This window comes from Undibacterium sp. RuTC16W (genome assembly GCF_049339445.1).
GTDB lineage: Bacteria > Pseudomonadota > Gammaproteobacteria > Burkholderiales > Burkholderiaceae_D > Undibacterium.
In genome coordinates this window covers 288357-346027 of the sequence record NZ_JBMPPE010000005.1, presented here as the reverse complement: position 1 = coordinate 346027, position 57671 = coordinate 288357, and the positions used below count along the sequence as shown (strand labels likewise).

Genomic DNA, 57671 nt, shown 5'->3' with positions numbered 1-57671 from the left:
CGCTTTGTTACCCACATATACTCCCCCTATTTTTAGTGAAAATATGTCGATTCCCGCATTATTTATATAGTGGTTAAAAATATACTTAGTGGGAGTATATAGTTTCTCCTGCGCATTCGCCCGAATCATCAATATCATTGACGTCTAAAACGCATGTGCCGCATGCAGATATTCCAGGATTTCTGCTTTCACCGGTGATAGCGTCGCCTGTGCCCGATTGCGCGGCAATGGCAAGGGCAGTGCAAATGCTGCCTGCACCGGTCCGGCGCTATGGTCGAGCAGCACGACTCTGTCACTCAGATAGAGAGCCTCATCAATATCGTGCGTGACCATCACGACGGTTAACGCGTGTTCCTTCGCGATCCTTATCAGCAAGTCCTGTAGCTTCATTCTCGTGAATGCATCAACCGCGGAAAATGGTTCATCCAGTAACAACAGGCGAGGGCGGCTGAACAGACCGCGGGCAATGGCGACCCGTTGCGCCTGTCCGCCTGATAATTGTTTTGGTAGAGCCTTGCCATAGCTGTCGAGACCAACTTCCTCTAGCAATTGCTGAACTGCTATCTCATGGTCGCCAGACTGCGTTAAATCAAAGGCGATATTCTCAGCAACACTTAGCCACGGAAATAACCGTGGTTCCTGAAATATGAAACCAATCTCCTTGCTAGTACCTGTGATGTCCTTGCCAGCAAGCTGAATTTTGCCCTGATAGTCAGGGTCGAGGCCCGCGATGATGGCAAGCAGCGTGCTCTTGCCGCACCCACTGGCACCGATCAGGCTGACAATCTCGCCTTGCCTCACGTCGAGTCGCAGATGCTGCAATACCTGATGTTCGCCATATCGCTTTTCATCAATCTGTATGCTCAAGAACGTATTCATATGATCTGACTTTCTGATGTAAAGGTGTCGCGCCAGGCCAGCAGGCGTCGCTCTAGTAATTCCATGCCCCAGTCACTGACTTTGCCCAACACCGCTAACAAGACAATCGCAGCCATCACAATATCGGCGCGGCTGGTCTCGCGCCCGTCGGTTAATAAATAGCCCAATCCCTGACTAGCAGCGATCAGTTCTGCTGCGACCATAAACATCCACGCCAGACTCAAGCCATTCCGCAGGCCAGTAATGATTGCCGGTAAAGCTGCTGGAAGAAGAATCCGTCGCGCCAAAGCAAACGACGTGAGCCGATAGAGGCTGCCAACTTCAACCAATCGACGATCGACGCCACGAATACCCGATACCACTCCCATGTACACGGGAAAGAAGGTACCGATGGCAATCAAAACCAGTTTGGGCGGCTCATCAATACCTAGCCATAACAGCAGCAGTGGCACCCAGGCCAGCGAAGGGATCGCGCGCAATGCCTGAAAACTCGGATCCAGCAGAGCGTCCAGCCGTTGACTCAGCGCGACCAGCACGCCGACCATCATTGCCAGACTCGCGCCAAAGATAAAGCCCGCAGCGACTCGTGCACTGCTAATCGCGATATGACTCAACAAGTCATGTTCACCGAGAAAAGACAAGGTTTTGACAATCTCTGAAGGCGCGGGTAACTGGTGTGCGGGGATCAGCCCGGTACGTACCCCGGTCTCGGCAAACACGATCAAGGCCAGCGGCAACAGCATACCTATGACGGCGCGTGGAATGCTCCTCGCTGCTTTAACCGGGCGGGTGAGTGCGTCCAGTTTTTCGGGCTGAATTTCGGACTGAATAGCAATGCTGGGCGAGTTCATGATCGTTGAGTGTGCAGAGTGCGTGCGGTGACATACTTATTTCGGCTGTAGGTTTTCAACTACGGATTGTCAGGCACGTATGATTACTTGTTGGGCAAAACGACCATCAATCAAATCGGTAATGGCTTTTGTCAGATCAGTACCCGGTTTGACTAAACCTTCATCGAGCAATATCGGCGCCGCGACTTGCAGCGCCTGCAGGTGCTCGGTGCCGGGTAAAGGCTGACTGAAATCACTGCGCAACTTAATTTGCAATAAGGCTACTGGTAAGCTGACCTTGGCTTCCTCCGACAGAATTTTTGCAGCGTCGCTAGGGTTGCTGCGTATCCAGGCGCGTGCCCGCTCATATGACCGGATGACACGAGTCAGCACAGACGCGTGATTGTTTAAAAACTCTTCTCTGACATTTAAAAAACCATAGGTGTTGAACGCGACATTGCGGTAGATTAATTTTGAGTTCGCTTCGAGCTCACTTGCTGCCATGTGAGGATCCAGTCCTGCCCAGGCATCGACTTTGCCTTGCTCCAGCGCGATACGGCCGTCGGCATGTTGTAAGCTGACGTGCTCAATGTCGCTTCGTTTTAAGCCAGCGGTTTTTAGCGCCCTTAACAGGAACAAATAGGGATCGGTTCCTTTGGTGGCCGCAACCTTTTTACCTTTTAAGTCAGCAATGCTGCGAATCGGCGAATCTTTACGAAAGACCAAAGCCGTCCACTCAGGGCGAGAAAAAATATAAGGTGTTTTGATGGGATTACCATTTGCTTTTGACAGCAAGGCAGCGAGTCCAGCGCTGGAGCCGATATCAATACTGTTTGCATTCAGATATTCCAGCGCACGATTGCTGCCGGCACTGAGCACCCATTTAATGCTAGTGCCATCCGGCTTAAATTCGTCCTCCAGCCAGCCGAAGCGACGCAAGACTAAACTGGTGGGTGAATAATACGCATAATCCAGGCGCAATTCCTTGAGTGACGATGGCGATGTCTGCGGTGAAGATTGCAATGATGACGAAGCTGAAGCTGAGGCTGAAACTGAAGCTGCTGTTGCCAGCGTTGGCAGTGCGGCGATTGCGGCGCCTGCGGAGGCGATTTCTAAAAAATGTCGGCGTTTCATCGTGATCCTTTTATACGGAAGTACAGCGTAAAAATTACAGCGTAAGTAGTGTTTAAAAAGAGGTGAGTCAGGCAGCGGTAGCCAGTGGTGTAATGATCTCGACTTGCTGCCCCGCATGATTGGACGGCAGGTAATCTCCTTGTCCAAACAATTGCTGTCGCAGAGTGCCCGTGCTGTACTGCGTTTTATAGCGCCCGCGTTGCTGTAGCTCGGGCACCACGAGATTGACAACGTCACGCATGGTTTCATGTGCGATCGCAAAAGCAAGGTTGAAGCCATCTATCCCGGTGTCGTCCACCCAGCTCTCGAGCTGATCTGCGATCTCTGCGGGACAACCCACAAATACCGGCCCGCGGCCGCCCAGAGCGATGAAACTTGCCGCTTCCCTGACTGTCCATTGTTTGTCCGGATCTGCTGCACTGAACGAGGCCAGTGCGCTGCGACCGGCTTCTGACTCGATGTAATCGATCGTCGCATCCAGCGGAAACGCAGAAAAATCCACGCCCGTCCATCCGGATAGCAAGGTGAGCGAGGCATCAATATCGAGATAGCGCAGATAGTCCTGATATTTTTCCTGCGCTTGTTTTGTGGTGTCTGCCGTGATGATCAGCGCTTGCGCATAAATCAAAATCTGTTCTGGCTGACGACCTGCGTTGACAACCGCAGCGCGGATGTCATCAACGTAGCGTTTGACGATTTTTTTGCTTGGTCCGCTGACAAACGTACATTCCGCATGACGTGCGGCAAATGCCGTGCCGCGTGCCGATGTACCTGCTTGAAATAATAGTGGCGTTCTTTGTGGTGAGGGTTCTGATAAATGGATGCCAGGCACTTTGAAATAGCGGCCTTCATGCCTGATAGGATGCACATGGGCAGGGTCGGTATAGATGCCGCGTACTTTATCTTTGACGACGGCCTGCTTGCCCCAACTTTTTTCCCAAAGTTTGTACAGTACATCCAGATATTCATCGGCAAGGTCATAGCGTTCGTCATGACTGAGTTGCTGCTGCAAGCCCAGATTGCGTGCCGCACTATCGAGATAGCCGGTCACGATATTCCAGCCTATGCGCCCCTTGGTCAAATGATCAAGCGTCGAGATGCGACGGGCAAACGTATAGGGATGTTCATACGTAAGGGCGCAAGTCACGCCAAAGCCCAGATGTCTGGTCACGTTTGCCATTAAGGGGACCAATGCAAGAGGATCGTTGAGCGGCACTTGAACCGCATGGCGCAGGGCGGCGTCTGCATTGCCCTCATAAACATCGTAGACGCCTAGCACATCGGCCAGAAACACGGCATCGAATAAGCCGTATTCCAGCAATCGTGCCAGTTCCGTCCAGTGTTCGGCACTCGTGTATTGATCGCTGTGATCGCGCGGGTGACGCCACAAGCCTGGCGACTGATGCCCGACCGTATTCATCTGGAACGCATTAAAGCGGATGAGTTTGCTCATGATGATGATTATTTCGCAGCGACTTCGAGCGCTTGTTGATAATCTGGTTTAGCAAAACCGGCAAAGTGCTTATTGGTCACCGCTAAAAATTCGCGTGAACGATAGGCTGCTTCGAGATCTTTGACCCAAGGCTTGGTTTTATCTTCAGTTCGTATTGCCACCAGATTTTGGTAATTGGTCGAAATTTTTTCGCGTGCCAGAGCGTCGTTCAATTTCAGACCTGAGGCCAGCGCGAAATTGCCATTCACAAAGGAGTAATCCGTATCCTGGAGTGAGCGCGGCAATTGCGCAGCCTCTAGCGGGACGAGTTTAATTTTTTTAATATTGTCTGCGACGTCTTTTTCGGATGCGCGAATCGGATCAATATTCGCTTTCAGCTTGATCCAGCCTAACTGATCCAGCAAAACCAGCGCACGGGCTTGATTGGTCGGATCGTTAGGCAGCGCAACCGTGCTACCTTCTTTGACCTCGGTTAAGGAGCTGTGTTTTTTACTGTAAATCGCGATAGGCGCAGTCGGCACCTTGATGAGTTCGCTTAACGCGAGTTTATTTTCATTTGCAAACTTTGTGAGGTAAATGATGTGTTGAAATGCATTCGCATCGAGCGAGCCTTCTGCCAGCGCGAAATTCGGTTGAATATAGTCATTGAATTCAACAACTTTGACTTTATAGCCCTGTTTTTCGAGAATAGGTTTAATCCCGAGTTTGACCTGATCCGCATAAGGGCCGGCGCTGGTGCCGATCACCAGTTCTTTGGGATCTTTGGCGAGACTGATGGTCGCGGCTGTCAGTGAGAGTGCAGTAATGAGACTAAAAATGAGGCGACGGTGTAACATAAAATTTCCTTGTAAAAATGATGGTGTCTTGAGATGGAGTGCGCCAATGGCTGGTCAGTGAGTAGCAAACGAGTGACCAATCATTGATGCAAATTAAGGAGTTTTTTAACGCTTATCCAAACGTTTTGCGACATGGTTGCCGGTGAACTGAATAAGCTGGACCAGTAAAATCAGAACGGCAACGGTGAAGAACATGATGTCTGTCTGGAAGCGGTAATAGCCATAACGAATCGCCAGATCTCCGATGCCACCGCCACCCACAACGCCAGCGACGGCGGAGTAGGACAAGAAGCTGATGGCTAATACGGTCAGTGCCAGCATCAGGCCAGATCGTGCCTCGACCAGTAATACACGGAACACGATTTGCAATTCGCTCGCGCCCATCGCATGTGCGGCTTCGATGACGCCACGTGGAATTTCTTTGCAGCTTTGCTCTACCAGACGGGCGAAGTAGGGGATAGCGGCGAAAGAGAGAGGGACTGCGGCAGCGAGTGGCCCGATCGATGTGCCAACAATCCAGCGTGTAAAGGGTACCAGTGCGACCAGCAAGATAATGAAGGGAAACGAGCGCACGGTATTCACCAGCCAGCTCAGCACGAGTGAGATGGGACGGTGTTGCAATGACTGCCCATCTGCCACTAAAAAAAGAACAATACCTAATGGACCGCCGATCAATATGGCGGCCGATAATCCTATCGCCAGCATGGTAAGCGTCTGTGCGATAGCAGTGCCAAGTTCAGGCAACAGCGACATCAGATTCTCAAACATGGGCAAGATCTTTCCAATGTTCTGCGTGATTTTCTTCGTTGCCGTAATACGCAAGCTCTCTGCCCAGAGCCGTTTTGCGCACCAGACTGGTATCAGCGAGGGCAAAGACTTCGGCGACTTTGCCGTCTTCGATGACGGCAGCTTTATTGCAGATAGTGCTGAGCACAGACAGTTCGTGACTGACGATCACAATGGTGACTCCAAGTTCTTGATTGATTTCGCGTAGTGTTTCTAGCACCTCGCGCGTGGTTTCTGCATCCAGTGCCGAGGTAGGCTCATCGCAGAGTAAAACATGCGGACGACTGGCTAAGGCACGGGCAATCGCGACGCGCTGCTTTTGCCCGCCGGATAATTGCGCCGGATAGCTGCTGGTTTTATTACTGAGTCCAACAATTTTCAGGCAATCTGTGACGCGATCAGCAATCTCTTTTTTATTCAATAGGCCATGGATTTTTAATGGGAAAGCGACGTTCTCGAAGACGGTTGCGTTTTGTAGTAAATTGAATTGCTGGAAGATCATGCCGATGTTCTGACGTGCCTCACGTAACTGTTTTTTATTCAACGCAGTCAACTCTCTTTGCGCAACCGTGATGCTGCCCTCATCGGGGCGCTCTAATAAATTGATCAGACGCAGCAAGGTAGATTTGCCTGCGCCGCTTTTACCTATCAGACCAAAAATATCGCCTTCTGCAATGTCTAGGTTGACGTTTTGTAGCGCATGAAAAGTTTCGCCGCCCGGCAATGCATATGTCTTCGTTGCGGATCGTATTTGTATGATGGGTTTGCTCATGTCTATATTCGTTCTCTTAAGAATATGGCGTTGGTTCAGGCAGTCGTCCATCGAGCACATAGCGACCAAGATCACGCAATTTGTAGTCGATAGGATCATGCAGGGTATGCACGCGCGCATTACGCCAGAAGCGGTCGTAGCCGTACCGGGATGAGGTGGAGCGCGCCCCAGTTAGTTCAAACATTTGCGAACTGACTTCAATACCAGCCTGATGCGCAAGATATTTGGCTTCTGCGATAGCTATCGCGAGCTCTCCCCGATCATTGGCTGTGACTAATACGCCTTTATCGAACACCTGATCGAGAGTCGTTGCGGCCTGATCCGCTAGCGCAATTGCCGGACGCAGCAGCATCCATAGCTGACCATAACGATGTTGAATAAACGGATCCTCCGCCGAGGCATTGACGCCTGAGGCAAACCAGGCTTTTGCCTGATCGTTGGTGTAGTTGCGCGCAGCATCGAATGCGCCCAGACCGATACCAAGGTAGAGATTCACCATGACTAATTGTGCGATTTGTGATCGTAGCGTTGCCTGTGGTGTCGGGGTTTGTGCAGGGCGTTGTAGTACCCATTCGTCTGGCAAAAACACGTGAGCGAAATGAACATTGCCGCTGTCGGTTTGTTTCTGCCCAAAGGCATCCCAGTCTGCCTGCACGGTAATACCCGGCTGGTTTGTCGGGATGGCCGCGACGAGCGCGCTTTGTGTCGTCTCATCCCAGGCTGAGATCGTGAGCCAGTCTGAACCGACTGATCCCGAGGAGAAGCTTTTTACTCCATTGAGAATGTAGCCACCTTTGGCAGGGGACGCGATGGTGCGCTTGTCTAGTGGATTGAGTGCATTCCCCCAAAAAAATTCTTGTTCTGCCGATGCGGTGAGGAGGCGGCGTTGTTGCTGTGCGTTGCCATAGAGCTGAATGCCGGCGAGCTGCAAATGATGGAAGCCAAAAATATGTGCGAGTGCGCTGTCGGCTTTGGCAAGGATGCGAATCACTTGATATACCGTCGACCAGTCGGCACCCTGGCCACCAAATTCCTTGGGGATTGAGAGAGTTAGCAGGCCGGATTCTCTGATCCATTCGCGCTCTTTAGCGGCATGCCCGCCGATCTGATCGCGTTCTGCTGCGGTCGTGGCGAGTCGTTCTGCCAGATGCCGGGCGATGACGATGGCTTCATCCGATCTTGCATGTAAATCCGCTGATGCCAGTGTAGAGAACGATGCAAAAGCTGGTGTTGAAGATTGCGCCGGGTGTGGCAATCGATTGAGTACTTGAGTCATGGTCAGACCTGAAAAAAACGAATGTGAAGCGAGTATTACATTGCGTTTTTATTCCGTACACGAAGATATTTAGATGTGTTTATGCGTATTTTTCCTATGAAGAAAAATAAGTTTGCATATAACTTTTGAGCGCAGGAAGTGCTGTGATAGGCACGAGGAGATGGGCGCGAAGGGGGTATATTTTGAGAATGGCTGATACTACAAGGCTTGAACAGCTATCTTGAACGACAAAATTGATCGATAAAACTGGAGCGTCAATCGCCTCTGATAAACAGTTCGAACATAGATTTTATTTATATTTTTTAAAATTTTTAATCATTCCTCTGAATGGCAGCGGCAAAATAAAAAAGACGCCGCAGCGTCTTTTTTATTGAAACAAACCGTTAATTGGCGTCGAGTAGTTGGAGTCAACTCATCAGCGTCGATTATTGGATTATTGGATTTTTGCTTTTTTCAACAGTGACTGTTGATAAGTCTGAACTTTTTGCTGTTGCAGGTTGTTCACGATCTGTGGTTTTACTTCTTCCATCGATGGGAATTTAGAAGTACGTACATCGTCAAGCTTGATGATGTGGAAGCCGAATTCTGTTTTGACAGGTGTTTCAGTGAACTGACCTTTTTGCAATGCGACCAGAGCTTGTGAGAATGGCGCTACGTAGCTTGCTGGTGACGCCCAATCCAGATCGCCACCTTTGGCTGCTGAGCCAGGGTCTTTGGATTGTTTTGCCAGTTCATCAAATTTCGCGCCAGCTTTCAATTTCAGGATGATTGCTTTTGCTTCGTCTTCTTTTTCCACCAGGATATGGTAGGCGTGATATTCCTTGTCGCCAGCCTGGGATTTTGCTTTGTCGTATTCAGCTTTGATGTCAGCATCAGTAACCGGATTCTTTTTAACGAAATCGATCATCAGTGCACGGATCAGTATCGATTGGCGCGCTACTTCCAGTTGTGTTTTGACATCCGGGTTTGCCGCTACGGCAGCTTTGTCCGCTTCTTGCAGCAGGACTTCGCGGTTGATCAATTCTTGTTTTACCATCGCGCGCAGTTCTGGAGAATCTTTTTGGCCTTGTTCTGCCAATTGTTTGACCATAGCGTCAACGCGGCTGGACGGGATAGCTTTACCGTTAACTACGGCGAGATTTTGAGCCATTGCAGGCAAGGCAGTTGCGAGAAGTACTACCAGCAAATGAGCAGGTTTAAAGGTCATTATCTGTTCCTAAAATAACAAAGTAAGTAAAAACAAAGTGGTTAGGTCGGTATCTCTGACGGAGCCAGCGCAACAATTACAAGTGCATGAATTTCCGTGTGCATCATATCGCCAACGGCATCATACACTAGTCGATGTCGAGATATACGATTTAGCCCCTCAAATTGGTAACAAACTATTTTTACACTGAAATGACCGGCACCGGAGGCCGCACCCGCATGGCCGTGGTGCGCGGCAGAGTCGTCTTGTAACTGACAGCTGAGGGGCTGCAAAGTTTCTTGTAACCTAGCCTCAATACGGTTCAGGCGGTCGCTCATGTCGGCTCTTCCATGTATTTTGCCAAAAACAGGCTTTGAACGACAATAAATACCGGTAAGGCGCCAACGGAATAAAGTTTGAAATTGACCCAGGTCGTCGTCGGGTAAGAGAAGGCAACATATAAATTGAGGATGCCCATCAAGCTGAAATATGCGATCCATGCGAGGCTCAATTTAAACCAGACATCCTCGGGTAGCGTAATTTGCGTTCCCATTGTTGCTTTAAGTAAATTGGTTTTAAATAAAAATTGCCCCAGTAAAAACGCAATGGCATAGCACCAGTAAATGACAGTCGGCTTCCATTTAATAAAAGTTTCGCTATGAAAATAGATCGTTGCACTGCCGAAGCCAACGATGACGATGAAAGAGATCCATAGCAATGCATCAATTTTGATACGGCGGATGACAAGGTAGCTAAATTGCAGGGCGGAGCCGATGATGGCGATCGCCGTGGCCATTAATATGGGTGCCAGATCTGCTACCGGTTTGCCTCCGGAGATGAATCCGGACAGATATTGATCTACCAGGCTCTGTGCGATCTCCGGATTACGCTCTCCGAGCTTGAAGCTAATGAAGAACAGGAGTACCGGAAAAATATCAAACAAAAATTTCATAGCAACTTTTCAAAACAAGGATTTAACGAACCTGATTATGCTTTAGGCTCAAATCGCAGAGACGCGGAATTGATGCAATAACGCAATCCTGTTGGCGGCGGGCCGTCGGGAAACACATGACCTAGATGGGCGTCGCAGATATTACACAATATCTCGGTGCGCGTCATGCCGTGTGTGCGATCCACTTTTTCCAGCACGTTGGCGGGATTGAGTGCTTTGAAATAACTTGGCCAGCCACAGCCGGAATCAAATTTGGCATCGGATTCGAATAAAGGCGTGTTACAGCACACGCAGGTATAAATGCCTGCTTCGTGGTGATCCCAGAATTTGCCGGTGAACGCCCGTTCTGTCGCTGCGTGGCGGGTAACTTCATATTCCATGCCGGTGAGCATGGAGCGCCATTCTTTATCGGTTTTGGTGACTTTTGACATGGTGTTTCCTTTATTAGGATGAGCAACTGACTTCTAATTCGCGCGCCCAGTCGGGTGGAAGGGCGGCATAGTCATCATGCCCGGCTTGTTCATCAAAGGGGTTTTCTAAAATCTGTAATAAGGTCGCGACTTCGGAGTAGTCTTTTTTTTGCGCTTTTTCAATCGCAATCTGAGCGAGGTAATTGCGCAGTATATATTTAGGATTGACCTTTTGCATGGCATGTTGACGAGTCTGGTCGTCACTTTGTTCTTCCTGTAAACGCTGGCGATATTGTTCCAGCCACAGATCCAGAGCCGAACGGTCAAGGAAACCATCCCGGAGTTGCTCATCCACAGCGGATTTGTCGATGTTGATGTAGCTGAGATGCCGGAAACTATGCGTGAAATCAGCGCCGTTTTCCTGCATCAGATCGAAAAACTGATCGAATAGCTTGCCGTCAGCACTGGTGTGCCCAGGGAGAGGAGTTAGGCCAAACTTCAGGTGCAGTAAGTGATCTAGTGCTTCTTGATACGCTGGCTGATAGGCGGATAGAGCCGCTTGTGTGTCGTCCACGGTGCCGATTAATGGCAAAAGTGCCTGCGCCAGCGCATGGCAATTCCAGTGGCCGATTTTCGGTTGCATGCGGTAGGAGTAGCGACCCTGCGTATCGGTGTGGTTGCAAATGTGATTCGCATTAAATGCTTCCATAAAGCCGAACGGGCCGTAGTCAAGTGTCAAGCCCAGTATCGACATATTGTCCGTATTCATTACTCCATGCATGAAGCCAACAGCCTGCCATTGCGCCATGAGTTTTGCCGTGCGCTGTGTGACTTCTTGCAATAGCGCTTGGTATGGATTGTCTTGTTTGAGTAGTGCGGGGTAGTAATTGTTGAGTACCAAATCTGCCAGTGTTTGCAGATGCTCCGGCTGATTATTGTAGTACCAGTGCTCGAACGATCCGAAGCGAATAAAGCTGGGCGCCAGGCGGGTAACGACCGCCGCTGTTTCAGGCGTTTCGCGCATCACATACTGATCGGAACCTGTGACACTCAACGCGCGGGAAGTCGGTATGCCTAGGCCAGCCATGGCTTCTGAGCATAAAAATTCTCGAATGGATGAACGTAAGACAGCGCGGCCGTCGCCCATGCGGGAGTAGGGCGTCATACCCGCGCCTTTGAGTTGAATTTCTATCCTGCCGTTTGCCGAATCGGCTATATTTTTTGCCGCAATATCCCCCAGCAAGATCGCTCGTCCGTCACCTAGCTGACCAGCCCAGACACCAAACTGATGTCCCGAATACACGGCGGACAAGGGTTTGCTGCCGTCGATTATTTGATTGCCAGTGAACAGTTCTGTGAATAGTCCGTCGTCAAACACGGTAGACGACAAGCCAATCATGTCCGCTACTTTCGTGCTTGTGCCGACCAGATAAGGTTCAGGTAGTGGGGTTGGTTGTAATTCAGTGAAAAAAGCAGCCGGTAGCCGGGCGAATTGATTGGTAAGGCTGACCTCAGTCAGTTCTATTGCGGACTTTGTTGCGGTCATATTAGTGTGATCGGACATTGCTAAATCGCCGTGTGTGGGCGGATACATGAAAAGTGCTGCCATTTTGACAGACTAAGACGAACTTCGTTAAATTCGCACAGATTGGTACCCTTTTGCCTGGAATGTAAGCCGGTAACAGTATGTGTTTATATATACTCCATTGGAGTATATTTTCAATGCCCTCATCAAGTATGCGGGGTAAGGCATATTTTACTAATTATATGGGGGAGTATATTTTTTGTGGGGATTTGACGCTATAAGAGGATGATTTCTGACTCTTGTGATTTTCATCAGCACAAGAGTCAGGATCATTGTGATACTAGTGGTAGAGGTTGTAGCAGTTGTAGCAGTTGTAGCAGTTGAAGAAAGTGCCAGAACTTACGCGCTGAGTCTTTCTGTAACTTTGCAGCCATCAAGTAAGAAGGACAGACTGGTTACCAGAACCAGTTCGCCTTCGGCAGAGCGGGCGGTGCCAGTAATGCCGGGCGTAGAAATGCAGGTCAGTGGTTTGATCACAAGATCAGCAGTGCCGTCAACAGAATCGACTGACAGGATATAAGGACTGGGTGCAGCAATAACAATCCCCACCCGTTCTGAACTCTTTTCATAGCCCAGAATTTGCCCCAAGGAGCGCACCGGTAATGGTCTTCCCAAATCGCGTAACACCGGATGGCCGCCAACACTTTCAAAGGTCTCTGGCAACTCAACGACCCGCTGCACTGTCGCCATTGGTAATGCCAGGGACGCGCCGTCGGTGCGTACCAGCATCGTAGGTACGATCGACAGCTCAATAGGCAAACGAATCAGGAACGTGGTACCTGTACCGAGATTCGACGAAATACGGATGGCGCCGCGATGACGTTCTACGGCCGTTTTGACCACATCCATGCCGACGCCACGACCGGACACGCTGGAGGCAACTTCCTTGGTAGAGAAGCCCGGCAGGAAGACAAGCTGGAAGGCTTCGTCATCAGTCCGTGCATCATGTGCATTGATCAGGCCTTTGGAAATAGCCTTGTCGCGCAGGCGCTGTGCGTCCATGCCCTTGCCGTCATCGGTCACTTCAATCATGACGCTGCTTGCTTCTTGCCAGGCTTTCAGGGAGATCGTGGCGCGCGGTGATTTCTTCGTTGCTGTACGCTCTTCGGCCGTTTCTATACCGTGATCAAGCGCATTACGCAGCATGTGAACTAAAGGATCGTAAAGACTATCAACGACGACACGATCCACTTCCGTTTCTGCACCGGAAATATTCAGATCGACATCTTTACCAAGGTCACGTGCGAGTTCACGAATCAGGCGCGGAAATTTTTGGAATAGTCGTCCCACCGGTTGCATGCGGGTGGCCAGTGTGGCGCGCTGCAATTCGGTGGAGTAACGTGAGGCGCGGGTCAGCGTTTCTGTGAGTGCCGACATCAGTGGCGCTGCCTGGCCGTCAAATTTGAATTGGGATAATTTTTCTAGTAAAACGGCAGCTTGATTTGCCGCTTGCACAGATTCGCCCGCGACCTCCAGTAGAACATCCAGCTTCACTGCATCAATACGGATACTCTCTTCTTTGGCAGGAGCGTTTTGTTTGACTGTTTCTGCTGTAGCGAGTGAGGTTTTGACCGCCTCGTGTTCCTCACTGATCTTGGTCGGTTCCGCTACTATCGGCTCTGGTAGAGTGCCCGGCGGTGTGATTGCGCGGAAATACGCCTCCCAGTTGACGCCGTCACTACCTGGCTCTTTGCTTGCGACTGCTGTCTGCGCAACTTCGGCTACTTTTTCTGGTGCGGCTGGCGCAGCATTAGATTTTTTTCGGGAGGTGATCTTGCCCTCAATGGCATCGGTCAATACCTGTTCCAGTGATTTGGGCATGGTAGATAGCTGATCCGGATGCGTGCCGTTGGACAGGGCCGTTAACTGATCCGCCACAAACCCGCTGGCTTCTAGTGCGGCCTCAATTGCAATCGGTGTTACCGGTGCCTGGCCGGTCCTGAGCGCATCGAACAGGTTTTCTGTTAAATGGCATGCCGAGACCATGGCAGTCAGGTTCATAAATCCGGCGCCACCCTTGATCGTATGGAACGACCGGAACACCGCGTTCAAGGTGTTCATGTCGCCCGGATTCCGCTCCAGCGTCAGCAGATGCTCTTCTACGTTTGTCGCCAAGTCCAAGGCTTCGACAACAAATTCTTTCAGCATGTCATCCATTAGAAGCCCAGACTATCAAGTAGGTTGTCTACGTCGTCCTGTTCTAGTGCAGCATTTGGAACGGAAGGACCCTCCATCAATTCGATGGCTTTTTCTTTCAATTCGGTAGGTGCATTGTCAATGAGAATTTGTGCGAGTTCCCGTTCAACTGCCTGGGTAATAATCAGCACTTTTTTGATGAGCTGGCCAGTCAGATCCTGGAAATCCTGTGCCATCATGATATCTAGCAGACGAGCTTTTTCTGCGTCTGTGGAGGCGACCACGGTGTGCGTGAATTGTTTTGAATCTGTTGCGAGTGTTTTGAAATCGTCGACACTCATCGTGCCGGCAAATACGTTACTCCAGCGGCTGTCCAGATCCTTTGCACTTTTTGCTAAGGCATCTTGCTCTGGCATGCCAGCATCGGTCGCATTTAGTACTTTGTTAGCTGCTTGTTCGGTCAGAGAGGCGACGTATTCAAGTCGTCCTTGTGCATCTGAAATTTGTGAGGCAACGTCTGATAATGAACGGTCGTAGCCAAGTTCCCGCATCGAATCGTGCATCATGCGGACAAGTCCGCCTAAACGATCAAACATGGGTCTGTTGGAGTCGCCTTCTGAACTGTTATGTAAATTTAATTTGGCCGGTGGCGGTATTTCTTGTGGCGGGGCAACTGGCTCAGTGACAACTACTGCGGGCGGAACCGCTGCCTCGACACGCTGATTGGCCATCTCTTCGAATAATGCGTCCAAATCATCTGCTGAATCGGTCATAGTTCTCTATTCTCCATAATCGCTGTGATAATTTTGTGAATTTGCCCACAAACATCATGGTATTTCATACAGATTAATCTTACTAGATTGTCTCGTACTTGTGATCCTGTAATTTCACTTCATGGTAACAGGACTTGCATATTCTTAGAATAACCCCGAGAAACAAAATTTGTCATCTATTAATTTAAGACTTTGTCAGTTGATGCAGAGTTGTCACGCCAGTTACAACACTCCTTGCGCTAATTGAGTGAGCCTGAGTGTAAATTTTTCGGGAGTCTCGATTTCATACAGGCCAAGTTGACGGGTTTTTCGCGCGAGTTTTAAAAGTGCTTTATCTTTTGTGACGAGTACGTCGACCTTTGTATCTCTTGCAATCTCCAGAAATTTCTGGTCATCCTTGTCGCTGCAGACAGGTAGCTTGGTGGTCAGCTGTTCTGATGGCGTTTGCAAGTCGATCAGGCGATCAAATTCTTGAATGATATTTTCTTTTAGGTCCATTTGAACCGGCAAATGAGGATAGTTAAGAACGGCCAGCCATTCTTGCCGGCAGTCATCACGAGTGATGGCTTGAATACTTCCATCATTAAGTCCGTTCATGAGCAGAATCCAGCGCTGATCACGAAATACAAATAAATCCAGGCATACATTGGTGTCAAGTACCACACGCTTAGGTATCATGGGGCTATCATCTTTCTCGAAATTATTATGCTAATTGTATTATCGCCTGCGAAGAGTCTAAATTACGAAACACCTGCAAAAACAAAAATAGCGAGCCATCCCGAACTAATGGACGACGCAGCCAAGTTGATCAAGGTTGCAAAAACCTTGAAGGCAGATCAGTTATCGGCGCTGATGGATATTTCTCCCAGTCTTGCCGAATTGAATGTGGAACGGTTTCACACTTGGTCGCGTACACCAAAGAATGACAAGGTCAAACAGGCAGTGCTGGCATTTAATGGTGATGTATATGAGGGTCTGCAAGCGCCTTTGCTGACAGTAGCACAGTCTAATTATCTGCAAGATCATGTGCGAATTTTGTCGGGCTTATATGGTGTATTACGGCCTTACGACCTGATGCAGGCATATCGTCTGGAAATGGGAACCCGCTTGCAAACGGCTCAGGGAAATACCTTGTACTCATTTTGGGGAGATAAAGTCACAGAGATTTTGAGTCAATTATTGGCGCAGCAAAAAAATAAAATACTGGTCAATCTGGCTTCTGAAGAATATTTCAAAGTAGTGAAACCGAAGTTATTGCCCGGATCTGTGATCACGCCGATTTTTAAAGACCATAAAAACGGTCAATACAAAATCATTTCTTTTTACGCGAAACGCGCCCGTGGCCTGATGGCGCGCTATTGCGCACTGCATAAAATCAACAATCCCGAGAAATTAAAAGAATTTGATCTTGAGGGGTACGCTTATTATCCGGAAGAGTCAGATCAGCAGCGCTGGATTTTTCGTCGCAGGTTAGCGGCTTAAATGTGTCGTTGTCTTGTCGTGGTGTAAAAAAAGCCTCTGTATCAGAGGCTTTTAACTTCAACTGGTTTTAGATCAGCTAATCTGTTGCTAATCAAAACGGTTTACCAGAGTTTCCACCAGGCAGTTTTTTTGTTGCCTTTGCCGTTCAGATAAGAGCTGTTCGGGAAGTTTTTAACAAACACACGATTAGCATCGTCACGCAACTCTGTCATGCCCATTGCATCGTAAGAGCGGACCAGAATTGACATCGCTTCTTCCGTTGCCGGTGCATCCGGGTACTCGGTAATGGCGGACTGTGCCCGGTTGGCAGCAGCGAGATAAGCGCCACGACGCAGATAATAATTGCCAACGTGCACATCATATTGTGCTAGAGCATTCACCAGATACTTCATGCGGGCAATCGCATCTGGCGTATATTTGCTATCAGGGAATTGTACTGCTAATTGCTTAAAAGCATCAAATGAGTCGCGCGATGCTTTTGGATCGCGTTCGGTAATGTCCTGATTTGCCAGGAAATTCATGATGCCGAGCTGATCGTTAAAATTGATCAGGCCGCGCAGGTAGTACATGTAATCAACGCTTTCGTGATTAGGATGTAGTTTGATAAAGCGTTCAACTGCGGCCAGCGCTTGCGCCTGATCACCTTGTTTGTAGTAAGCGTAGGCAATTTCCATCTGCGCTTGCTGGGCATAAGTACCGAAAGGAAAACGTGATTCAAGACGTTCAAAATACTGAACAGCCTTTTCGTAGCCACCATTATTCAATTCATCTTTTGCTTCAGCGTATAATTTTGCAGCATTCCATGTTTTGGTTTCATCTGTCTTTTCACCGAATACTCCGCAACCTGCCAGTGACATAGCGAGGATGAGGCCAAACAATTTTATAGATTTAATTTGCATAGATTTTTGCGTGTGCATGAAAACAATTTACGGATTATAGCCGATGGCAATTAATGTGATACCAACTGAAGCAACGATTTTCTCCGATACCCAACTTGAAGGAGGCTTTGTCGAGCTTGAAGATGGTGAAGAAACTGACGATTTATCGTCCCAAATCGAAACAATCGCCTTGAAACTAAGTCCCGCGGATTGTGGCGAGCGGTTGGACAAGACTTTGTCTAAACTGGTTCCGCAATACTCAAGAAGCCGGATTCAGCAATGGATAGAGGCGGGTTTTGTGAGCATGGATGGTCAGATTGTACGAGGTAAGACTACCGTGCTCGGCGACGAGGATATCATCATCCAGCCACAAGCGGCGCCGGATGAGGGGGAGTATAAGCCGGAAGCGATGCATCTGGATATTATTTATGAAGATAATTCCTTGCTTGTACTGAATAAACCAGCCGGTTTAGTTGTTCACCCTGCTGCGGGTAACTGGTCCGGTACGTTGTTAAATGGCTTATTGCATCGTTTTCCTGCGCTGGCAGGGGTGCCGCGTGCGGGTATCGTGCATCGGCTGGATAAAGATACCTCTGGATTAATGGTCGTGGCTAAGACATTGATCGCACAGACAGAACTAGTCAGGCAATTACAGGCCAGAACGGTTAGCCGCGAATACTATGCGTTGGTATGGGGTACACCTAAACCCTCAGGCACAGTTGATGCAGCAATGGCCAGGCATCCAAAAGACAGAATCAAGATGGCGGTTTCAGAGAGCATGCTGGCTAAGCCTGCGGTTACCCATTATCAAAGAATCGCCGCTGGTATGCTGGAGCGTTTTCCGGTGAGTCTGGTTGCCTGTCAACTGGAAACCGGGCGTACGCACCAGATTCGTGTTCACCTGCATTCTCTGGGCTTTCCATTGGTCGGCGACACTTTATATGGCAAGCAGCATCTGGCACGCTTTTTCCCTCGTCAGGCTTTACAGGCGCGTAAATTGGGCTTGATTCATCCTGAGACTCACGAGCACGTGGAGTGGGAGGTGAATCTGGCGGATGATTTCTCTGAGTTGCTATTGCAAGCGGGGATTACGTCGATACGGGCATCATGAGTTTTTCAGATCAAGCAGGTCAATCCATCGATCAATCCGTAAATGACTTGATGAGTCTTCCCGTCATTCATCCGGATTGGGAAGGCGTACCTTTGCATGTGCAGGGATTTTGTACAACGCGGATAGGCGGTTTTAGCAAGGCTCCTTATGATGATGGCCAGGGCGGCGGTGGCAATAATCTCGGTGATCATGTTGGCGACTCACCGGAATCTGTCTCTCGGAATCGGCACATGCTAAACCGATTTTTGCCCGATGATGTCACATTCCTATCACAAGTGCATGGCACAATTGTCTTGGATGCAGCGACATTGTGTGCTGGTGATAATGGGGATGCCGTAATCACGACTGCGCCAAATATGGTTTGTGCTGTATTGACTGCAGATTGTTTGCCAGTTTTGTTTTCTGACGATAAAGGTAAGGTGGTGGCTGCCGCACATGCCGGTTGGCGTGGGCTGGCAGGTGGCGTGTTGCAAAATACGGTAAGCAAAATGCGTGATGCCGGTGCAGACAACATTATTGCCTGGATGGGGCCGGCGATCGGCCCTGATGAGTTCGAAGTAGGGCAGGATGTAGTTGATGCGTTTCAGTTACGAGCGCGTACGTCGGAAAAGTTTTTTAAACAAAAAACAGAAGAAGGAAAATATCTGGCAGATATCTACGGACTTGCACGTTATGTTTTAGCGAAGGCCGGTGTGAATCAGGTCTATGGCGGAGACCGTTGTACAGTCACCGAAAAAGGACAATTCTATTCGTACCGGCGTGACGGTGTTACTGGCCGTATGGCGAGCCTGATCTGGATTGTGCCGTAAATTGTCTTATTCGCTGACCGGTTTGTTTTGTTCAGCTTGAATATCGTCTGCATTGATTTTGTCCCTGGCTAACGCTGCTTTCATTAGCTGAACATCGTGTTCTCTTTGTTTTTTGCGGGCAGGTGTGCGCCATAGATATAAAAATAATGCTAAAGGCAACACACAGTACATTAAAAACGTCATAATTCCAGCAACAGGTGTCGGCTCAGTAATCGACATCATGAGCACAACATAGATCCAGGCAATCGCAATAATATACATACGACGTAGTCCAATATTTCATTTAATAAGTAAAACCGAGTTAGCGAGAAGGGCTTATAAATAAACCTACGTTCATCGACAACATGTAGTCAGCACAAAGCACTAAAATAAGTAAGCCGTTGTTAAGCCATACAGTAACCGCAACAATACGCGAAAAACAGGAGGCACGCATGAAGACTTATGATCCTCAAGCTATGTACTCCGATTGGATGTCACAGCTAGTGAATCAAGATAAATGGCAGGAGTGGATGAAGCCTGCCGCGGCAATGAATCATTTGCCGATGATGGATGCGTTGAAGGAGGTGGGAGCAAAGATTGATCCTGCTGTCATGAGTCAACTTCAAGGCGATTACATGCGAGAATTTGGTAAGCTTTGGCAAGATTTCTTTGTCTCCAAGGTTCCGGATTTTAGCGATAAGCGTTTCTCGTCCCCTGATTGGCATAATCATGCAATGCATGCTTACAGTGCCGCTTCCTATTTGCTGAATGCGCGCTTTTTGATGGCGATGGCGGAGTCTGTCGATGCATCAGAAAAAGTAAAACAAAAAATTCGTTTTGCGGTGCAGCAAATGATCGATGCGATGTCGCCGGCAAATTTTCTTGTTACCAACCCTGAAGCGCAGGCGAAGTTGATCGAGAGCAAGGGCGAGAGCCTGGCAAAAGGCATTAGCCACATGCTCGCGGATATGCAAAAAGGACGTATCTCACAAACCGATGAATCGGCATTTGAAGTGGGAAAAAATGTCGCTACTACTGAGGGAACCGTTGTTTTTGAGAATCGCCTGTTCCAACTAATTCAATACACCCCGCTTACCAAAACTGTCCATCAGCGCCCCTTGCTCATGGTTCCTCCCTGCATCAACAAATTCTATATTCTGGATCTGCAACCTGAGAATTCAGTCGTGCGTTATGCTGTAGAGCAGGGGCATACGGTCTTTCTCGTGTCCTGGGCAAATCCGCATGAATCTTTATCTCATGTGACCTGGGACGATTACATCGAAGAAGGTGCCATCACCGCAATCCGCGTCGCACAAGACATCAGCAAGCAAGACCAGATCAATGTGTTTGGTTTCTGTGTAGGTGGCACCATAGTTTCAACTGCATTGGCAGCCCTGGCTGACCGTGGAGAGCAACCCGCCAGTAGTCTGACGCTGTTGACCACGCTGCTGGATTTCTCTGACACCGGGATTCTGGATGTATTCGTCGATGAGATGCAGGTTGGCATGCGCGAGCAAACCTTAAGTCAGGGTGGTCTGATGCCGGGCCGTGATCTTGCCAGTACGTTTTCTAGTTTGCGGGCGAATGATCTGGTGTGGAATTACGTACAGTCGAATTACCTCAAAGGCGAGAGCCCGCCGCCATTCGATCTTTTGTATTGGAACGCAGATAGCACCAATTTGCCGGGCCCTATGTTTTGCTGGTATCTGCGCAACACTTATCTTGAAAATAACTTGAAACAACCGGGTAAGCTGACTGTGGCAGGAAATCATATCGATCTGGGTAAAATTGATGCACCCGTATTCGTCTATGGGTCGCGTGAAGATCATATCGTCCCCTGGCAAGCAGCATACGCCTCAACGGCTTTACTGAATCCCAAGAAAAAAACACGTAATCGGTTCATTCTTGGTGCCTCTGGACATATTGCCGGGGTTGTCAATCCGCCCGCAAAAAAGAAAAGAAGTTATTGGACCAATAGCAAACTTGATGCTGAACCGCAAAAATGGTTTGATGGTGCAACAGAACATCCTGGCAGCTGGTGGCCAGAATGGGCAGGTTTTTTGGGTGAGTATGGTGGCAAAATGGTGAAAGCCCCCGCGAAACCCGGAAATACAAGTTACAAGGCAATAGAGCCTGCACCTGGGCGATATGTCAAAGTAAGAGCAGATTAGTCAGCTCAGTCGTTCATTCATAATATCGGAGATAAAAATGTCAAAACGTATAGCGTATGTAACTGGTGGTATGGGGGGTATCGGGACTCCAATTTGCAGGCGCTTATGCCAGGATGGCTACACTGTCGTTGCTGGTTGCGGTCCAAATTCACCGCGTAAAGATAAATGGCTGGCAGATATGCGTGCTGAAGGCTACGATATTCACGCATCTGAAGGCAATGTCTCTGATTGGGAATCTACCAAAGCAGCATTTGAAAAAGTCAAAGCGGAGATCGGTGAAGTTGATGTACTGGTGAATAATGCCGGCATTACGCGTGATGGCCAGTTCCGCAAAATGAGTAAAGCCGATTGGGATGCCGTTATGGATACTAATCTGAACTCTTTGTTCAATGTCACCAAGCAGGTGATTGATGGAATGGCGGATCGCGGTTGGGGACGTATTATCAATATTTCTTCAGTCAACGGTCAAAAAGGTCAATTTGGTCAAACCAATTACTCAACAGCAAAAGCCGGTATTCATGGATTTACCATGGCATTGGCGCAAGAGGTTGCAACCAAGGGCGTAACGGTCAATACTGTTTCTCCGGGTTACGTCGGTACTGACATGGTTCGTGCAATTCGCCCGGATGTGTTGGAGAAAATCGTGTCAGGTATTCCAGTGAAGCGTCTGGCGGAGCCTAGTGAAATTGCCTCCATCGTTGCCTGGATTGCTTCCGATGATGGTGGATATGCAACAGGTTCCGACTTCTCTATCAACGGTGGCTTGCATATGGGCTAATTTCCTGACGGAGATTTGTCGCATTGCGGTAAAATAATGCCCATTGGAATCGACAGATTTCGATGGGCTTGTCATTTATAAGAAAAAAAGTTGTACTATTAAAAACAGGGGACAAACAGATCTCGTATTTTTATATTATGTATAAAAATACATCATTTGTTTGCTTAGATTGTGCGTTAGCCTAAGCAGGGCAAAACCATCCTTGCTTCTTATCAGCTTAACGATTTATTAATTGAGAATTCAATGAATAGTGCAAAAAAATCGACGCAGCATTTGATTAAAAAATATCCAAATCGTCGCCTTTACGATACACAAACCAGTAGCTACATCACCTTGGTTGATGTCAAACAATTTGTTCTTGAGAATGATGACTTTGCCGTTATTGACGCAAAAACGGGAGAAGACTTAACCCGTAGTATTTTGCTACAGATCATTCTTGAGGAAGAAGCTGGCGGTACGCCAATGTTCTCCAGTGTCGCTTTGGCACAGATCATTCGTTACTATGGTCATGCGATGCAGGGCATGATGGGAAATTATCTGGAAAAAAATATCCAGGCGTTTATCGATATTCAAAATAAGCTTGCCGAAAATTCTAAAGGTGTCTACGAAGGTAAGCCATTTAGTCCCGAGATGTGGGCACAGTTTATGAATGTACAGGGGCCGATGATGCAAGGCATGATGGGGAATTACATCGAACAAAGCAAAAATCTGTTTGTTCAAATGCAAGAGCAAATGCAAAGCCAGACTAAAAATATGTTCGGTGTTTTCCCATTTGGTGCTGACGATAAGTCGAAATAGATCACAGTAGAAATAAGATGTCTCTGGGAAGAGGTACAATAGCGGATTGCTTTGTACCTCTTTTTCATTATGTCCATTACTACTCCCATTCAGACGATTACTCCGTCGGCTACTAATCCCAAGGTCGGTTTCGTCTCCCTCGGCTGCCCTAAAGCCCTTGTCGACTCTGAGCAAATCCTGACACAATTGCGTGCTGAGGGCTACGATACCGCCAAGTCTTACGAGGGAGCGGATCTGGTGATCGTGAATACTTGTGGCTTTATCGATGCCGCGGTTCAGGAGTCGCTTGACGCGATTGGTGAGGCGTTGGCAGAAAATGGCAAAGTGATCGTGACCGGTTGTTTGGGTGCGAAAAAAGATGCCAATGGTGATGACATGATTATGTCCATTCACCCTAAGGTGCTGGCAGTCACAGGGCCGCATGCGTTGGGCGAGGTCATGGATGCGGTGCATGTGCACTTGCCCAAGCCACACGAGCCCTTTATCGATCTGGTGCCAGCACAGGGCGTTAAGCTGACGCCAAAACATTTTGCGTACCTGAAAATTTCTGAAGGCTGCAATCATCGTTGTAGTTTTTGCATTATTCCTTCTATGCGTGGTGATCTGGTATCGCGTCCCATTGCTGACATCATGCTTGAAGCAGAAAATTTATTCAAAGCTGGCGTGAAAGAACTCCTGGTGATTTCACAAGACACCAGTGCCTATGGTGTAGACGTGAAATTTCGTATGGGATTCTGGAATGGCAAGCCAGTAAAAACTCATATGACGCAGCTGGTTGAAGCCTTAGGAGACCTGGCTAAACAACATAACGCCTGGGTGCGTTTGCATTATGTTTATCCGTATCCGCATGTGGATCAGATCATTCCTTTCATGAACAATGGTCACGTCTTGCCTTACCTGGATGTGCCATTGCAGCATGCGCATCCAGATGTCCTGAAGCGCATGAAGCGTCCTGCCAGTGGCGAAAAAAATATCGAGCGCATCCGGGCATGGCGCGAAATGTGTCCAGAGATCACGATCCGTTCCACTTTTATCGCAGGATTTCCTGGCGAAACAGAAGAGGAATTCGAGTATCTGCTCGATTTCTTGAAAGAAGCTGAAATCGATCGCTTGGGCTGTTTTGCTTATTCTCCGGTCGAAGGCGCTACTGCAAATGAGCTGGCAAATCCCGTCCCCGATGAGGTCCGCGAAGATCGCCGTCGTCGTGTCATGGAGTTGCAGGAAGGTATTTCTAAAAAGCGCCTGCAAGCCAAAATCGGCAAAATCGTTCGCGTGCTGATCGACGAAATCGATCGTAGTGGTGGTGTTGGCCGCTCTGCTGCAGACGCCCCTGAGATTGATGGCGTTGTGTATGTAAAACCGCCATTTGAACCCCATCGTAAGTTGAAAGTCGGTGAATTTGCCGACGTTCTCATCACCGCAGCAGATGCGCATGATTTATGGGGCGAGGCGGTATAGTCAGATGCAACAACTTCGATTGAGCATGAGCGGCCTCGTCGTCGCTCTGATGTGCATTGTTATATCCCCGGCAGGCCTGGCGCAAACTCAGCCAGTTAAAGTTGCTGCTGTTTCGATTCTCAAGCAGGCGCATCAGTGGCGTGGCAAATTAGGCGATGACACTGTACAAATGCGTCTTCAACCCAAAGTCGAGGATATCGATAGTGTTGAAGGCGATTATCTTGTCATTGGTAGTAGCCGTAATAAAGGTAACAAAATTTTATTGGCGGGTGAAGTCACCGGTGATGTCTTGAGTATGGAAGAATCTGAGGATGGGGTTGATGTCTCGGGGCAATGGGATGGCAAGCTTGACGGCAAGGTGCTGCGTGGTAAATGGCAATCTGATGATGGCAAGGTAGTCAAAAATTTTGTACTCGAAATGCTGCCTGTCGCGAACACCTCTGCCAACACAGCACCGACCAAGGCGGTAAAAAAAGCGATGGATATAAAGTAAAACTCATTTCCTCAATACGAGTGAAGTGAGTTTCCGCTCTATGTCTTGTTTTTCTTGATCTGATTTATCCCGCATTTCTTTGTGCAATTTTGTTCCATTTCATTCAGCAATGAAATGGTATCTGCATTTAATTTTCACCATCAACCTCGACATCACAGCAATCCTCCAGCGCTTCACCGCATAACCGTAATGTCTTGTTACAGCACAATGTCCTCAGTCTCAGAATAAACATCGTAAAATCATGTCATCGCATTGTGATTGAAATGCACTTTTTTGACATCGATTATGACCACATCCAAAAAGTACAGTAGCAATACTGCCTTAATTCATTCTGATTACCGGGCACCTAAGGGGTTCGCTGCATTTCCTGTAGGGATACACCATGCCTCGACAGTCTTGTTTAAAAACGTAGCAGCAATGCGCGAGCGCAGCTGGCAGAATAAATCAGCCTATACCTATGGTTTACATGGCACGCCGACGAGTTTTACTTTAGAAGCCAGACTGGCAGAAATAGAGCAGGGCGAACATTGTTTGCTCGCCCCCAGTGGTCTGGCGGCGATTACGCTGGTTGATATGGCATTTCTGCAAAGTGGTGATGATGTTCTTATCCCTGACAACGTCTATAACCCAAACCGTGAATTAGGTGACTGGCTGGCACGCAGTTTTGGTATCAGTGCGCGCTATTACGATCCGTTGATCGGTGCGGATATTTCGAATCTGATAAGGGATAACACGAGACTGATTTGGACTGAGGCGCCGGGATCTGTCACGATGGAGGTGCCTGATATTCCTGCGATCTGTGATGCTGCGCATGCCAAAGGTGTTTTGGTTGCGCTAGATAACACCTGGTCCGCTGGCGTTGCTTTTCCTGCGTTTGATTATGGTGTGGATGTCGTTATGCAGGCGCTGACCAAATATCAAAGCGGTGGCTCTGACGTATTAATGGGGGCGGTGATCACGCGTGATCCGACGTTGAACGCCCGCTTGCAGGCCGCGCATATGCGTTTAGGTTTTGGCGTCGGTATGGATGATGCGTATCTGGTTTTGCGTAATTTACCGACACTCAAGTTGCGTTTTGACGCACATGATGCGAGCGCACGCAAAGTCGCTGCGTGGTTACAGATCCGGCCGGAGATCAGCAAAGTCTTGCATCCTGCACTTGCGGAATGCCCGGGGCACGATATCTGGAAACGCGATTTTACCGGCGCGGGGGGCTTGTTCTCGGTCTTGTTTGATGCGCGTTACACCGAAGAGCAGACTGATCGTTTTGTCGATGCACTGCAGTTATTTAAAATCGGTTTTAGCTGGGGTGGAGCGCATAGTTTGTGTGTGCCTTACCGGATTAAACAGATGCGTCAGCATTGGTTGCATGACGGTATTCTGGTTCGTTTTAATATTGGACTGGAGGATGCAGATGATCTGATTGGCGACATCACCCAGGCGCTGGAAAGCCTGAATGCATGAGGTACCTGGTGCAGATAATCTGGTGTGGAAATATGCCGGACCGTAAAGGAAATGTATGATGCAACGTTCAAAACTAGGTCTTTTTCTTTTGTGTTTGCTTGCCGGATGTGCGAGCCGTCCGTTAGACGAGCCGAGTAAGCCAGGCGTGCCACAAGAGGTGAAAAAAACGCCAGCGCCGACAAAATCGACCAGCTCATCGGCGTTTACCCTAAATGGTTATAAAAAAGATCTGGCGCAGCATATCAGTCGTGAGAATGCGAGCTCGACTTATTCTGACCGGCCACAAGCGCTGTTGCGGGCAGTAATCGTCGTTAAGTTCGCAATCAATGCCGATGGTAAGTTGCTGAGTAGTGAATTAATGCGTACCAATCATGATCAGGCAGCAGAAAAAACTGCCTTGGCTAGTTTGCGTGGCAGTGCACCTTACCCCAAGCCGGCGTCGTACCTGGTAAAAAATGGACGATTGGAGTTAATTGAAACCTGGTTATTTAATGATGATGGCCGGTTTCAGTTGAGAACGATTGCACTACCTCAAGAGTCGGATTGAGATTGTTTTCTATATACTAAGGAGTAGTATATTTTAAGTACGCCCTGTATTGTTGCGGATTGAGGCATATTTCATTACCTTCTATGGGGAGTATATGATTTTCTGTTATACATATTCACCTGTTCGCTATGCTTATCTCATTACTTAATGAAGCCAATGAGGTCAGGAAAATAAAAATCCGGTGACATGTACCGGATTTTTTTATGTCTGCATCTTTACGTAAAGATATCAAGCTATTTCAACTTACCTCAAGTTGCTTTAACTTAGGTTACTGTATGACTTATTTGGAAGAAGCTGATTCTGACGCAGTACTCGCTGGAGAGGTTGGCATCGCAGCTGACGATGCAGCAGTGTCAGCGATAACTGGAGCTGCTGGTGGCGATGCTGTAGCGCTGGCTGAATGAACTTCCGTCATATCGTGACCCGCTGCTTCACCTTGCATGTCTACTTTGTCGCCAGCTTTAAAAATAAAGAACAAAGCAGCTCCGGCAAATACGATAAAGGCTACGGCAATTTTCCACATAATGTCTCCTTGGTTTTAAGATAATCTTCGGACGGATCACGCAAGTCTGCACGCGAATCAATCAAACGTATCGAAGAGTACGCTCCGAGACTTACAGGATTCTTTCAGGGACAGGCAATAAAAAAGACCGGAAATTTTCCGGTCTTTTTGAGTGTGTTTTCATTTTGCTGTCGCTGTACATCAGATCAATAAATCAGTACGGCAGTAAGACTGTATCCGTGATTGATTCATTGAGGCCGACGATGACGCTAGTGCATTGACAGCCGCTAACTTAAGTAAAAACTCAGGCAGCCAACAACTGACGTAATACGAACGGCAAGATACCGCCGTGTTTGTAGTAATCTACTTCGATCGGTGTATCGATGCGTAACAAAACTTTGACTTCTTGCTTGTCGCCGTTTGCACGATTGATCACCAGTGTTACTTGTTGTTGTGGTTTGATGTCATCTTCGATCCCTTTCAGGTCGTAGGACTCTGTGCCTGTGATGCCTAAGGAATCAACGCTGTCCGTGCCCAGAAATTGCAGTGGTAATACGCCCATGCCAACCAGATTCGAACGGTGAATACGTTCGAACGAACGGGCGATGACGGCTTTTACGCCCAGCAATTGCGTACCTTTAGCGGCCCAGTCACGTGAGGAACCCGTACCATATTCTTCGCCGCCAAAGATCATCGTTGGCGTACCTTCAGCAACGTATTTCATCGCTGCATCGTAGATCGCCATAGGCTCGCCTGTTGGTTGGAACAAGGTTTCGCCGCCTTCTACGCGGGAGCCGTCTTCCTTCGCAGGGATCATCAGGTTTTTGATACGCACGTTGGCAAATGTGCCGCGCATCATGATTTCGTGGTTACCTCGGCGTGAACCGTAGGAATTGAAATCGGCTTTCAATACGCCGTTTTCTTTTAACCATTTACCGGCAGGGCTGGATTCTTTGATGGAGCCGGCAGGGGAGATGTGATCTGTTGTGATGGAGTCACCGAACACGCCGAGTGCACGTGCACCAGTGATGCCGGTCGCAGCCGCTTTTGGCTCCATCGTGAAGTCAGCGAAGAACGGTGGTTCAGCGATGTAGGTCGATGTAGGCCAGTTGTAGACTTCACCTTCCGCCACGCCTTTGATGTTTTCCCACAGCTTGCCTGGCGCACCTTTGACGTCAGCGTAGTTGTCCTTGAAAGTCTTGGAATTCATCGCGAATTTCATCAGCTTGCTGATTTCTGCGCTGGTAGGCCAGATGTCACCGAGAAAAATATCCTTGCCTTTAACACGGCCAACTGGCTCTGTCATCAGGTCGCGGGTCATATTGCCAGCGATGGCGTAGGCAACCACCAATGGAGGGGAGGCCAGGAAGTTGGAACGGATATTCGGGTGAATACGTGCTTCGAAGTTCCGATTGCCGGACAGGATAGCGGATGCCACGATATCGTTCGCTACGATGGCTTCGTTCATCGCTGGTGTAAGATCGCCTGCATTTCCAATACAGGTTGTGCAGCCGTATGCGGTGACGCCGAAACCAAGTTTTTCCAGGTAAGGCAACAAGCCTGCTGCTTCCAGATATTTAGTGACGACGCGGGAGCCAGGCGCCAGCGAAGTTTTAATATGAGGTGCCACTTTTAAACCGGCTTCAACCGCTTTTTTCGCCAGCAAGCCAGCCGCCAGCAACACGCTAGGGTTGGATGTGTTGGTGCAAGAGGTAATCGCGGCGATCAAGACGTCACCGTTCTTGACTTTCACGTTGTCAGAATTGGTGTAGACCGCATCCAGATCTTCTGCTTTTTTGTTAAAACCGTTTTCGGATGTTGGCTTAGCGAACAAATCCGCAAAAGTAGATTTTACGTTGCCGATTTCGATACGGTCTTGCGGGCGTTTAGGGCCGGCTAATGAAGGTGCGACGGTGGACAGATCGAGAGAGATTTCTGTCGTGTAGTCAATGTCGCCAGCCTTAGGGATGCCGAACATCTTCTGAGCTTTGAAATAGCCTTCGAATGCGTCGATTTCTGCTTTAGTACGGCCTGTGCCTTTGAAATAGTCGATAGTGGCTTCATCTACCGGGAAGAAGCCCATCGTCGCACCGTATTCCGGTGCCATGTTGGCGATGGTCGCACGATCTGTCAGGGATAAAGTGCGTGTGCCTTCGCCGAAGAATTCGACGAATTTGCCAACGACTTTTGCTTTGCGCAGCAGTTCAGTAATAGTCAGTACCAGATCCGTTGCAGTGCAACCCTCGCGTAGTGCACCTGTCAGGTTGACGCCGACTACGTCAGGTGTCAGGAAGTAGACTGGTTGACCGAGCATGCCAGCTTCTGCTTCGATACCGCCCACACCCCAGCCAACTACGCCGATACCATTGATCATCGTAGTGTGGGAGTCAGTACCTACCAGTGTATCTGGGTAGTACACTTCGTTTTTCTTCGCATCTTTAATTTTGTGTACGCCGCGTGCCAGGTATTCCAGATTGACCTGATGAACGATACCAAAACCTGGAGGAACGACGCCGAATGTATCGAACGCTTGCATACCCCATTTCATGAACTGATAGCGCTCGTTGTTACGAGAAAATTCCAGTTTCATGTTCAGGTCGAGTGCTTTCTTTTCACGGAAATGATCGATTTGTACGGAGTGATCGACGACCAGATCAACCGGTACCAGTGGCTCAATATTTTTAGGATTTTTGCCTTGTTTGGCAGCGACGTTACGCATTGCAGCCAAGTCAGCCAGTAAAGGAACACCTGTAAAATCTTGCAAGACGACACGAGAAACCACAAATGGGATCTCATCAGTGCGATCAGCTTTGGCGCTCCAGTTGGCGAGCTGTTTGACATGCTCTTCGGTGACTTTTTTGCCGTCGCAGTTACGCAAAACGGATTCGAGCACCACGCGGATGGAGACTGGTAAGCGCGAGATTTTCGCCCCCAGATTTTTTTCCAGAGCGGGCAGGGAATAAAATTTACCTTTTTTGGAATCTGAAATCTTAAAATCTTTCAGGGTTTTGAATGCATCTTTATACGCATTTTGGCTCATGGCTGTTCCTTATTTTTACGAAAATCAATCATCAAAACTAATCGTCTTACTTATTGCTGCTTACAATTTTTACTGCGTTTTTTAACTCGATACGACTACTTATTTTGCTTGTGTCGCTGCCTCGGCTTTTAACTCGGCTTCGGCAATCACCTGGTCGGTCGTTTTGCATTCATTCGCTAATTGCTGACCACGATGCGAATCCAGTAACAGGCCTTTTGCGGGGATGCCGATCCAGAGAAAGCCTGCCTTGCGGTTTTCAAAGCGATGCGCGCCGGTAGTTGTTTCTATGCGGGTCAGGCGATACAGGCGTTTTTTCCAGCGCATTGCCATGTGTTTGTCGTCATCGACGTTGGTGTACATCGTCAGTACATTGCCGAGTTCACATTTGTATTCAAAGGTTTTGCTTTCCTTGACATCGGGTTCGCCGTCATCATCGTCAAGTGCCACGGGCGCCGCAGGTTTTGCTGCTGCCTTGGTGGTTTTTGTCGCCACCTTGGTTTTTGGTGCAGGTGTTGTCTGTGCGTTAGCCGATACTTGTGATAGTCCGATGCTCAGGATCATGCCGCTAATAATCTGTAAAAATTTCTTCATTCGAATCTCCGTATATCTTATATTCGTTACTACTGCATTACATGAAAGCATAGCCTTGTTCCGGTAACTGAATCTGGCTTTGCTGTGCTCTTTTTAATAAAGTCCAATAGTAACGGTAACTCGCTCTGTCATGAAGCCGTCCGTTAAGCTGGATTGGTCCCCATTCTTTTTGCTGAGCGGCCCCCAAAATGCTGATTGCCTCATTAATCTCGGCACTTCTAGGTGATAACGCCTTGACTATTGGCTTGATCTGATCCGGATGTATGCTCCACATTCTGGTGTAGCCACATTCCATCACCGCACGCGTCGCGTCACCCGCGACAATAGCAGTGTCTTTGATTTCAGTGGTTACATTGTGTGATGCGATTTTTCCAAATCGATGGCAGGCGGCAGCTATTTCCAGCTTTGCGCGCATGACCAGGGGATGAGTGAACTGACCGGGAGAGCGCATCGCATTTGAAGGGATGGCGCCGTAATGCGCTGAAACGAAATCCATGATGCCAAATGACAGGCAGGCGATTTGAGGGATCGCCGCAATCTGCTGCACTTCGGCAAGTGCATCGTGCGTCTCTATCAATACATGGATAGGTAACGGCGTTGTACGATGCGGGGCGAATTGTTGATTTACCTTGTCAATTGCTTGTACGATTTGACGAGTATTACTTATCTTCGGCAAAACCAGATAGGCAAGTTTGCTCGCAGCAATCGGAGCAATGGTGGCGATGTCTTGTTCAAAATAGGGACTGTCCACATCGTGTACGCGCACACCAATGCGTTGAAATTGATTTTGTTCTGATGCAATCAGATTGGCTACTAGTCTGGCGTGAGCTGATTCATTGCCTGCCGCAGCGCCGTCCTCACAGTCAAACGTGATGTCAAATACCGGGCCGAGATCGTTTTGTAAGCTGATGGATTTATGCATCAATTTTTCAGACCCAGCATAGTGGTCACATACCGGCAATAAGACCGGTTGTTGCTGATCCTGAAACAAGACTTGGGAAGGATGCATTGTCACGCTGTAAGAAAATAATTAGCTGGTTTGACGCAAATACATCAAACCAGCTCCTGATGGTTTAGCCTACCAGGTGTTTGACACCGTCACGCTCTTCTTGTAATTCTTTGAGCGTTACGTTAATGCGTTCACGCGAAAATTCATCAATTTCCAAGCCTTGAACGATGGTGTATTCGCCATTTTCTGTCGTGACAGGAAAGCCAAACATTGTGCCTTCAGGGATGCCGTAAGAGCCATCAGAAGGGATGCCCATGGTTGTCCATTTGCCGTTTGTACCTAAAACCCAGTCGCGTACATGATCAATCGCCGCATTTGCTGCGGACGCTGCGGAGGACAGGCCGCGTGCTTCAATGATGGCTGCGCCACGCTTGCCGACGGTTGGCAAAAATACGTCTTTGTTCCAGACCTGGTCGTTGATCAGATCTTTGACTGATGCGCCATCTGCTGTTGCGAAACGATAATCGGCATACATTGTAGGGGAGTGATTGCCCCACACGCAGAGTTTTTCAATTGCTGAGACTGGCTTGCCGATTTTTGCGGCAACCTGAGACAAAGCGCGGTTGTGGTCCAGGCGCAGCATTGCCGTAAAGTTTTTCGATGGCAGGCTTGGTGCGGATTTCATTGCGATATATGCGTTGGTGTTGGCAGGATTGCCAACGACCAGCACTTTGACATTGCGGGAAGCAACAGCGTCCAGGGCTTTACCTTGTACCGTGAAAATCTGTGCATTCGCTTCCAGCAGGTCTTTACGTTCCATGCCGGGGCCGCGTGGACGCGCACCGACTAGCAAGGCTACGTCGATATCTTTAAATGCGGTCATCGGGTCGCTGTGCGCTGTCATGCCGTTCAGCAACGGGAATGCGCAATCGTCAATCTCCATCATGACGCCTTTGAGCGCTTTTTGCGCTTTTTCGTCAGGAATTTCTAACAATTGCAAAATGACTGGCTGGTCTTTGCCCAGCATGTCGCCGTTAGCGATACGGAATAAAAGGGAATAGCCGATTTGGCCAGCAGCGCCTGTAACAGCAACGCGCATAGGGGATTTTGCCATGATGCATCTCCGAGGTGGTGTAAAAACAATGTTCAAGTCAAGCTTTTGCCAGCCATCATTTTGATGTGCTTGCCAAGCAGGTCAACGCATAATGATACCGTTGAAAACGCAGTGAGTCAGCCAAATTCACGGCAGACTTCTGTTTTTTTGAGTTGGGCTCTGATCGCTCAGACTTAGTCATTTGGTGATCATTGAGGTTTTGGGCTTTACTTTGATTGTGTTAGAACTATAGTGCTTGTTAGTTGTCTTTCTGATGCTGCAATATCGATCTGCCTGTTTGTCAGGTGCAAAAATTTTTTCAGGCGGGCTAAAAACTTTTGTCATCATATGCCCTAAAGCTTGATTCAGTATCTTCGTACGGGAGTTTAGGTGGACTCGTGCCAAGTGTCAACGAATATCTTATGTCTTATATAAGACATATTAATTGATAGTTTGTTCTGGACTTACCTGGCCTTTTCGTGGTGAAATCGCAGTCTATGAATTCTAATGTGCCAACCTCAAATAACCAGAATAACAGCGCGACCTCCAATATCGCGGGCAATACCAATTCTGCGCCTGGCGCCTCTCCTACTTTTAGCCCCCTGTACCAGCAAATTAAGGCATTAATTACGCAAAGCCTGCAATCTGGCGAGTGGAAACCGGGCGAGTTGATTCCCAGTGAGATCGAGCTGGCGAGTCGCTTTAAAGTAAGTCAGGGCACCGTTCGCAAAGCTATTGACGAATTGTCTGCGGAAAATCTGGTTGTGCGCAGGCAGGGGAAGGGAACATTTGTTGCGACTCATCATGAGGCTCGCGCGCAATTTCGTTTTCTGCGCCTGGTGCCGGATGAGGGGAAGCCGCATTATCCGGAGAATAAAATTGTAGAAGTTAAGCGTCTGCGCGCTCCTGCCGATGTGGCGAGGGCGCTTGACATTAAGTCCGGCGACTCAGTCGTGTTCATACGCAGGGTTCAGTATTTTTCCGGGGTTGCCACTATTCTGGATGACCTTTGGTTGCCGGGCGTTATTTTCAAAGGACTGACTGCGGAACGGCTGAATGAGTATAAAGGGCCTATGTACGGTTTGTTTGAAACCGAATTTGGTACGCACATGATCAGAGCGTCGGAGGAGATTCGCGCTGTTTGCGCCGATGACGTTGTTGCTGAGTTGCTGGTAGTGCCGGTCGGTGCTCCTTTGCTCAGGGTGGAGCGCGTTTCTTACACGTATGGTGACAAGCCAGTTGAATTGCGTCGCGGTTTGTATTTGACCGCCCAGCATCATTATAAAAATGAGTTGAGTTAAATAAAATTTTCACGAGTGCATGGTCATGTTGACACATTGCATGTCAGCATGTGTCGCCGAAAATCGCAGTAAGATATAACTATTTTGTAGGCGGGCGTCTTTTTTTGTTGGTGCAATGCACCAAAATAGGCGAAAATTACAAAGTTCATGTACAGACTAGTTAATGGGGAGATTATTCATGTCTGAAGTAGTAAAAGCCAAACCTCGCTTTGGGGTAATGCGGCTAATTGATGCGACCGGATACCGGTTGCCACTTGCTGGTTTTGTCTCGATTCTACATCGTGCGAGCGGGATGTTGATGTTCTTGCTGATGCCTTTTATTTTGTACTTACTTGATAAGAGTCTGACTTCAGAGCTGTCATTTGCTGTGTTGAAAAACTTCACTTCAGGCGTTTTTGTGAAGTTGGTTATTTTGGCGATTTCCTGGGCTTATCTGCACCATTTTTGTGCTGGCATCCGTCATTTGTTTATGGATCTTCATATTGGCCTAAATAAGGACTCCGCTCGCAAATCTGCCGTCGGCGTACTAGCGATTAGTTTGCCTTTGACCACATTGGTTGCCCTGAAATTATTTGGAGTATTTTAAATGGCAAACAACAACATTGGCCCTAATCGGCTGGTAGTAGGTGCGCATTATGGTTTGCGCGACTGGCTGGCGCAGCGTGTTACTGCAATTATCATGGCCGTCTACACCGTCATTTTGTTAGCTCTGTTTTTGACAGGTAATGATTTTAGTTACGAAGGATGGGCGGGGATTTTTGCTCGTCAATGGTTCAAACTAGCAACATTTACAGTATTTATCGCTTTGTTTTATCACGCATGGGTTGGTATGCGTGATGTATGGATGGATTATGTGACGCACAGTGTTGCTTTGCGTCTGGTGTTTCAAGTCGCCACTATTCTGTGGCTAGTTGCTTGTGTCGGATATACGGCACAGATTTTGTGGAGAGTATAACCGTGGCAGCAATTAAACCCGCAATCCCATCCCGTCGCTTTGATGCGGTGATCGTTGGCGCAGGTGGCTCCGGCATGCGTGCTTCTCTGCAATTGGCAGAGGCCGGCCTGAACGTCGCTGTTTTGTCTAAAGTATTTCCTACCCGCTCGCACACCGTGGCAGCGCAGGGTGGTATTGGTGCTTCTCTGGGTAATATGTCAGAAGATAACTGGTACTGGCATATGTTTGATACGGTCAAAGGCTCTGATTATCTGGGTGATCAGGATGCGATCGAATTCATGTGTCGTGAAGCGCCAAAAGTCGTTTATGAGCTAGAGCATTTTGGTATGCCGTTTGACCGTAATGCGGATGGTACGATTTATCAGCGTCCTTTCGGCGGTCATACTGCAAATTTTGGTGAAAAGCCAGTCCAGCGCGCATGTGCTGCCGCGGATCGTACTGGTCATGCGCTTTTGCATACACTCTATCAGCGTAATGTTCGTGCTCGCACGCATTTTTTTGTTGAATGGATGGCTATTGACCTGATTCGCGATGCTGATGGTGATGTGTTAGGTGTCGTCGCTCTTGAGATGGAAACTGGCGAAGTCATGATGCTGGAAGCGAAGCAAACAATTTTCGCTACTGGTGGCGCTGGCCGTATCTGGGCGGCATCTACCAACGCATTTATCAATACCGGTGACGGTATGGGTATGGCGGCGCGTGCAGGTTTGCCGCTAGAAGATATGGAATTCTGGCAATTCCATCCAACTGGCGTAGCTGGTGCGGGTGTCTTAATTACAGAGGGTGTACGAGGTGAAGGCGGTATTCTGGTGAATAGCCAGGGTGAGCGTTTCATGGAGCGGTATGCACCTACACTGAAAGATCTGGCACCGCGTGACTTCGTTTCGCGCTCTATGGACCAGGAAATCAAAGAAGGTCGTGGTTGCGGCCCGAATAAGGACCACGTCATGCTCGATCTGCGCCATATCGGTGCTGACACGATTCAAAAACGTTTGCCGTCAATTCTGGAAATCGCGCACAAATTTGCTAACGTTGATGCGACTAAAGAACCTATTCCGGTTGTGCCGACAATTCATTATCAGATGGGCGGTATCCCGACCAATATTTACGGTCAGGTAATTGCGCCTAAAAACGGTAGCAGCGAAATCGTTAACGGCTTGTATGCAATCGGTGAGTGTGCTTGCGTTTCTGTTCATGGCGCAAACCGTCTCGGTACAAATTCACTGTTGGATTTGCTGGTATTCGGCCGTGCGGCAGGTAATCACATCGTTGCAAGCAATTTGAAGACTCGTAGTAACAAAGATTTGCCAGCGGATGCAGCAGATCTGGCTTTGTCTCGCTTAGCCAAGCTGGAAACCAGCACGGGTACCGAGCGTGTGCAAGACGTTGCAAATGCGATCCGTAAGACGATGCAATATCACTGTGGCGTATTCCGTACGGATGAATTGCTGCAAGAAGGCGTCAAGGAAATTATGGAGCTGGATGAGCGTCGCAAGCATGTTTCGTTCAAAGATAAATCCAAAGTATTCAACACGGCACGTGTAGAGGCCTTGGAACTGGATAACCTGATCGAAACCGCAAAAGCAACGATTACCTCTGCCGCTGCCCGTAAAGAATCTCGCGGTGCGCATGCGCACCGTGACTACGAAAAACGTGATGACGATAATTGGATGAAGCATACTTTGTGGTATTCAGAGGGTAATCGCCTTGACTACAAGCCTGTCAATACCAAGCCGCTGACTGTTGAAACCTTCAAGCCAAAAGCTCGTACATTCTAAAGAGATATCACTATGGCACGTACATTACAATTTAAAATTTATCGCTATGATCCGGACAAGGATGCCAAGCCTTACATGCAAGATCTGACAGTAGAGTTGCAAGATACTGACAAGATGTTGCTGGATGCGCTGCAACGCATCAAGGCTGATGTGGATGACTCTCTGGCCTTGCGTCGCTCATGCCGTGAAGGTGTCTGTGGTTCAGATGCGATGAATATCAACGGCAAAAACGGTTTGGCTTGCACCACAAACTTAAATGAATTGAGTGAGCCTATTGTTTTGCGTCCTTTGCCAGGTTTGCCAGTCATTCGCGATCTGATCGTGGATATGACGCAATTCTTCAAGCAATACAATTCCATCAAGCCGTACTTGATGAATGAGTCCATTCCGCCAGAAAAAGAACGTCTGCAAACACCGGCAGAACGTGAAGAACTGGATGGTTTGTACGAATGTATTCTCTGTGCATGCTGCTCGACGTCTTGTCCTTCGTTCTGGTGGAATCCGGATAAGTTTGTAGGTCCTGCAGGCCTGTTGCAAGCGTATCGTTTTATCGCGGATTCGCGTGATGAGGCAACTAGCGAGCGTCTAGATAATCTGGAAGATCCATATCGCTTATTCCGCTGCCACACAATCATGAATTGCGTGGATGTTTGTCCAAAAGGTCTGAATCCAACCAGAGCTATCGGCAAAATCAAGGAATTAATGGTTCGTCGCGCAGTCTAAAGAAGAGTGCGGTCTGTTTGCAGCATAAGCTGATCTGACTGACCGCTCTTATTTCATGCCATTTTTTTGAGTGCCGAAAAGTGTATTCATGAGAATTGCATGAAATATGAAAATTAGTATTGAAAGTATTTATGTCTGAGTCAAAAGTTGATACCCACCAAAGCGATCCGGTCAAGCGAGCGCGACTCCGGTGGAGAGCAAGACGTGGATTGCTGGAAAACGATCTGATATTGACTCGTTTTCTGGATGCCCATGAAACGTTGTTGAGCGATGATGAGGTCGACGCCTTCAGCAGGTTGATGGAGTTGCCGGACAATACTTTGATGGATCTGATTCTGGCGAAAAAACAACCAGAAGCCGAAGTTGATTTGCCACATGTGCATGCCTTATTGGTTCGCTTGCAAATAGCCTGAAACAGAAAACGATTTTTCTCTCGCGTTTTTTTGATTAACGACTCACCTCTACATTGAAGGAAGAGCCATGACTAACTCTGAAACAAAAGCAACACTCTCTTTTTCCGATGGTTCCGCATCGTTGGAAATGCCGATTTACAAAGGCTCAGTTGGTCCAGATGTCATTGACATTCGTAAGTTATATGGTGCAACAGGTATGTTCACCTATGATCCTGGCTTCATGTCTACTGCTGCTTGTAACTCATCGATCACCTATATCGATGGCGACAAAGGCGAATTACTGTATCGCGGTTACCCGATAGAACAACTGGCAGTCAATGGCGGCGACTTTCTGGAAACTTGCTACTTGCTGTTGAATGGTGAATTGCCGAATGCGACGCAAAAAACTGAATTCGTTGATACGGTGACTAAGCACACCATGGTTCACGAACAGATGCAATTTTTCTTCCGCGGCTTCCGTCGTGATGCGCATCCAATGTCGGTATTGGTCGGTACAGTAGGTGCTTTGGCGTCGTTTTATCATGATTCTCTCGATATCAATGATCCGCGCCATCGTGAGGTGTCTGCGATTCGTCTGATCGCTAAAATGCCAACGCTGGTCGCCATGGCGTACAAATATTCAATCGGCCAGCCGTTTGTATATCCACGCAATGATTTGTCTTACAGTGCCAATTTCATGCACATGATGTTCTCAACACCATGTGAACCGTATAAGGTGAACGAAGTGCTGGTCCGTGCATTGGATCGCATTTTGATTCTGCACGCAGATCATGAGCAAAATGCTTCTACGTCAACGGTTCGTCTGGCGGGCTCTTCAGGCGCAAATCCATTCGCTTGTATTGCTGCTGGTATCGCATGCTTGTGGGGCCCAGCTCATGGCGGCGCGAACGAAGCCGCATTAAGCATGCTGGAAGAAATCGGTAGCGTTGATAATATCCCTGAATTTATCACGCAAGTGAAAGATAAAAACTCTGGTGTCAAATTAATGGGTTTTGGTCATCGTGTTTATAAAAACTATGACCCCCGTGCAAAACTGATGCGTGAAACTTGTTATGAAGTATTGAATGAACTCGGTTTGCAAGATGATCCGTTGTTCAAACTTGCAATGGCACTGGAAAAAATTGCGCTGGAAGATGAATACTTTGTTTCCCGTAAATTATATCCAAATGTTGATTTTTACTCAGGTATTGTTCAGCGCGCATTGGGTATTCCAACCTCTTTGTTCACAGGTATTTTTGCCTTGGCACGCACAGTAGGTTGGATTGCTCAATGGAAAGAAATGATTTCTGACCCAGAGCAAAAAATTGGCCGCCCACGCCAATTATTTGTTGGCTCACCGAAACGCGATGTCCCGCCGATTGATCAGCGCGGTTAATTGCAAAAAACATGAAAAAAAGCGAGTCTTCAAGACTCGCTTTTTTTTCGTACAATAAATATGCTATGCTTCGCATCGAATGTGAAATTTTAGATGTAATTTCACTTTTAATTCAAAAGCGTTATGTTTTTATACATGCAAATGACGATTTTGACTTGGAAGTGAGATAGTTTGAAACCAGCCCTTCCCCACAACTTGATGTGCAATCCGCTAACCGGTCAGGCCGTGTCGCGGAAGGTTAGATTAACCCGCTAATCTCGCGAAACGCGAAGAAAGGTGAGCAAGATGATGCAACAATATAACGCCAACTCGTATTTGTTCGGCGGCAATGCGCCGTACGTAGAAGAACTTTACGAAGCGTATCTCAATAATCCCGGTTCGGTCCCTGATAACTGGCGTGCGTATTTCGACGCAATGCAGCACGTTCCTGCTGTCGACGGCTCAAGCAAGCCCGACGTTGCTCATGCTCCTGTCGTTGCTTCGTTCGCCGAACGTGCTAAACAAGGCCCGATTCGTACAGTCAGCGCAACTGCTGATGCTGAAATGGGACGCAAACGAGTTGCCGCTCAGCAATTGATCGCAGCTTATCGTTTTCTCGGTAGTCACTGGGCTAATCTGGATCCTCTGCAACGTCAGGAGCGTCCAAGTATTCCTGAGCTGGAACCAAGTTTTTATGGTTTCACCGATGCCGATATGGACATTCAGTTCAATATCAGTAATACCTATTTTGGACCGGAAACAGCGTCGCTGCGCGATCTCCTGAATTCTTTGCGTGATACGTACTGCCGCTCTATCGGCGCAGAATTCATGTACATCAGTGATCCGACGGAGAAGCGCTGGTTGCAACAAAAGCTCGAATCGATTCGTTCTACGCCAGCATTTTCTGCTGAAAAGAAAAAACATATTCTCGATCGCCTGACTGCTGCCGAAGGTCTGGAGCGTTATCTGCATACTAAATATGTAGGGCAAAAACGCTTCTCGCTTGAAGGTGGAGAGAGCTTCATTGCGTCGATGGATGAAACCATTCAACGCGCTGGTGAGCGTGGTGTAGAAGAAATCGTCATTGGTATGGCGCATCGCGGTCGACTCAATGTCTTGGTCAATACCTTAGGCAAAATGCCACAAGATTTGTTTGCCGAATTCGAAGGCAAACATGGTGATGACTTGCCTGCCGGCGACGTTAAGTATCACCAAGGTTTCTCCTCAGATATTTCTACACCGGGTGGCCCGGTTCACTTGTCACTGGCGTTTAATCCATCGCATCTTGAAATCGTTAACCCAGTGGTTGAGGGTTCTGTCAAAGCGCGTATGGAACGTCGTGGCGACAAAGATGGCTCACAAGTTCTGCCTATCCTCGTGCACGGTGATGCAGCGTTTGCAGGGCAGGGCGTCGTGATGGAAACCCTGAATCTGGCGCAAACACGCGGCTATGGTACTGGCGGTACGATCCATCTCGTGATCAACAATCAGATCGGTTTTACCACATCTGATCCTCGTGACTCACGTTCGACCTTATATTGCTCCGACGTGGTGAAAATGATCGAGGCACCGGTACTGCACGTTAACGCAGATGATCCGGAAGCCGTTGTACTGGCAACGCAGATCGCCTTGGATTACCGTATGGAATTCAAGAAAGACATCGTCGTCGACATCATTTGCTACCGTAAATTGGGTCATAACGAACAAGACACGCCAGCACTGACACAGCCTCTGATGTACAAAAAAATTGCGCAGCATCCTGGTACGCGCAAAATGTATGCAGACAAGCTGGCGGCACAAGGTACGATTGCAGCTGATGGCGGCGATCAGATGGTGAAGGCCTTCCGTGACGCGATGGATGCTGGCAAGCACACCGTTGATCCTGTTATTTCCAACTTCAAAAACAAGTATGCGGTTGACTGGATTCCATTCCTGAACCGCAAATGGACGGATGCTGCTGACACAGCAGTACCAGCCTCTGAACTGAAGCGTCTGGCTGAGCGTATTACGACAGTTCCAGAAGGCTTCAAGCCACATAGTCTGGTAGAGAAAGTACTCGGTGATCGCGCAACAATGGGCCGCGGTGAGATGAATCTGGACTGGGGTATGGGCGAGCATCTGGCTTACGCATCTCTGGTTGCGTCTGGCTATGCGATTCGTCTGACAGGTCAAGATGCTGGTCGCGGTACATTTGTGCATCGTCACGCCGTTTTGCATGATCAAAATCGTGAGCGCTGGGATGCTGGCACCTATATTCCTCTGCAAAACATCTCTGACAAACAAGCACCGTTCACCGTCATTGACTCGGTATTGTCTGAAGAAGCGGTACTCGGTTTTGAATATGGTTACTCAACGGCAGAGCCAAATACGTTGACAATCTGGGAAGCCCAGTTCGGCGATTTCGCGAACGGTGCTCAAGTGGTGATCGATCAGTTCATCAGCTCCGGCGAAGTGAAATGGGGTCGTGCTTCTGGTTTGGTATTGATGCTGCCGCACGGTTACGAAGGTCAGGGGCCAGAGCATTCATCTGCCCGCCCTGAGCGTTTCCTGCAATTGTGTGCTGACAATAATATGCAAGTGGTTCAGCCGACCAATGCCGCGCAAATTTTCCATCTGTTGCGTCGTCAGATGATTCGCCAGTTCCGTAAGCCACTGGTCATCATGACACCGAAGTCTTTGTTGCGTAACAAAGATGCAGGCTCCCCTTTGTCCGAGCTGGCAAAAGGCAGCTTCCATACGGTCATCGGTGAAGTTGACGAAAAGATTGATGCCAAGAAGGTCAAGCGCGTAATCGCCTGCTCAGGCAAGGTCTACTACGATCTGGTCAACGCCCGTAAAGAGCGTGGTCAGACGGATACCGCGATTATTCGTGTGGAACAGTTGTATCCGTTCCCGCATAAGAGCTTCTCAGCTGAACTGAAAAAATTCCCTAATCTGGCTGAATTGATCTGGGCGCAGGATGAGCCGCAAAATCAGGGACCTTGGTTTCAGATACAGCATAATATTTTTGAAAGTCTGGATGAAGGTCAAAAACTGGCATACGCTGGTCGTCCAGCCAGTGCATCGCCTGCTGTCGGTTACTACGACAAGCACTATGCACAACAAAAAGCATTGCTGGACACGGCATTTTCTAAGCTCAAGGGCTACGTCCTGACCAAATAACACTCAATAGTGAAACGCGGCGCAGCAGAAGCTGTTGCGCCCGATGACTATCCGAAACGGAGAAAAACATGGCAATTATCGAAGTAAAAGTACCGCAATTATCTGAATCAGTCGCTGAAGCAACGTTGCTGACATGGCATAAAAAAGTAGGCGAGCCAGTTGGTCGCGACGAGAACCTGATCGATGTTGAAACTGACAAAGTTGTTCTGGAACTGCCTTGTCCAGAAGCTGGTGTTATTACGCAAATCCTCAAAGGTGATGGCAGTACCGTCGTCGCTGGTGAAATCATCGCGATTCTCGATACAGAAGCATCCGCAGGCGCGGTTGCTCCTGTTGCACCAGCCGCTGCAACTGCAGTAGTCGATCCGGTTGCTGCAGCGATCAATAATCTCGCCGCAAAATCTGCAGCAGGTGTTGCGATGCCAGCAGCAGCGAAAATTTTGGCGGAAAATAATTTGTCCGCCAGCGCTGTAGATGGCACCGGTAAAGACGGTCGTGTCACTAAAGGTGATGTACTTGCAGCAGTCGCTAAGCCAGTCGCACCGGCAGTTGCTCCTCTTGCAGCGCCTGCCGCAAGCAAACCAGCCTTGCAGCAAGTTGCTGCACCCGCTGCGATGAATCTCGGTGACCGCCCTGAGGAGCGTGTACCGATGAGCCGTCTGCGCGCACGTATTGCCGAACGTCTGGTGCAATCACAATCGACTAACGCCATTTTGACCACCTTCAACGAAGTCAATATGCAGCCAGTGATTGACCTGCGTAACAAGTACAAAGACAAATTCGAAAAAGAACACGGCGTTAAACTCGGCTTCATGTCTTTCTTCGTGAAGGCGGCTGTTGCTGCATTAAAAAAATACCCTATCATCAACGCATCCGTAGATGGCAACGATATTGTGTATCACGGTTACTTCGATATCGGTATCGCTGTCGGTTCTCCGCGTGGCCTGGTAGTGCCTATTCTGCGTAATGCTGATCAGATGTCGATTGCCGATATCGAGAAGAAAATCGGTGAATTTGGCGCCAAAGCCAAAGACGGTAAATTGACTCTGGATGACCTGACTGGTGGTACGTTCTCGATTTCCAACGGGGGTACTTTCGGTTCTATGCTGTCTACGCCTATTATCAATCCACCGCAATCTGCGATTCTGGGTGTGCATGCAACGAAAGACCGTGCCGTCGTTGAAAACGGTCAGGTTGTTGTGCGTCCGATGAACTACCTGGCGATGTCCTACGATCACCGTATCATCGATGGTCGCGAAGCAGTATTAGGCCTGGTAGCAATGAAGGAAGCGCTGGAAGATCCAGCTCGCCTGTTATTGGATCTGTAATATGAACCTCGCTGACGAAATCAAACGTCTGCATGAATTGCATCAGTCGGGCGCACTGACTGATGCTGAATTCTCGCAAGCCAAAGCCAAGTTGTTGGAAACCCTGAATGCAGCGAATGGCACCACCGCATCGGCTGGTGCAGGTTCATCCGCGCATGGTTTTTTTAATGATACGGACAAAGCATCTATTCCCCTCAATCAGTTCCGGCGCTCAAAATCGGATCAGTGGCTGGGTGGGATTTGCGGTGGTTTAGGTAAATTTACAGGTCTGGAGTCTTGGATCTGGCGTTTGGTATTCGTCTTGTTTTCTTTTTATTTCGGCTCTGGCTTGGTCGCTTATCTGCTTGCGTGGATTTTTGTGCCGGAAGACGAGTGAACGTAAAGAGACAATGCAGCAAGGTAGTAACAGATAAGAATAGAACAAAAACAGAGCAGAACACATTAGGAAATTATTCATGAGTAAACAATTTGATGTCGTCGTGATCGGCGGCGGTCCTGGCGGTTATATTGCTGCAATCCGTGCGGCGCAATTGGGTTTTTCCACAGCTTGTATTGATGCCTGGACCAATGAAAAAGGCGGCCCGGCACCGGGTGGTACTTGCACTAACGTCGGCTGTATTCCATCTAAAGCACTGCTGCAATCGTCTGAGCATTACGAACATGCAGGTCATTCTTTTGCTGATCACGGTATTGAAGTACAAGGCCTGGGTCTGGATGTGGCGAAGATGTTAGGTCGCAAAAATACGATCGTGAAGCAAAACAACGACGGTATCTTGTTTTTGTTTAAAAAGAATAAAGTGACTTTCTTCCATGGCCATGGTTCTTTCGTAAAGGCTGATGCTGCCGGTTACGAAATTAAAGTCGCAGGCAAAACAGAAGAAAGTATTGTCGGCAAGCATATCGTTATTGCGACAGGCTCGAATGCACGTGCTTTGCCAGGCGCTGCTTTTGATGAAGCCACTATTTTGTCAAACGAAGGTGCATTGAATATCGCTGAAGTGCCGAAAAAACTTGGCGTCATCGGTGCCGGTGTAATCGGTCTCGAAATGGGTAGCGTCTGGCGTCGCCTTGGTGCCGAAGTCACAGTCCTCGAAGCTTTGCCGACTTTCCTCGGTGCGGTAGATGAACAAATCGCAAAAGAAGCGCACAAACTGTTTGTTAAGCAAGGTTTGTCGATCAATCTGGGCGTCAAAATCGGCGAAATCGTCAACGCTGGTAAAGAAGTGATAGTCAATTATGCCGACGACAGAGGCGTTGAGCACAAGGCCGTCTTCGACAAACTGATCATCTCGATTGGACGCACACCAAACACCAATGGCTTGAATGCAAACGGCGTTGGCTTGAAGCTGGATGAACGTGGTTTTATCGCCGTTGATGGCGATTGCAAAACTAACTTGCCTAATGTATGGGCGGTCGGTGACGTAGTGCGCGGTCCTATGCTGGCGCACAAGGCCGAAGAAGAGGGTGTTGCTGTTGCTGAGCGTATCGCTGGTCAGCATGGTCATGTCAACTTCAATACGATCCCTTGGGTCATTTATACCTCTCCGGAAATCGCCTGGGTTGGCCGTACTGAACAGCAATTGAAGGCAGATGGCGTTGCCTACAAGGCAGGCACTTTCCCGTTCATGGCGAATGGTCGTGCCCGTGCATTGGGCGATACGTCAGGTATGGTGAAGTTCCTGGCTGATGCAACGACAGACGAAATTCTTGGTGTTCATATCGTTGGGCCGATGGCATCAGAGCTCATTGCTGAGGCGGTTGTGGCGATGGAATTCCGTGCGTCGGCAGAAGATATCGCGCGTATTTGCCATGCTCATCCATCGTTGTCGGAAGCCACGAAAGAGGCAGCGTTAGCCGTGGATAAGCGTTCGTTGAATTTTTAATACTTTTAACGTGTTGTAACGCGCTTTTCATGCATTACTTCCGCAGTTAGTTTGCACTACTCTGCGATTCAAGCGCCGCTGACGGGACCATCCTGTCAGCGGCGTGTTCATATTGGTTACAGCGACGGTAGAGAATGAATGTTCTAGAGTTTTATCAAGATGCACTGAATCGCCGGGGGTTCCAATCCGACGAGGCGCAGCAGCGGGCAGTCGATCGCTTGCAGCAAGCCTACGATGAATGGGTGGAATATAAATCCAAGCGTGCCAATAAGTTGACCAGGCTGATCACACGCCCGGATGTGCCGCGTGGCGTGTATATGTGGGGTGGCGTAGGACGGGGCAAGTCGTTTTTGATGGATAGTTTTTACTCCGTTGTGCCTGTTGTGCGTAAGACCCGGCTACATTTTCATGAATTCATGCGCGCCGTTCATCGGCAACTTGATGAGCTGAAAGGTGTTGCAGATCCACTGGATGAAGTTGCCCGCAGGATTTCCAAGAAATATCGCCTGATCTGTTTTGATGAGTTTCATGTGTCTGACGTAGCGGACGCCATGCTCTTGTACAACCTGCTGAAAGCTTTATTTGATAATGGTGTGTCATTCGTCATGACCTCAAATTATCAGCCAGATACCTTATATCCGGACGGATTGCACCGAGACCGCATGTTGCCTACTATCGCTTTGCTCAAAGAGCGTCTGGATGTGTTGAATGTCGATTCGGGTAATGATTATCGTAAGAGAGCGCTGGAGCAAGTTCAGGCTTACCTGACGCCGCTCAACGCAGCGACCGATCAGGCTTTGCGTACCGCGTTCGCCAAAATCGCTGAAACAATTGATGAAGATGTACGGGTGAATATCGAAGGGCGTGATATTAAGGCATTGCGCCGTGCCGGTAGTGCGGTCTGGTTTGATTTTGCGACTTTGTGCGGCGGTCCGCGCTCGCAAAATGATTATCTCGAAATCGCGAGCCGCTTTCATACTGTTATTCTCTCGTCGATTCCACGGATGTCGGCAGCGATGTCGTCTGAAGCGCGTCGTTTTACCTGGCTGATCGACGTGTTTTATGACAATAAAGTGAAGTTGATCATGTCCGCGGAAGTTGCGCCGGAGGAGCTATATACTCAGGGTACTTTGTCGAATGAATTTCATCGCACCGTTTCACGTATTATCGAAATGCAGTCCAAGGAATATATGGATGCCGATCAGCGACATACCGCTGATGCGATTGCCTGACCACTGCTGACGCGTCTTACGGGCTGAGCTTACCAAAGCTTTTTATCTAATCATGAAAGTACTTTTTATGCCGGTTATGTTTTTTTTCAGCTATATGCGCAGGGCAGTGCTGTCTTGTGCAGTGATCCTGGCAGCTTTGTTGAGTGTTAGCGCACAAGCGCAGTCTGTGGGGCATTCTGCGCCACAATCTATTGGTATATCGCTTGAGGATTTATCCGCTCAGATTACTAAGCTGGATTTGCGCTATGCGCCGACCACAATGCAAAGTGTGTTCCTCGCTGAGACGGCTTTAGATGAGGTGCAGCCTTTGCAGAAACAATTGCAAAGCTGGTTTCTGGTTGCTGAGCGAGCATGTTACGAACGTTTTTTTGTGAATGCCTGCCTGGATGAGGCAAAGCTGATGCGACGTAAGCACAATGTGATTTTGCAGCGCGTGTCGATCGAGGCAAAAGCGTTTTTGCGTAAAGATCATATCGAACATCTGGACAATGAATTAAAACTCAAAAATACTCAATAGTTACTATGCAGTAGGGGGAGTATAGGTAAATTCAGTGCCAACGCCGCACTATTTGTAAGGTGTTCTAAATATACTCCACTCAAGTATCTTATATTGCCTGTAAGCGTTTCAATGCGGCATGCAAGGTGCCTTCCTGCTTCGCAAAGCAAAAACGAACAATCCTGGATTCTTTACCGTGCTGGTAAAACGCCGACACTGGAATCGCCGCAACACCCACCTCACTCGTCAGCCAGCGCGCGAAATGCAACTCTGACTGCTCCGATATTGCGGAGTAATCAACGCATTGAAAGTAAGTGCCCTGCGCTGGCAAGAGTTTGAAACGCGAATTCATTAAACCATCTCTGAACAAATCCCGTTTTTGCTGGTAAAACACGGGCAATTCCACGTAGGGAGCAGGATTCGCCAGAAAATGTGCCAACCCGACTTGCATTGGCGTGTTGACGGTAAAAACATTGAACTGATGCACTTTGCGAAACTCGCGCATCAAGGCTGCTGGCGCGGCAACATAGCCGACCTTCCAGCCCGTCACATGATAGGTCTTGCCAAAACTAGAGATAATGAAACTGCGTTCGGCAAGTTCCTCATGGCGGCATAAAGACTCATGGCGTACGCCATCAAACACCATATGTTCATACACTTCATCCGAGGCGATCAGGACTTTGGTATCGCGGACGATAGCGCTCAATGCCTGGATATCCGCCGGACTCAACACAGACCCTGTAGGATTATGCGGTGAGTTCAGCATGAGCAAGCGAGTTTTCGCTGTCATGCTGGTTTTCACTTTATCCCACGGGATCTGGTAACCCTCAGGTCCCAGCTCCATCGACACCAGCACCGGTATGCCACCCGCCAAACGTATTGAGGGCACATAACTGTCATAGGCAGGTTCAATCACGATGACTTCATCACCCGGATGTACGCAAGCCAGCAGTGTCGTCAAAATAGCTTGCGTTGCCCCGGCTGTTACCGTGATTTCACTCTCAGCATCGTATGCGCGTCCATACAGAGCCTTGATCTTGCGGGCGATTTCAGCCCGTAATACAGGGACACCCGCCATGGGTGGATATTGATTATGCCCATCCAGCATCGCCTTACTGACAGCGTCAACCAGAGAAGAGTCGCAATCAAAATCCGGAAAGCCCTGACCGAGGTTGACCGCTTTCTTCTCTGCTGCCAGAGCTGACATCACAGAAAAAATTGTCGTACCAACCTCTGGCAATTTTGATACAGGCACAAAAGCAGCGGAAGATGCAGTAAGGGATGAAGTCATCTGTAAGATTAAAAGAGATAATCGCCGTATGTGTTGCTATGTATGCGTTTCTATATATTGGGAACTTATTTCGTGCCAAATAAACGATCACCAGCGTCACCCAGGCCCGGCACGATATAGCCATGATCGTTCAGGCATTGATCAACCGATGCCGTGACGATAGGTACATCTGGATGGGCTGCCTGCATGACTTTGATACCTTCCGGAGCTGCCAGCAGGCAGACGAACTTGATAGTTGTCGCGCCGCTTTTTTTGATGCGGTCGATGGCAGCAACTGCGGAGTTGCCTGTCGCCAGCATAGGATCAACGACGATCACCAGACGGTCTGCGATGTCTTCAGGTACTTTGAAGTAATACTCGACTGGCTCCAGTGTAGCCGGATCGCGGTAAAGACCAATATGACCTACACGAGCCGCAGGTAAAAGATCCAGCATGCCGTCCAGAATGCCATTGCCGGCGCGCAATACTGAGATGACACACAGCTTCTTGCCACTGATTGTCGGCGCTTCAATGGTCGCCATTGGCGTTTCAATCGTCACGCTCTCCAGTGGCAGGTCGCGAGTGACTTCATATGCCAGCATCTGGCTGATTTCGCGCAACAAGCGGCGGAAATTGTCCGTCGTCGTATCTTTGCTGCGCATGAGGGTAAGTTTGTGTTGCATCAGAGGGTGTCTGATTTCGGTCACGTAGTCTGACAAGATAATTCTCCGTAAATTGGGTGTTCAGTTTGTGTTCAAAATGAACCAGCCGCTATTTTACGTCCATGAGCCTGTTATGTGAGCCACGCGGATAATTCTTTTTCAAACAGATAGATGCAAAAAAATAGGCGGAATCGTATTCACAGCATTGCTGGCATGAAAAGTCCCGACTGCTTGAGTGAATGTTGCCGAGATAAATCTGGGTCAACGCTTGCCATTTTTCCGGTGACCTGATGATTCGCTAATAATAGAATTAAGCTAGTTTTCCTGTTCTACTCCCTCAATTGTTTGCAAATGATTCAGTGATAATCCATGTTAAGAAGTTCCGGCGAGCCGGCGCACTCAGCGCAGTTCGCAGTCGGCCATCAGGAACGGTTATCAAATCAGGAGCTGGATATGGATGCGAATCAAACATTGTTAAACAGATTATCCCTGGGCTTAGTGCCTATGGACGCTGGTCAACGGGATGATTTTCACACTTCTGACGAGGCGCTGGAATCGAATTCCCGCATCGACATCAAAGGTATCCGGCAGGCGATTGCCCGTGTTGAGGCGGAAGCCCGTGCAACGGTCGCTGCCGACACCCGGCTGCAGGCAGAAGCCCGTGCCCGTGAATTGGCAGAAGCGCGTGCAGAAGCCGAAGCAGAAGCCGCCAACCTCGCTCAGCAAAAAGTCCAGCTGGAAGAACACGCCATAGCCGGCAGCCACGCACGCTTGATGGCCGAGCGCCAGGCGCGTGCCGCCAGTCAAGCCAGAATCGCTGCCGTCAGTCAGGAAACACAGGATTTACAAGAACGCGCCAGATTAGAAACCTTGGCACGCGAACAGGCAGAAAAGCGCTCCAAACTTGAACTCGAAGCCAAGCAAAGGGCGGCTGAACAACTCCAAGCCGATACCGAGATCAATGCCAAAGCAAAAACTGCCGCAGAGAGACTAGCGAAAGAAACTCAAAACGCACGTAATTGGGCCGCAGAACGTTTTGCGGCATCCCAATCTGCAAAAAACGAAGCCGAAGAGCGCGCCCGTGCAGATGCCCGCATCACTGAGCTAGCCAGAGAACGTGAGCGTCGCGATAAAGATGCGCGTGAAACGACTGAAATGCTGGCAAAAGTGCGCAGCGAAGCGCTAAAAGTCAGCAAAGAGCGTGACCAGGCAGAAGCAATGGCATTAGAGTTTGCGATCAATCGCGCACCGGCCGAGGTTCGTGCCCGCGAAGACGCCTTAGCCCGTGTCGCGGTTGAGCAAGAGCATGAAGCCATCGCTCAGGCGCGTGCCGAATCTGACCGCCGCGCTGCATCCGCAATTCAACTCCGTATGCAATCGGAGCTGGAATTGCGTAATGCCTCTGTCAGGCGCGAACAATCTGAAGTCGTAGCTGCCGCTACCGCACAAGCGCGTCGCGATGCAGAAGAGCGCATACAGCGCGTTACCGAGCAACGTATTCAGACCGAAAAAGAACTGCAAACCCAGGTGCTGATTCGTATTGAAGTCGAGCAACAAGCTGATACCGAAACCCGCACCAGGCTTGAAGCAGAGGCCGAGGCAGCGGAGCAGGCCAAGCAACGGCGCATCGCGGAACAACATGCGACCAAAGTCGCCCAGCAACGCGCTCAGGAAGAGCAGCGCGCCATGATACTTGCCAAAGAGCGTAGTCAGATCGATCAACAGGCCGAACAAATCGCCAGAGAGCAGGCCGATTCAGAGCAACAGGCTTTAAAGGCATCCACGTATAAAGCCGTGGAGTTGAAGAAGGCCAATATTGCCTCTGCTATCAAAGCACGTAATGCGATGGAGTTGGCAAAAGCAGAAAAAATGCGTGCAGAAGCAGAAGAAAAAGCCGCTCAGGCCTTGCAGGAAAAACTGATTCTCGAACAACAAAAAATAGATGAGGCACATGCCCGTGCAAAGGCCGAACAAACGCATGCGGAAATTTTGCGTATGCAAAAACAGGCAGAGCAGGTCGCACGGATTGCACATGAAACCAGTTGTCAGGCAGAGAAATTGACCTTGGAGAAAACCATGGAACAAGTCGAATTGCAACAACAACTGGCTGCCGCTCATATTGAGAAAGAACAAAAAGCCAGTGAACTTTTGGTTGTACAACAACAGCGCACACAAGACGAAATCAAAGCGCTTGATGTAGTGCAAGAAAAACTTCTGGTTGAACGCAAGCGTGCGAATGCCGTGCAAGAAGTATTAAAGCTGACGCAAGAAAAACTGGTAATTGAACAAGTCGCGCAAATAGAAACCGAGTCACGCCTGCGCGCCGAGCAAGAAGCAAAAGAAATCGCTCACGCCAAAGAGCGATCTGAGCGTGAGCAACGATTGGCGCTGGAAGCTGCAGCTACGGCAGAAAAGCACGCCTTGGAGCAAACCCGCGCACAAACCGAAATGCAACGCAAAGTAGCAAAAATGGCGTTGGTAAAAACCCGTCAAGTGGTTGAAATGACCAAGCTTGAGCAAGTACGCTTTGAAGCAGAGCGTGATGCTGCGTTGGCAGCACAAGACAAGCTTGAAGCTGAAAAACAAATCGCCGAAGCCGCGCTGGCAAGTGCTCAGGCAGACCGTGAACACACCACCTTGCTGGAAGCGCGTCATCAGCAAGAAGTTGAGGCGCGCGAGGCACGTCAGCGAATGATTCAGGCAGAACAGATACGTCTCGAAAAAATTACTGAACATGCTGAATTGCAAAAACAAACTGCCGCCGCTGCACAGCTCAAAGTAAGTGAACTGCTGGAGCTGCAAAAAACCTTAAAGCAACGTGCTGAATCCGAGCAAAAAGCGCTCGATGCAGTTCAGCAAAAACTGCTCGCAGAAAAGCAATTACTGGCAGAAATAGACACAAAAATTGCGTTGGAACGCGAACAGGAAGCGGCGCATCTGGCGCGCTTAGATATCGAAAGACAAGTTCGCTTGTCGATAGAAATCAAGTCTAAGGCCGAACAAGAAGCACTGATGCAAGCACAGGCAACCGCCGCAGCAGAGCAAGAGGCTGCCATTGCCGCGGAGGCGCGTGCGATGGCGGCAACGCAATTGACACGATTGGAAAAAGAGAAAACGCAATCGCAACAAAGTGCGCTGGCGGCATTGCAAGACAAACTTGCCCTTGAAGAGAAAAAAGCGCTTGCACTGAAAGAAGAAAATCAGTCACAGCAAGAACGTCTGAGTGCCGAAAAATTAGCATCCGATGCAGCAATCGCCAGAGCGGATGCTGAGAAGCAAGCAGCTATTCTTGCTCAGGCTCGTGCCGCACTTGAACAACAAGCCAATGCCGCAGCCGAAGCGGATGTAAAAGCACAAAAAGAATTGCATGAACAAGTAAAAATCTATGCCGATACGAAACATAAAGCCCATCAGCTAACTGTCGAAAAAACACACAAATTAGCTGACCTCTCTCTGGCTGCTCGTCAGCGCGTCGACGCTGAAGAGGCGCTATTGGTTGCTACTGAGGCGAAATTGCTTGCGGAGCAGAATGCGACGGAACAAGCCAAGGCCAGATTGCTAGCGGAGCAGGCATTGGCACAATTTGCAGAGGCGCATCAACAAGTGGAAGCAACGGCAAGAGAAGCTGCTGTCGCGACTTTGCGTGCTAGTGAATTACTGTATCAGGAGCTTGCTGCGCAAGCCGATGCAGAAGTATTACTGCATCAACTGGCGGAAAAAAATCTGGCTGATCAGCAAGCCTTGTCTGAGGTAATCGCAGAGCGTAATGCGACAGAGGTCGCTTTGCAGTCATCAATACAAGAACGTGTAGATACAGAAACTCGCGCCCTGGTTGCAGCGGAAACACGTCAGCAAACAGAGCAAGAAAAACAAACTTTGGCGCAGTTGCGCTTGCAGGCTGAGCAAGAAGCTATCGCCAGCATTGAGGCGTTTAATGCCGAGGAAAAAAACTGGCTGGCAAATTCGATAGAAGAGTCTCTGGTTAAACGTCAGGCTGCCGCTGCCTTGCAAGAAAGAAACCAGTTGTTATCGGTTTCTGCCGCGGCAGAGCGTGAGCGTCTCAATGCAGAGCAAGAATTGTCAGCGCAATTACAGGCAAAACTCGATGCAGAGACGATGGCACAGCAGCAGGTGACGGAGCGTTTGCAGGCAGAACAGGAACTTGCTCAAGTCGCTCAGCAACGTGCTGAGCAAGAGACGATGGCAAATCTTTATGCCCAAGAATTGCTAAGCGCAGAACATGCTTTGTTTGTAGCCTCAACTCAGCATACCGAGGCAAGACAAGCTGCACTTGCCGCTACCGAGAATAAAGTTCGTGAAGCAAGCGAACTGGCTCGCTTAGAAAATGAAAAAGCGGCATCAGAACTACAGCTCGCCAGCGTCCTTCAACAAAAACGCGTAGCGGAACAATTAATTGCGGATCAAGCTGCACAACGCTTACAGGCAGAACATGACTATCTTACCGTGTGCCAGCGCAAGGCGCAGGTTGAGCAAGATACACGTGAAGCCGCACAGGCAAAATATGTGGCAGAGCAAGAAGCGCTAGTCCTGGCACAACAATACGCACAGACGCAAGCCCAGCATGCTGCATTGGCACAGGCGCATGCTGACGAACTTCTGACCTTGCAACACAATGAATTACAGGCCGCTGAATTGGTTCAGAAGACTCTCATTGCAGTACAAGAGCAGAATCAATTACATGCTGAGGCAATCAGGACCAACGAACTGGCTCTGGAGGCGAGCGAACAAAAAATGGCACTTGAAAAACAGTTGCATAGTGAATCCGGGCAGCGTATGCAGGCAGAGCAAGAGTTATGTCAGCAAAGTCAGCGTCGTATGGAGGCAGAGCAAGCAGCCATCCTTGCTGCGCAAGAAAAACTCTTACTAGAAGCTCAATTGACTCAAGCTGCAGAACAAGTCATTCAGGCACGTGCCTTGGTTGAGCAGGAACTGAATAAGCAAGAGCAGTTGCAAACGGAACTGCTCGCTGCAGAGCAAGAACGTCTGCAAGCGCAACAAATGATTAACGACACATTAGAAAATCAAAAAGCCGTTGATGAAGAATTGCACCTGCAAGTCTTGCAACGTATCGCTCATGAGCAACGAGTTCATGAATTATTGCAAGAAAAATTGATGACTGAGACCAACGCCGCCGCAATGGCAGATGCTGCCAAAGTTGAAGCAGCAGAAGCTTTGGAGTTGGTGCAGCATCAGTGCGAAATATCCTTGATACAAATTCAGAACGATCAAATCGCCAAACAGCAAAAAGCCGAAGAATTACGCTTGCAGTTAGAGCAAGAACATGTGCATGCAGCTACGGTCGCCAATGAATTGATTCATCGTATGTCAAAAAATCAGGCTCAAAGTGCCGTCTGGCGTGAACGCGCTCAGGAGATGTTGGCACAGGCACCTGTCGCAGTAGAGATTCCTTCGAACTTCAATGAATTTCAACAAGCTGCGTTACCCGGTTTTCGTCTGCGTACGTCGGTTCTTGCAGGGGTCTTGGCTTTTGCCGGCGTCGCAACTGTCGCAGCTTGGGGTAGTCTAAGTTTTCAGCAAACTTCACATGCAGCAGGATTAGAGATCAATAAGCCTGTAACGACGTCTGTCAGTGTTCATCCGCTTCAGGTAAGCCCTGCCAAGGCAAATGGTCAATTACGCTTGTCTTATGAGCTGGGCGTCGCGAATAACGTGAGCAACAAATAAAACCAGAGGCGTCAATGCAAATGTAAATAAATTTATTTACATAGATTCATTCAAACGGATTCATTTAATTGGATCATGATGGTGCTAAAGTGATAACTTTAGCGCCATTTTTTATGCTTGCTTAGGCGTCTTCAATGTCTGAGAGATCTTAGAAAAATACATATTTTCATACGTATCTTTGAGATTGTCTTAGCTTGAGGGGAGGGCGATCAGGGCGACGAAGCCGCCCTTGGCGTGATTTGAGATGCGCAGGCGGCCGCCATGACGTTTGATAATCTTCTCAACAATCGCCAGGCCCAAACCAGAACCATTAGCCTGACTGCGTGACGTGTCCGCCCGGGTGAATGGCCGCATTAAGCGTGAGATGTCTTCGTTCTCCACGCCAACTCCGTAGTCGCGCAGGTTGATATAAAGGCCCTGTTTTTTTTCTTTATTTTTATAGGTGCACTGAAGGTCGATTTTGACGATATCCGTACCAGGTGTTTTGCCATAACGGCGGGCATTTTCAATCAAGTTGTGGAATACTCGCTTCAGCTCGACGGCATTACCCGATATATGGATATCCGCAGTAATCGCTGAGCGTATCTGTACGTCGTGTAGCCGCGAGGATTCTTCAACGACACGTCCCAGCAGTTCACTCAGATTGATTGTGTCAAAAGTGACTGTAGCCAGGGGTTTCGCGTAATCCAGAAATTGACCAATAATGTCATCCATCTGGCCAAGGTCACTTTGCATGCCTTGGCGCGAATCCTCTGATAATGAGGCCATTTCCACTTCAAGCTGCATACGGGCTAGCGGGGTTCTCAGGTCATGCGAGATGCCTGCAAGAATGATGGCACGGTCAGATTCAATGCGCTCCAGATCTTCGACCATCCGGTTGAAGCTATTATTTGTTTCCTTAATTTCCTTTGGACCTTTTTCAGGCAAAGGTTGAGGAATCTTACCCTTCGCTAGCATGCGTGCCGCATTGCTGATACGTGCCAGCGGATCGTTAATCAGTTTTGAGATAATTGCTGCGCCGATGAGTGTGAGGAATAGGGTGACTGCCGCCCATCCTAATACTTGTATTCCCGTCGTTTGTTCAATCCGCTCCTGATCAAGGCGCAGCCAGTATCGATCTTCGTCGATATCGAAACTGATCCAGAAACCATCAACATCATTCATATTTTTTGCAAAACGGGTTGCTTTGCCCAATTTCCGCTGAATTGCCACGCGTAATTCTTCAAATGCCGGCGTCGCGTCTTGCTCTTCAATATCGTCAGTGTCTTCCAGTAAGTACACGCGGATGCCATCGTTGCTCGCAAGATCGAACAATAATTCGCGTCGTTTGTCTGGTGCCGAATGGGTCAGAGCAGCACGAGTAATCGTGACGATAGAAACGACTTGTGCCGCAATTTGCTGTGTGCGGGGCGCACGCTCAACCATGCGAAAGCTGGCGAACCAGGTGGCCATACTTCCCATCACCAGGATAGCAAGGAGGAAAAATGTGCGCCAGAAAAGGCCGCTTCTCAACCATTCAAAATTGTTCAGATAAGAGCGCATTGAATGGTGAGGTAGTGAAAATATAGTAATAATAGTAGAAAGAGAAAACTATATCGGGGCAGCCTGCATGACCAAAATTAGATATAGTGGTTACAGGCCTATGAGACAGAGTTTGATTTAGCGGGATTGTCCATCTGGAATAAAGACATAACCCAGTCCCCAGACGGTTTGAATGTACAAAGGATTTGAAGGATCTGGCTCAATCAGTTTGCGCAAACGCGAAATTTGTACATCCAGGCTGCGGTCAAAGACCTCATATTCACGGCCGCGCGCGAGTTCCATCAATTTTTCACGAGATAGCGGTTGTCTCGCATGGCGGGCAAATACTTTTAAGACAGAAAATTCGCCGGTAGTGAGTCCGATGTTTTCTTGATTTTTCTTCAGAGTGCGGGTTGCAAGATCCAGGACGAAGTCGCCGAACTCGAATGTCTGCGGACCTTCCGACGGTGCTCCCGGCAGTTCATCCGGGGCTTTGCGACGCAATACAGCATTGATGCGGGCGACTAATTCACGTGGGCTGAATGGTTTTGGCAAATAATCATCTGCTCCCATTTCCAAACCAATGATACGATCGACCTCTTCGCCTTTAGCCGTGAGCATAATAATCGGGGTCTGATCCCCGGCGCCGCGCAGACGACGGCAAATGGCCAGTCCGTCTTCTCCGGGTAACATCAGATCGAGCACTAACAAGTCATAGCGTTCTCTTATCCAGAGT

General features: G+C 48.7%; 51 protein-coding genes (1 of these 51 only partly in view). 24 read left to right on the top strand and 27 right to left on the bottom strand.

The genetic code is table 11. The features are described 5' to 3' along the window. Positions 1-144 precede the first annotated feature (144 nt). The 16 genes from ACO0K4_RS12320 to ACO0K4_RS12245 all read right to left on the bottom strand — a co-directional run bounded on the left by ACO0K4_RS12320 (position 145) and on the right by ACO0K4_RS12245 (position 15686). Entirely contained in the window at positions 145-879 is a 735-nt protein-coding gene (locus ACO0K4_RS12320) for an ABC transporter ATP-binding protein (protein WP_422956921.1), read from the bottom strand. Continuing rightward, complete coding sequence (locus ACO0K4_RS12315; RefSeq protein WP_422956920.1) at positions 876-1730, bottom strand: ABC transporter permease; 855 nt, start codon at positions 1728-1730, stop codon at positions 876-878. Before ACO0K4_RS12315 ends, ACO0K4_RS12320 begins: the two co-directional genes overlap by 4 nt. Before the next feature lie 69 nt (positions 1731-1799). Further along, positions 1800-2843, bottom strand: coding sequence for an aliphatic sulfonate ABC transporter substrate-binding protein (locus ACO0K4_RS12310; RefSeq protein ID WP_422956919.1), 1044 nt, complete (start codon positions 2841-2843; stop codon positions 1800-1802). 67 nt (positions 2844-2910) lie between these two features. Beyond that, positions 2911-4296 carry an LLM class flavin-dependent oxidoreductase gene (locus tag ACO0K4_RS12305; RefSeq protein ID WP_422956918.1) on the bottom strand — a complete coding sequence of 462 codons (1386 nt, stop codon included), beginning with the start codon at positions 4294-4296 and terminating at the stop codon, positions 2911-2913. An 8-nt stretch (positions 4297-4304) separates the two neighbouring features. After that, complete coding sequence (locus tag ACO0K4_RS12300; RefSeq protein ID WP_422956917.1) at positions 4305-5132, bottom strand: MetQ/NlpA family ABC transporter substrate-binding protein; 828 nt, start codon at positions 5130-5132, stop codon at positions 4305-4307. Positions 5133-5237: 105 nt separating this feature from the next. After that, positions 5238-5900, bottom strand: coding sequence for a methionine ABC transporter permease (locus ACO0K4_RS12295; protein WP_422956916.1), 663 nt, complete (start codon positions 5898-5900; stop codon positions 5238-5240). Beyond that, positions 5893-6690: a methionine ABC transporter ATP-binding protein gene (locus ACO0K4_RS12290; protein WP_422956915.1), complete on the bottom strand. Its 798-nt coding sequence runs from the start codon at positions 6688-6690 to the stop codon at positions 5893-5895. The genes ACO0K4_RS12295 and ACO0K4_RS12290 overlap by 8 nt, the downstream gene beginning before the upstream one ends. A gap of 16 nt (positions 6691-6706) precedes the next feature. Continuing rightward, complete coding sequence (locus tag ACO0K4_RS12285) at positions 6707-7966, bottom strand: acyl-CoA dehydrogenase family protein (protein WP_422956914.1); 1260 nt, start codon at positions 7964-7966, stop codon at positions 6707-6709. Between the two features lie 433 nt (positions 7967-8399). Next, positions 8400-9173: a peptidylprolyl isomerase gene (locus ACO0K4_RS12280; RefSeq protein WP_422956913.1), complete on the bottom strand. Its 774-nt coding sequence runs from the start codon at positions 9171-9173 to the stop codon at positions 8400-8402. Between the two features lie 41 nt (positions 9174-9214). Next, positions 9215-9490 carry a BolA family protein gene (locus ACO0K4_RS12275; RefSeq protein WP_422956912.1) on the bottom strand — a complete coding sequence of 92 codons (276 nt, stop codon included), beginning with the start codon at positions 9488-9490 and terminating at the stop codon, positions 9215-9217. Next, positions 9487-10104: a septation protein A gene (locus tag ACO0K4_RS12270; RefSeq protein ID WP_422956911.1), complete on the bottom strand. Its 618-nt coding sequence runs from the start codon at positions 10102-10104 to the stop codon at positions 9487-9489. Before ACO0K4_RS12270 ends, ACO0K4_RS12275 begins: the two co-directional genes overlap by 4 nt. A 35-nt stretch (positions 10105-10139) precedes the next feature. Next, positions 10140-10535, bottom strand: a complete 396-nt coding sequence (gene msrB / locus ACO0K4_RS12265) for a peptide-methionine (R)-S-oxide reductase MsrB (protein ID WP_422956910.1) — start codon at positions 10533-10535, stop codon at positions 10140-10142. Between the two features lie 13 nt (positions 10536-10548). Continuing rightward, positions 10549-12078: a protein adenylyltransferase SelO gene (locus ACO0K4_RS12260; RefSeq protein ID WP_422956909.1), complete on the bottom strand. Its 1530-nt coding sequence runs from the start codon at positions 12076-12078 to the stop codon at positions 10549-10551. 360 nt (positions 12079-12438) lie between these two features. Next, positions 12439-14256 carry a chemotaxis protein CheA gene (locus ACO0K4_RS12255; RefSeq protein ID WP_422956908.1) on the bottom strand — a complete coding sequence of 606 codons (1818 nt, stop codon included), beginning with the start codon at positions 14254-14256 and terminating at the stop codon, positions 12439-12441. Next, positions 14256-15008 (bottom strand): protein phosphatase CheZ, encoded by a 753-nt coding sequence (locus ACO0K4_RS12250; protein ID WP_422956907.1) that lies wholly within the window; start codon positions 15006-15008, stop codon positions 14256-14258. Before ACO0K4_RS12250 ends, ACO0K4_RS12255 begins: the two co-directional genes overlap by 1 nt. Before the next feature lie 222 nt (positions 15009-15230). After that, positions 15231-15686 (bottom strand): putative toxin-antitoxin system toxin component, PIN family, encoded by a 456-nt coding sequence (locus ACO0K4_RS12245; RefSeq protein WP_422956906.1) that lies wholly within the window; start codon positions 15684-15686, stop codon positions 15231-15233. Positions 15687-15713: 27 nt separating this feature from the next. Here ACO0K4_RS12245 and yaaA point away from each other — a divergent pair, with 27 nt between their 5' ends. Continuing rightward, on the top strand, positions 15714-16490 hold the full coding sequence (gene yaaA, locus ACO0K4_RS12240) for a peroxide stress protein YaaA (protein ID WP_422956905.1): 777 nt from the start codon (positions 15714-15716) through the stop codon (positions 16488-16490). 101 nt (positions 16491-16591) lie between these two features. On the opposite strand, the gene ACO0K4_RS12235 is transcribed toward yaaA, so the two are convergent. Next, positions 16592-17389 carry an outer membrane protein assembly factor BamD gene (locus ACO0K4_RS12235; RefSeq protein ID WP_422956904.1) on the bottom strand — a complete coding sequence of 266 codons (798 nt, stop codon included), beginning with the start codon at positions 17387-17389 and terminating at the stop codon, positions 16592-16594. 43 nt (positions 17390-17432) lie between these two features. Between ACO0K4_RS12235 and ACO0K4_RS12230 the strand changes: the two genes are divergently transcribed. Both ACO0K4_RS12230 and pgeF read left to right on the top strand, forming a co-directional pair. Beyond that, positions 17433-18479: an RluA family pseudouridine synthase gene (locus ACO0K4_RS12230; RefSeq protein WP_422956903.1), complete on the top strand. Its 1047-nt coding sequence runs from the start codon at positions 17433-17435 to the stop codon at positions 18477-18479. Further along, positions 18476-19288 carry a peptidoglycan editing factor PgeF gene (pgeF, locus tag ACO0K4_RS12225; protein WP_422956902.1) on the top strand — a complete coding sequence of 271 codons (813 nt, stop codon included), beginning with the start codon at positions 18476-18478 and terminating at the stop codon, positions 19286-19288. The genes ACO0K4_RS12230 and pgeF overlap by 4 nt, the downstream gene beginning before the upstream one ends. 6 nt (positions 19289-19294) lie before the next feature. Here pgeF and ACO0K4_RS12220 read toward each other — a convergent pair whose 3' ends face one another. Further along, positions 19295-19549 (bottom strand): hypothetical protein, encoded by a 255-nt coding sequence (locus ACO0K4_RS12220; RefSeq protein ID WP_422956901.1) that lies wholly within the window; start codon positions 19547-19549, stop codon positions 19295-19297. A gap of 170 nt (positions 19550-19719) precedes the next feature. On the opposite strand from ACO0K4_RS12220, the gene phaC reads away from it, so the two are divergent. The 7 genes from phaC (at position 19720) to ACO0K4_RS12185 (ending at position 26976) form a co-directional block, all read left to right on the top strand. Further along, the gene (gene phaC, locus ACO0K4_RS12215; RefSeq protein ID WP_422956900.1) at positions 19720-21438 is read left to right on the top strand and encodes a class I poly(R)-hydroxyalkanoic acid synthase; all 1719 of its coding nucleotides are present in this window, start codon (positions 19720-19722) and stop codon (positions 21436-21438) included. Between the two features lie 37 nt (positions 21439-21475). Then, complete coding sequence (locus tag ACO0K4_RS12210; RefSeq protein ID WP_422956899.1) at positions 21476-22216, top strand: 3-ketoacyl-ACP reductase; 741 nt, start codon at positions 21476-21478, stop codon at positions 22214-22216. Positions 22217-22459: 243 nt separating this feature from the next. Then, positions 22460-23014 carry a polyhydroxyalkanoate synthesis repressor PhaR gene (gene phaR, locus ACO0K4_RS12205; protein WP_422956898.1) on the top strand — a complete coding sequence of 185 codons (555 nt, stop codon included), beginning with the start codon at positions 22460-22462 and terminating at the stop codon, positions 23012-23014. A gap of 69 nt (positions 23015-23083) precedes the next feature. Continuing rightward, positions 23084-24472 carry a 30S ribosomal protein S12 methylthiotransferase RimO gene (gene rimO / locus ACO0K4_RS12200; protein ID WP_422956897.1) on the top strand — a complete coding sequence of 463 codons (1389 nt, stop codon included), beginning with the start codon at positions 23084-23086 and terminating at the stop codon, positions 24470-24472. 25 nt (positions 24473-24497) lie between these two features. Then, positions 24498-24965: a hypothetical protein gene (locus ACO0K4_RS12195; RefSeq protein WP_422956896.1), complete on the top strand. Its 468-nt coding sequence runs from the start codon at positions 24498-24500 to the stop codon at positions 24963-24965. A gap of 285 nt (positions 24966-25250) precedes the next feature. Next, entirely contained in the window at positions 25251-26429 is a 1179-nt protein-coding gene (locus ACO0K4_RS12190; protein WP_422956895.1) for a cystathionine beta-lyase, read from the top strand. Between the two features lie 55 nt (positions 26430-26484). Continuing rightward, on the top strand, positions 26485-26976 hold the full coding sequence (locus tag ACO0K4_RS12185; protein ID WP_422956894.1) for an energy transducer TonB: 492 nt from the start codon (positions 26485-26487) through the stop codon (positions 26974-26976). 280 nt (positions 26977-27256) lie between these two features. Here ACO0K4_RS12185 and ACO0K4_RS12180 read toward each other — a convergent pair whose 3' ends face one another. The 5 genes from ACO0K4_RS12180 to ACO0K4_RS12160 all read right to left on the bottom strand — a co-directional run bounded on the left by ACO0K4_RS12180 (position 27257) and on the right by ACO0K4_RS12160 (position 33172). Further along, complete coding sequence (locus tag ACO0K4_RS12180; RefSeq protein WP_422956893.1) at positions 27257-27499, bottom strand: hypothetical protein; 243 nt, start codon at positions 27497-27499, stop codon at positions 27257-27259. Between the two features lie 283 nt (positions 27500-27782). After that, positions 27783-30518: an aconitate hydratase AcnA gene (acnA, locus tag ACO0K4_RS12175; protein WP_422956892.1), complete on the bottom strand. Its 2736-nt coding sequence runs from the start codon at positions 30516-30518 to the stop codon at positions 27783-27785. A gap of 99 nt (positions 30519-30617) precedes the next feature. Beyond that, a complete protein-coding gene (locus ACO0K4_RS12170) occupies positions 30618-31109 on the bottom strand; it encodes a hypothetical protein (protein ID WP_422956891.1) in 492 nt (163 codons plus the stop codon). Between the two features lie 37 nt (positions 31110-31146). Beyond that, positions 31147-32118 carry an HpcH/HpaI aldolase/citrate lyase family protein gene (locus ACO0K4_RS12165; RefSeq protein ID WP_422956890.1) on the bottom strand — a complete coding sequence of 324 codons (972 nt, stop codon included), beginning with the start codon at positions 32116-32118 and terminating at the stop codon, positions 31147-31149. Positions 32119-32182: 64 nt separating this feature from the next. Beyond that, on the bottom strand, positions 32183-33172 hold the full coding sequence (locus ACO0K4_RS12160) for a malate dehydrogenase (RefSeq protein WP_422956889.1): 990 nt from the start codon (positions 33170-33172) through the stop codon (positions 32183-32185). Between the two features lie 476 nt (positions 33173-33648). On the opposite strand from ACO0K4_RS12160, the gene ACO0K4_RS12155 reads away from it, so the two are divergent. The 13 genes from ACO0K4_RS12155 (at position 33649) to ACO0K4_RS12095 (ending at position 47797) form a co-directional block, all read left to right on the top strand. Then, entirely contained in the window at positions 33649-34452 is an 804-nt protein-coding gene (locus ACO0K4_RS12155) for a GntR family transcriptional regulator (protein WP_422956888.1), read from the top strand. 178 nt (positions 34453-34630) lie between these two features. Beyond that, positions 34631-35038 carry a succinate dehydrogenase, cytochrome b556 subunit gene (gene sdhC, locus ACO0K4_RS12150; RefSeq protein WP_422956887.1) on the top strand — a complete coding sequence of 136 codons (408 nt, stop codon included), beginning with the start codon at positions 34631-34633 and terminating at the stop codon, positions 35036-35038. After that, positions 35039-35407: a succinate dehydrogenase, hydrophobic membrane anchor protein gene (gene sdhD / locus ACO0K4_RS12145; RefSeq protein ID WP_422956886.1), complete on the top strand. Its 369-nt coding sequence runs from the start codon at positions 35039-35041 to the stop codon at positions 35405-35407. 2 nt (positions 35408-35409) lie between these two features. Beyond that, the gene (gene sdhA, locus ACO0K4_RS12140) at positions 35410-37185 is read left to right on the top strand and encodes a succinate dehydrogenase flavoprotein subunit (protein WP_422956885.1); all 1776 of its coding nucleotides are present in this window, start codon (positions 35410-35412) and stop codon (positions 37183-37185) included. Between the two features lie 12 nt (positions 37186-37197). Continuing rightward, positions 37198-37908, top strand: a complete 711-nt coding sequence (locus tag ACO0K4_RS12135; RefSeq protein ID WP_422956884.1) for a succinate dehydrogenase iron-sulfur subunit — start codon at positions 37198-37200, stop codon at positions 37906-37908. A gap of 131 nt (positions 37909-38039) precedes the next feature. Then, positions 38040-38321: a succinate dehydrogenase assembly factor 2 gene (locus ACO0K4_RS12130; protein ID WP_422956883.1), complete on the top strand. Its 282-nt coding sequence runs from the start codon at positions 38040-38042 to the stop codon at positions 38319-38321. 67 nt (positions 38322-38388) lie between these two features. Next, on the top strand, positions 38389-39696 hold the full coding sequence (gene gltA, locus ACO0K4_RS12125) for a citrate synthase (RefSeq protein ID WP_422956882.1): 1308 nt from the start codon (positions 38389-38391) through the stop codon (positions 39694-39696). Between the two features lie 285 nt (positions 39697-39981). Further along, the gene (locus ACO0K4_RS12120; RefSeq protein WP_422956881.1) at positions 39982-42837 is read left to right on the top strand and encodes a 2-oxoglutarate dehydrogenase E1 component; all 2856 of its coding nucleotides are present in this window, start codon (positions 39982-39984) and stop codon (positions 42835-42837) included. A 68-nt stretch (positions 42838-42905) separates the two neighbouring features. After that, positions 42906-44165 carry a 2-oxoglutarate dehydrogenase complex dihydrolipoyllysine-residue succinyltransferase gene (odhB, locus tag ACO0K4_RS12115; protein ID WP_422956880.1) on the top strand — a complete coding sequence of 420 codons (1260 nt, stop codon included), beginning with the start codon at positions 42906-42908 and terminating at the stop codon, positions 44163-44165. Position 44166: 1 nt separating this feature from the next. After that, positions 44167-44541, top strand: coding sequence for a PspC domain-containing protein (locus ACO0K4_RS12110; RefSeq protein ID WP_422956879.1), 375 nt, complete (start codon positions 44167-44169; stop codon positions 44539-44541). Between the two features lie 79 nt (positions 44542-44620). Then, on the top strand, positions 44621-46048 hold the full coding sequence (lpdA, locus tag ACO0K4_RS12105) for a dihydrolipoyl dehydrogenase (protein ID WP_422956878.1): 1428 nt from the start codon (positions 44621-44623) through the stop codon (positions 46046-46048). A 134-nt stretch (positions 46049-46182) separates the two neighbouring features. Beyond that, entirely contained in the window at positions 46183-47280 is a 1098-nt protein-coding gene (gene zapE, locus ACO0K4_RS12100; protein ID WP_422956877.1) for a cell division protein ZapE, read from the top strand. Between the two features lie 67 nt (positions 47281-47347). Further along, on the top strand, positions 47348-47797 hold the full coding sequence (locus tag ACO0K4_RS12095) for a hypothetical protein (protein ID WP_422956876.1): 450 nt from the start codon (positions 47348-47350) through the stop codon (positions 47795-47797). 88 nt (positions 47798-47885) lie between these two features. On the opposite strand, the gene ACO0K4_RS12090 is transcribed toward ACO0K4_RS12095, so the two are convergent. Further along, entirely contained in the window at positions 47886-49067 is a 1182-nt protein-coding gene (locus ACO0K4_RS12090; protein ID WP_422956875.1) for a pyridoxal phosphate-dependent aminotransferase, read from the bottom strand. 65 nt (positions 49068-49132) lie between these two features. Beyond that, positions 49133-49765 carry a uracil phosphoribosyltransferase gene (gene upp / locus ACO0K4_RS12085; protein WP_422956874.1) on the bottom strand — a complete coding sequence of 211 codons (633 nt, stop codon included), beginning with the start codon at positions 49763-49765 and terminating at the stop codon, positions 49133-49135. Positions 49766-50077: 312 nt separating this feature from the next. Here upp and ACO0K4_RS12080 point away from each other — a divergent pair, with 312 nt between their 5' ends. Continuing rightward, the gene (locus tag ACO0K4_RS12080; RefSeq protein ID WP_422956873.1) at positions 50078-55414 is read left to right on the top strand and encodes a hypothetical protein; all 5337 of its coding nucleotides are present in this window, start codon (positions 50078-50080) and stop codon (positions 55412-55414) included. Between the two features lie 189 nt (positions 55415-55603). Here ACO0K4_RS12080 and ACO0K4_RS12075 read toward each other — a convergent pair whose 3' ends face one another. Beyond that, the gene (locus ACO0K4_RS12075; protein ID WP_422956872.1) at positions 55604-56956 is read right to left on the bottom strand and encodes an ATP-binding protein; all 1353 of its coding nucleotides are present in this window, start codon (positions 56954-56956) and stop codon (positions 55604-55606) included. Between the two features lie 117 nt (positions 56957-57073). Then, positions 57074-57671, bottom strand: the 3' portion of a protein-coding gene (gene ompR, locus ACO0K4_RS12070) for a two-component system response regulator OmpR (RefSeq protein ID WP_422956871.1). It continues 164 nt past the right edge of the window; the window shows 598 of its 762 coding nt (coding positions 165-762); its start codon lies beyond the right edge, outside the window; the stop codon is at positions 57074-57076.

Coding starts and splice junctions, on each gene's coding strand:
- ACO0K4_RS12320 (WP_422956921.1), bottom strand. CDS start 879: ATGAATACGTTCTTGAGCATACAGATTGATGAAAAGCGATATGGCGAA.
- ACO0K4_RS12315 (WP_422956920.1), bottom strand. CDS start 1,730: ATGAACTCGCCCAGCATTGCTATTCAGTCCGAAATTCAGCCCGAAAAA.
- ACO0K4_RS12310 (WP_422956919.1), bottom strand. CDS start 2,843: ATGAAACGCCGACATTTTTTAGAAATCGCCTCCGCAGGCGCCGCAATC.
- ACO0K4_RS12305 (WP_422956918.1), bottom strand. CDS start 4,296: ATGAGCAAACTCATCCGCTTTAATGCGTTCCAGATGAATACGGTCGGG.
- ACO0K4_RS12300 (WP_422956917.1), bottom strand. CDS start 5,132: ATGTTACACCGTCGCCTCATTTTTAGTCTCATTACTGCACTCTCACTG.
- ACO0K4_RS12295 (WP_422956916.1), bottom strand. CDS start 5,900: ATGTTTGAGAATCTGATGTCGCTGTTGCCTGAACTTGGCACTGCTATC.
- ACO0K4_RS12290 (WP_422956915.1), bottom strand. CDS start 6,690: ATGAGCAAACCCATCATACAAATACGATCCGCAACGAAGACATATGCA.
- ACO0K4_RS12285 (WP_422956914.1), bottom strand. CDS start 7,966: ATGACTCAAGTACTCAATCGATTGCCACACCCGGCGCAATCTTCAACA.
- ACO0K4_RS12280 (WP_422956913.1), bottom strand. CDS start 9,173: ATGACCTTTAAACCTGCTCATTTGCTGGTAGTACTTCTCGCAACTGCC.
- ACO0K4_RS12275 (WP_422956912.1), bottom strand. CDS start 9,490: ATGAGCGACCGCCTGAACCGTATTGAGGCTAGGTTACAAGAAACTTTG.
- ACO0K4_RS12270 (WP_422956911.1), bottom strand. CDS start 10,104: ATGAAATTTTTGTTTGATATTTTTCCGGTACTCCTGTTCTTCATTAGC.
- msrB (WP_422956910.1), bottom strand. CDS start 10,535: ATGTCAAAAGTCACCAAAACCGATAAAGAATGGCGCTCCATGCTCACC.
- ACO0K4_RS12260 (WP_422956909.1), bottom strand. CDS start 12,078: ATGTCCGATCACACTAATATGACCGCAACAAAGTCCGCAATAGAACTG.
- ACO0K4_RS12255 (WP_422956908.1), bottom strand. CDS start 14,256: ATGGATGACATGCTGAAAGAATTTGTTGTCGAAGCCTTGGACTTGGCG.
- ACO0K4_RS12250 (WP_422956907.1), bottom strand. CDS start 15,008: ATGACCGATTCAGCAGATGATTTGGACGCATTATTCGAAGAGATGGCC.
- ACO0K4_RS12245 (WP_422956906.1), bottom strand. CDS start 15,686: ATGATACCTAAGCGTGTGGTACTTGACACCAATGTATGCCTGGATTTA.
- yaaA (WP_422956905.1), top strand. CDS start 15,714: ATGCTAATTGTATTATCGCCTGCGAAGAGTCTAAATTACGAAACACCT.
- ACO0K4_RS12235 (WP_422956904.1), bottom strand. CDS start 17,389: ATGCAAATTAAATCTATAAAATTGTTTGGCCTCATCCTCGCTATGTCA.
- ACO0K4_RS12230 (WP_422956903.1), top strand. CDS start 17,433: ATGGCAATTAATGTGATACCAACTGAAGCAACGATTTTCTCCGATACC.
- pgeF (WP_422956902.1), top strand. CDS start 18,476: ATGAGTTTTTCAGATCAAGCAGGTCAATCCATCGATCAATCCGTAAAT.
- ACO0K4_RS12220 (WP_422956901.1), bottom strand. CDS start 19,549: ATGTATATTATTGCGATTGCCTGGATCTATGTTGTGCTCATGATGTCG.
- phaC (WP_422956900.1), top strand. CDS start 19,720: ATGAAGACTTATGATCCTCAAGCTATGTACTCCGATTGGATGTCACAG.
- ACO0K4_RS12210 (WP_422956899.1), top strand. CDS start 21,476: ATGTCAAAACGTATAGCGTATGTAACTGGTGGTATGGGGGGTATCGGG.
- phaR (WP_422956898.1), top strand. CDS start 22,460: ATGAATAGTGCAAAAAAATCGACGCAGCATTTGATTAAAAAATATCCA.
- rimO (WP_422956897.1), top strand. CDS start 23,084: ATGTCCATTACTACTCCCATTCAGACGATTACTCCGTCGGCTACTAAT.
- ACO0K4_RS12195 (WP_422956896.1), top strand. CDS start 24,498: ATGAGCGGCCTCGTCGTCGCTCTGATGTGCATTGTTATATCCCCGGCA.
- ACO0K4_RS12190 (WP_422956895.1), top strand. CDS start 25,251: ATGACCACATCCAAAAAGTACAGTAGCAATACTGCCTTAATTCATTCT.
- ACO0K4_RS12185 (WP_422956894.1), top strand. CDS start 26,485: ATGATGCAACGTTCAAAACTAGGTCTTTTTCTTTTGTGTTTGCTTGCC.
- ACO0K4_RS12180 (WP_422956893.1), bottom strand. CDS start 27,499: ATGTGGAAAATTGCCGTAGCCTTTATCGTATTTGCCGGAGCTGCTTTG.
- acnA (WP_422956892.1), bottom strand. CDS start 30,518: ATGAGCCAAAATGCGTATAAAGATGCATTCAAAACCCTGAAAGATTTT.
- ACO0K4_RS12170 (WP_422956891.1), bottom strand. CDS start 31,109: ATGAAGAAATTTTTACAGATTATTAGCGGCATGATCCTGAGCATCGGA.
- ACO0K4_RS12165 (WP_422956890.1), bottom strand. CDS start 32,118: ATGCATCCTTCCCAAGTCTTGTTTCAGGATCAGCAACAACCGGTCTTA.
- ACO0K4_RS12160 (WP_422956889.1), bottom strand. CDS start 33,172: ATGGCAAAATCCCCTATGCGCGTTGCTGTTACAGGCGCTGCTGGCCAA.
- ACO0K4_RS12155 (WP_422956888.1), top strand. CDS start 33,649: ATGAATTCTAATGTGCCAACCTCAAATAACCAGAATAACAGCGCGACC.
- sdhC (WP_422956887.1), top strand. CDS start 34,631: ATGTCTGAAGTAGTAAAAGCCAAACCTCGCTTTGGGGTAATGCGGCTA.
- sdhD (WP_422956886.1), top strand. CDS start 35,039: ATGGCAAACAACAACATTGGCCCTAATCGGCTGGTAGTAGGTGCGCAT.
- ACO0K4_RS12135 (WP_422956884.1), top strand. CDS start 37,198: ATGGCACGTACATTACAATTTAAAATTTATCGCTATGATCCGGACAAG.
- ACO0K4_RS12130 (WP_422956883.1), top strand. CDS start 38,040: ATGTCTGAGTCAAAAGTTGATACCCACCAAAGCGATCCGGTCAAGCGA.
- gltA (WP_422956882.1), top strand. CDS start 38,389: ATGACTAACTCTGAAACAAAAGCAACACTCTCTTTTTCCGATGGTTCC.
- ACO0K4_RS12120 (WP_422956881.1), top strand. CDS start 39,982: ATGATGCAACAATATAACGCCAACTCGTATTTGTTCGGCGGCAATGCG.
- odhB (WP_422956880.1), top strand. CDS start 42,906: ATGGCAATTATCGAAGTAAAAGTACCGCAATTATCTGAATCAGTCGCT.
- ACO0K4_RS12110 (WP_422956879.1), top strand. CDS start 44,167: ATGAACCTCGCTGACGAAATCAAACGTCTGCATGAATTGCATCAGTCG.
- lpdA (WP_422956878.1), top strand. CDS start 44,621: ATGAGTAAACAATTTGATGTCGTCGTGATCGGCGGCGGTCCTGGCGGT.
- zapE (WP_422956877.1), top strand. CDS start 46,183: ATGAATGTTCTAGAGTTTTATCAAGATGCACTGAATCGCCGGGGGTTC.
- ACO0K4_RS12095 (WP_422956876.1), top strand. CDS start 47,348: ATGCCGGTTATGTTTTTTTTCAGCTATATGCGCAGGGCAGTGCTGTCT.
- ACO0K4_RS12090 (WP_422956875.1), bottom strand. CDS start 49,067: ATGACTTCATCCCTTACTGCATCTTCCGCTGCTTTTGTGCCTGTATCA.
- ACO0K4_RS12080 (WP_422956873.1), top strand. CDS start 50,078: ATGTTAAGAAGTTCCGGCGAGCCGGCGCACTCAGCGCAGTTCGCAGTC.
- ACO0K4_RS12075 (WP_422956872.1), bottom strand. CDS start 56,956: ATGCGCTCTTATCTGAACAATTTTGAATGGTTGAGAAGCGGCCTTTTC.